Source organism: Capnocytophaga leadbetteri, from assembly GCF_003054025.1.
Taxonomy (GTDB): domain Bacteria; phylum Bacteroidota; class Bacteroidia; order Flavobacteriales; family Flavobacteriaceae; genus Capnocytophaga; species Capnocytophaga leadbetteri.
In genome coordinates this window covers 1-48,559 of the sequence record NZ_QBKG01000015.1, presented here as the reverse complement: position 1 = coordinate 48,559, position 48,559 = coordinate 1, and the positions used below count along the sequence as shown (strand labels likewise).

Annotated in this window: 47 protein-coding genes and 3 pseudogenes; 7 read left to right on the top strand and 43 right to left on the bottom strand. The window is 38.8% G+C overall.

The genetic code is table 11. From position 1 onward, the window contains the following. Window positions 1-192 (top strand): annotated as a pseudogene (locus C8P65_RS10090) (IS1595 family transposase); the annotation flags it as partial. A 78-nt stretch (window positions 193-270) separates the two neighbouring features. Here the strand turns inward: C8P65_RS10090 and C8P65_RS10085 are convergent. The 26 genes from C8P65_RS10085 to C8P65_RS09965 all read right to left on the bottom strand — a co-directional run bounded on the left by C8P65_RS10085 (window position 271) and on the right by C8P65_RS09965 (window position 28,008). After that, on the bottom strand, window positions 271-2,619 hold the full coding sequence (locus C8P65_RS10085; RefSeq protein ID WP_107782689.1) for a beta-N-acetylhexosaminidase: 2,349 nt from the start codon (window positions 2,617-2,619) through the stop codon (window positions 271-273). 105 nt (window positions 2,620-2,724) lie between these two features. Beyond that, window positions 2,725-3,396, bottom strand: a complete 672-nt coding sequence (gene folE, locus C8P65_RS10080) for a GTP cyclohydrolase I FolE (RefSeq protein WP_095912937.1) — start codon at window positions 3,394-3,396, stop codon at window positions 2,725-2,727. A gap of 12 nt (window positions 3,397-3,408) precedes the next feature. Then, window positions 3,409-5,859 carry an endopeptidase La gene (gene lon / locus C8P65_RS10075; protein WP_107782693.1) on the bottom strand — a complete coding sequence of 817 codons (2,451 nt, stop codon included), beginning with the start codon at window positions 5,857-5,859 and terminating at the stop codon, window positions 3,409-3,411. A 174-nt stretch (window positions 5,860-6,033) separates the two neighbouring features. Then, window positions 6,034-6,594: a molybdenum cofactor guanylyltransferase gene (locus tag C8P65_RS10070; protein ID WP_107782688.1), complete on the bottom strand. Its 561-nt coding sequence runs from the start codon at window positions 6,592-6,594 to the stop codon at window positions 6,034-6,036. Beyond that, window positions 6,560-6,907, bottom strand: a complete 348-nt coding sequence (locus C8P65_RS10065) for a winged helix-turn-helix domain-containing protein (RefSeq protein WP_095912935.1) — start codon at window positions 6,905-6,907, stop codon at window positions 6,560-6,562. Before C8P65_RS10065 ends, C8P65_RS10070 begins: the two co-directional genes overlap by 35 nt. Beyond that, a complete protein-coding gene (locus C8P65_RS10060) occupies window positions 6,895-8,079 on the bottom strand; it encodes a molybdopterin molybdotransferase MoeA (RefSeq protein ID WP_107782687.1) in 1,185 nt (394 codons plus the stop codon). The genes C8P65_RS10065 and C8P65_RS10060 overlap by 13 nt, the downstream gene beginning before the upstream one ends. A 1-nt stretch (window position 8,080) precedes the next feature. Then, complete coding sequence (locus C8P65_RS10055; protein WP_211305900.1) at window positions 8,081-8,713, bottom strand: SCO family protein; 633 nt, start codon at window positions 8,711-8,713, stop codon at window positions 8,081-8,083. Then, complete coding sequence (locus C8P65_RS10050) at window positions 8,713-9,162, bottom strand: hypothetical protein (protein ID WP_107782685.1); 450 nt, start codon at window positions 9,160-9,162, stop codon at window positions 8,713-8,715. Before C8P65_RS10050 ends, C8P65_RS10055 begins: the two co-directional genes overlap by 1 nt. Continuing rightward, window positions 9,137-9,283, bottom strand: a complete 147-nt coding sequence (locus C8P65_RS12110; protein ID WP_170069102.1) for a hypothetical protein — start codon at window positions 9,281-9,283, stop codon at window positions 9,137-9,139. Before C8P65_RS12110 ends, C8P65_RS10050 begins: the two co-directional genes overlap by 26 nt. 84 nt (window positions 9,284-9,367) lie before the next feature. Next, window positions 9,368-9,802, bottom strand: a complete 435-nt coding sequence (locus C8P65_RS10045) for a hypothetical protein (RefSeq protein WP_146162930.1) — start codon at window positions 9,800-9,802, stop codon at window positions 9,368-9,370. A gap of 3 nt (window positions 9,803-9,805) precedes the next feature. Further along, window positions 9,806-10,585 (bottom strand): formylglycine-generating enzyme family protein, encoded by a 780-nt coding sequence (locus C8P65_RS10040; protein ID WP_211305899.1) that lies wholly within the window; start codon window positions 10,583-10,585, stop codon window positions 9,806-9,808. A gap of 9 nt (window positions 10,586-10,594) precedes the next feature. Beyond that, window positions 10,595-12,022 carry a copper-containing nitrite reductase gene (nirK, locus tag C8P65_RS10035; RefSeq protein ID WP_107782683.1) on the bottom strand — a complete coding sequence of 476 codons (1,428 nt, stop codon included), beginning with the start codon at window positions 12,020-12,022 and terminating at the stop codon, window positions 10,595-10,597. Window positions 12,023-12,122: 100 nt separating this feature from the next. Further along, on the bottom strand, window positions 12,123-12,743 hold the full coding sequence (locus C8P65_RS10030) for an ATP-binding cassette domain-containing protein (protein ID WP_107782682.1): 621 nt from the start codon (window positions 12,741-12,743) through the stop codon (window positions 12,123-12,125). Continuing rightward, on the bottom strand, window positions 12,740-13,414 hold the full coding sequence (gene modB / locus C8P65_RS10025; protein ID WP_107782681.1) for a molybdate ABC transporter permease subunit: 675 nt from the start codon (window positions 13,412-13,414) through the stop codon (window positions 12,740-12,742). Before modB ends, C8P65_RS10030 begins: the two co-directional genes overlap by 4 nt. Continuing rightward, window positions 13,414-14,175, bottom strand: a complete 762-nt coding sequence (modA, locus tag C8P65_RS10020) for a molybdate ABC transporter substrate-binding protein (protein ID WP_107782680.1) — start codon at window positions 14,173-14,175, stop codon at window positions 13,414-13,416. The genes modB and modA overlap by 1 nt, the downstream gene beginning before the upstream one ends. A 297-nt stretch (window positions 14,176-14,472) precedes the next feature. Further along, window positions 14,473-15,465 (bottom strand): GTP 3',8-cyclase MoaA, encoded by a 993-nt coding sequence (gene moaA / locus C8P65_RS10015; RefSeq protein WP_107782679.1) that lies wholly within the window; start codon window positions 15,463-15,465, stop codon window positions 14,473-14,475. Beyond that, window positions 15,455-15,754: a hypothetical protein gene (locus tag C8P65_RS10010; RefSeq protein ID WP_009389855.1), complete on the bottom strand. Its 300-nt coding sequence runs from the start codon at window positions 15,752-15,754 to the stop codon at window positions 15,455-15,457. Before C8P65_RS10010 ends, moaA begins: the two co-directional genes overlap by 11 nt. 22 nt (window positions 15,755-15,776) lie before the next feature. Continuing rightward, window positions 15,777-16,307, bottom strand: a complete 531-nt coding sequence (locus C8P65_RS10005; RefSeq protein ID WP_107782678.1) for a QcrA and Rieske domain-containing protein — start codon at window positions 16,305-16,307, stop codon at window positions 15,777-15,779. A gap of 20 nt (window positions 16,308-16,327) precedes the next feature. Further along, window positions 16,328-16,903, bottom strand: a complete 576-nt coding sequence (locus C8P65_RS10000; protein WP_009389857.1) for a 4Fe-4S dicluster domain-containing protein — start codon at window positions 16,901-16,903, stop codon at window positions 16,328-16,330. A gap of 41 nt (window positions 16,904-16,944) precedes the next feature. Then, window positions 16,945-19,212 (bottom strand): molybdopterin oxidoreductase family protein, encoded by a 2,268-nt coding sequence (locus tag C8P65_RS09995; RefSeq protein WP_107782677.1) that lies wholly within the window; start codon window positions 19,210-19,212, stop codon window positions 16,945-16,947. A gap of 33 nt (window positions 19,213-19,245) precedes the next feature. Next, complete coding sequence (locus C8P65_RS09990; RefSeq protein ID WP_095912923.1) at window positions 19,246-20,301, bottom strand: MFS transporter; 1,056 nt, start codon at window positions 20,299-20,301, stop codon at window positions 19,246-19,248. A 146-nt stretch (window positions 20,302-20,447) separates the two neighbouring features. Continuing rightward, window positions 20,448-21,773 carry an MFS transporter gene (locus C8P65_RS09985; RefSeq protein ID WP_009389860.1) on the bottom strand — a complete coding sequence of 442 codons (1,326 nt, stop codon included), beginning with the start codon at window positions 21,771-21,773 and terminating at the stop codon, window positions 20,448-20,450. 34 nt (window positions 21,774-21,807) lie between these two features. Further along, complete coding sequence (locus C8P65_RS09980) at window positions 21,808-23,280, bottom strand: MFS transporter (RefSeq protein ID WP_107782676.1); 1,473 nt, start codon at window positions 23,278-23,280, stop codon at window positions 21,808-21,810. Between the two features lie 93 nt (window positions 23,281-23,373). Next, window positions 23,374-24,489, bottom strand: coding sequence for an N-acetyl-alpha-D-glucosaminyl L-malate synthase BshA (gene bshA / locus C8P65_RS09975; protein ID WP_107782675.1), 1,116 nt, complete (start codon window positions 24,487-24,489; stop codon window positions 23,374-23,376). Window positions 24,490-24,554: 65 nt separating this feature from the next. Further along, the gene (gene gpmA / locus C8P65_RS09970) at window positions 24,555-25,301 is read right to left on the bottom strand and encodes a 2,3-diphosphoglycerate-dependent phosphoglycerate mutase (protein ID WP_009389863.1); all 747 of its coding nucleotides are present in this window, start codon (window positions 25,299-25,301) and stop codon (window positions 24,555-24,557) included. A 22-nt stretch (window positions 25,302-25,323) separates the two neighbouring features. Beyond that, complete coding sequence (locus C8P65_RS09965) at window positions 25,324-28,008, bottom strand: AsmA family protein (RefSeq protein ID WP_107782674.1); 2,685 nt, start codon at window positions 28,006-28,008, stop codon at window positions 25,324-25,326. A 133-nt stretch (window positions 28,009-28,141) separates the two neighbouring features. On the opposite strand from C8P65_RS09965, the gene gldA reads away from it, so the two are divergent. Beyond that, window positions 28,142-29,035, top strand: coding sequence for a gliding motility-associated ABC transporter ATP-binding subunit GldA (gene gldA, locus C8P65_RS09960; protein ID WP_107782673.1), 894 nt, complete (start codon window positions 28,142-28,144; stop codon window positions 29,033-29,035). A 79-nt stretch (window positions 29,036-29,114) separates the two neighbouring features. On the opposite strand, the gene C8P65_RS09955 is transcribed toward gldA, so the two are convergent. Then, on the bottom strand, window positions 29,115-30,704 hold the full coding sequence (locus C8P65_RS09955; protein ID WP_107782672.1) for a peptide chain release factor 3: 1,590 nt from the start codon (window positions 30,702-30,704) through the stop codon (window positions 29,115-29,117). Between the two features lie 557 nt (window positions 30,705-31,261). On the opposite strand from C8P65_RS09955, the gene C8P65_RS09950 reads away from it, so the two are divergent. The 5 genes from C8P65_RS09950 to C8P65_RS09930 all read left to right on the top strand — a co-directional run bounded on the left by C8P65_RS09950 (window position 31,262) and on the right by C8P65_RS09930 (window position 36,751). Next, window positions 31,262-32,077, top strand: coding sequence for a M48 family metallopeptidase (locus C8P65_RS09950; protein ID WP_034540567.1), 816 nt, complete (start codon window positions 31,262-31,264; stop codon window positions 32,075-32,077). 46 nt (window positions 32,078-32,123) lie between these two features. Continuing rightward, window positions 32,124-32,951: a purine-nucleoside phosphorylase gene (locus C8P65_RS09945; RefSeq protein ID WP_034540564.1), complete on the top strand. Its 828-nt coding sequence runs from the start codon at window positions 32,124-32,126 to the stop codon at window positions 32,949-32,951. Between the two features lie 70 nt (window positions 32,952-33,021). Beyond that, a complete protein-coding gene (locus C8P65_RS09940; protein WP_107782671.1) occupies window positions 33,022-34,764 on the top strand; it encodes an ABC transporter ATP-binding protein in 1,743 nt (580 codons plus the stop codon). Beyond that, window positions 34,761-35,816: an isochorismate synthase gene (locus C8P65_RS09935; protein WP_107782670.1), complete on the top strand. Its 1,056-nt coding sequence runs from the start codon at window positions 34,761-34,763 to the stop codon at window positions 35,814-35,816. Before C8P65_RS09940 ends, C8P65_RS09935 begins: the two co-directional genes overlap by 4 nt. Before the next feature lie 164 nt (window positions 35,817-35,980). Further along, window positions 35,981-36,751: a DUF4369 domain-containing protein gene (locus tag C8P65_RS09930; protein ID WP_107782669.1), complete on the top strand. Its 771-nt coding sequence runs from the start codon at window positions 35,981-35,983 to the stop codon at window positions 36,749-36,751. Window positions 36,752-36,799: 48 nt separating this feature from the next. On the opposite strand, the gene C8P65_RS09925 is transcribed toward C8P65_RS09930, so the two are convergent. The 16 genes and pseudogenes from C8P65_RS09925 to C8P65_RS12105 all read right to left on the bottom strand — a co-directional run bounded on the left by C8P65_RS09925 (window position 36,800) and on the right by C8P65_RS12105 (window position 48,428). Then, window positions 36,800-37,768 (bottom strand): acyltransferase family protein, encoded by a 969-nt coding sequence (locus C8P65_RS09925; protein ID WP_107782668.1) that lies wholly within the window; start codon window positions 37,766-37,768, stop codon window positions 36,800-36,802. Between the two features lie 207 nt (window positions 37,769-37,975). Further along, on the bottom strand, window positions 37,976-39,067 hold the full coding sequence (ychF, locus tag C8P65_RS09920; RefSeq protein ID WP_107782667.1) for a redox-regulated ATPase YchF: 1,092 nt from the start codon (window positions 39,065-39,067) through the stop codon (window positions 37,976-37,978). Between the two features lie 8 nt (window positions 39,068-39,075). After that, window positions 39,076-40,464, bottom strand: a complete 1,389-nt coding sequence (locus tag C8P65_RS09915) for an MATE family efflux transporter (protein ID WP_107782666.1) — start codon at window positions 40,462-40,464, stop codon at window positions 39,076-39,078. A gap of 73 nt (window positions 40,465-40,537) precedes the next feature. Next, a complete protein-coding gene (locus tag C8P65_RS09910) occupies window positions 40,538-42,670 on the bottom strand; it encodes a S46 family peptidase (RefSeq protein ID WP_107782665.1) in 2,133 nt (710 codons plus the stop codon). Between the two features lie 125 nt (window positions 42,671-42,795). After that, window positions 42,796-42,912: pseudogene (locus C8P65_RS12445) on the bottom strand (DNA alkylation repair protein); the annotation flags it as partial. Continuing rightward, a pseudogene (locus C8P65_RS09905) lies at window positions 42,910-43,026 on the bottom strand (RNase III inhibitor); the annotation flags it as partial. The pseudogenes C8P65_RS12445 and C8P65_RS09905, both read right to left, overlap by 3 nt. Window positions 43,027-43,033: 7 nt before the next feature. After that, window positions 43,034-43,312 carry a DUF6794 domain-containing protein gene (locus tag C8P65_RS09900; RefSeq protein WP_107782691.1) on the bottom strand — a complete coding sequence of 93 codons (279 nt, stop codon included), beginning with the start codon at window positions 43,310-43,312 and terminating at the stop codon, window positions 43,034-43,036. A gap of 132 nt (window positions 43,313-43,444) precedes the next feature. Then, complete coding sequence (locus C8P65_RS09895; RefSeq protein ID WP_107782664.1) at window positions 43,445-44,059, bottom strand: DUF4304 domain-containing protein; 615 nt, start codon at window positions 44,057-44,059, stop codon at window positions 43,445-43,447. Then, window positions 44,056-44,562 carry a hypothetical protein gene (locus tag C8P65_RS09890; RefSeq protein WP_107782663.1) on the bottom strand — a complete coding sequence of 169 codons (507 nt, stop codon included), beginning with the start codon at window positions 44,560-44,562 and terminating at the stop codon, window positions 44,056-44,058. The genes C8P65_RS09895 and C8P65_RS09890 overlap by 4 nt, the downstream gene beginning before the upstream one ends. A gap of 41 nt (window positions 44,563-44,603) precedes the next feature. Further along, entirely contained in the window at window positions 44,604-45,287 is a 684-nt protein-coding gene (locus C8P65_RS09885) for a hypothetical protein (RefSeq protein ID WP_107782662.1), read from the bottom strand. Window positions 45,288-45,298: 11 nt separating this feature from the next. Next, entirely contained in the window at window positions 45,299-45,589 is a 291-nt protein-coding gene (locus tag C8P65_RS12300) for a hypothetical protein (RefSeq protein WP_245887392.1), read from the bottom strand. Continuing rightward, a complete protein-coding gene (locus tag C8P65_RS12180) occupies window positions 45,565-46,365 on the bottom strand; it encodes a hypothetical protein (protein ID WP_245887391.1) in 801 nt (266 codons plus the stop codon). Before C8P65_RS12180 ends, C8P65_RS12300 begins: the two co-directional genes overlap by 25 nt. Window positions 46,366-46,396: 31 nt before the next feature. Next, a complete protein-coding gene (locus C8P65_RS09870; protein WP_170069101.1) occupies window positions 46,397-46,771 on the bottom strand; it encodes a DUF4240 domain-containing protein in 375 nt (124 codons plus the stop codon). Window positions 46,772-46,811: 40 nt separating this feature from the next. Then, window positions 46,812-46,955: a DUF4240 domain-containing protein gene (locus tag C8P65_RS12380; protein WP_107782660.1), complete on the bottom strand. Its 144-nt coding sequence runs from the start codon at window positions 46,953-46,955 to the stop codon at window positions 46,812-46,814. A gap of 9 nt (window positions 46,956-46,964) precedes the next feature. Then, window positions 46,965-47,336 carry a hypothetical protein gene (locus C8P65_RS09860; RefSeq protein ID WP_107782659.1) on the bottom strand — a complete coding sequence of 124 codons (372 nt, stop codon included), beginning with the start codon at window positions 47,334-47,336 and terminating at the stop codon, window positions 46,965-46,967. Window positions 47,337-47,360: 24 nt separating this feature from the next. Then, a complete protein-coding gene (locus tag C8P65_RS12105; protein WP_245887389.1) occupies window positions 47,361-48,428 on the bottom strand; it encodes a hypothetical protein in 1,068 nt (355 codons plus the stop codon). Between the last annotated feature and the right edge of the window lie 131 nt (window positions 48,429-48,559).

Below are 48,559 nucleotides of genomic sequence, written 5' to 3'. Positions count from 1 at the left end.
GTAATACACCAAGTAAAGTCTTGGATACGAGGTATATATTCTTGGGTGTCAGAGTTTAATATAGACCGCTATTTAGCTGAGTATAGTTTTAGAATCAATCGCTCACAAAGCAAAGAGACTATCTTTAACAGTTTAATAAAAAGAATTGTAGAACGTTCGTCCGTTTCCCAAAGTCAATTAGTATGTAGCTAAATAGACACCTCAAAATAAAAAAATAGGCTGTCTGAATATTCAGACAGCCTATTTTCATTAACCATTAAAATTTAACCATTAATTAACTTCTATTTCGTCAATAAATAAAAAACCTGGTTTTCCTGCAGCTCCGTTATGAAAAGCAGGTATTTTATTCACCTCATTGATTTTAACTTTCAGATAAGTTACTTTCTTTTCTTTAAAAGAAAGTTTATAATCTTTTATTTCTCTAAAATGTTTTGTAGGTAGTTGGTAGTCTTCTTTAGCAAGTGTTTCGTAGTTTTTACCATCAGTAGAACCTTGTACTTCAAAATGGGTAGGAGGGTAAATCCAATCACCAGTATCTATAAAAGATTTGAAAGATACTTCCTTGATAGAGGTATTCTCTGGCAAAGTAATAACTACTTCACAAGGAGCCTCACTAAATCCCAACCATTGTCCAGAGCGCGAATTCTTATTTCCTCTCTGGCCATCTACTAAAGTAATAGCTCCGTTAAAAGTGTAGTTGTGAGTGGGCTTACTAAGAAATGTTATAGGGCGAACAGTAGCCTTGTTGAAGATAAACTTTTGTCCCCAACTGCTCTCACCTTCACTACCAAAAGCCTTTGCTTTAAGGTCTGTAGTTTTTGTTATTTTTAGTGGTTGAGTGTATACTTTAGCATTTTTAGTAGGTTCAGTACTATCAGTAGTGTAATAAATAGGAGTGCTTTCAAGGCAAGAGAAAGTGACTTTTATATCACCTACTTCGGGTTTTACTTCAGCACGTACATTGAAAATATGTTTAGCGTAGTTATATCCCTCGAGCTGATAGATATTGATAAGTCGCAAAAGTCGTTGTAAGAAAGCACTATAGTTTTTAGCGTCTTTAGGGTTATGCCATTGTACTTCAGCCAAAGCTGCATAGCGAGGTAGAGCCATATACTCTACGTGTTTAAAGGTTTTCATATATTCTGTCCAGATATTGGACTGTACCCCTAAGATATGTTTTTGTTGGTCAGGAGTAAGAGCATCAGGGTAAGGATTGAAAGAATATACACGTTCTACAGGTACATAACCTCCAATAGCAAGCGGTTCAGTATCAACTTTGTCAGTTTGATAAAAGTCAAAGTAGCAGAAAGACATAGGGGTCATAATAGCATCATGGTTAGACTTAGCAGCCTCTATAGCACCACTGATGCCGCGCCAAGACATTACAGTAGCATTAGGAGCTAATCCTCCTTCTAAGATTTCATCCCAACCAATAATACGACGATTTTTGCTAGCTAATACTTGTTCAGCATATGTAATTATGTGGCTTTGTAGATATTCTTCGGCAGAGTGTTTGTCATCACCTTTTATACCTAATTCTTTAATTTTAGCTTGGCATTTAGGACATTTTTTCCAACTAACTTTTGGGCATTCATCACCTCCAATATGAATGTACTGTGAAGGGAAAATCTCTGTAACTTCTTCTAATATATTCTTTATGAAATTATATGTTTCTTGGTTGCCAGCACAAAGTACATCATCAGCTATTCCCCAAGTTTCACGTACCTTATAAGGTCCTCCTGTACAACCTAACTGCGGATAAGTAGCTAAGACAGCTACCATATGTCCTGGTAAGTCAATTTCAGGGATAATAGTAATATTGCGGTCAGCGGCATATTTTACAATATCCTTCATTTCTTGTTGTGTGTAGAATCCACCGTGAGGTTTGCCATCAAAGGTAGTCCATTGTTTTCCTACCATTGTTTGGCTACGAGTGCTACCTATAACAGTAAGTTCAGGGTATTTCTTAGATTCAAATCGCCAACCTTGGTCATCAGTAAGGTGCCAATGGAAACGGTTCATATTATGAAGGGCAAGCATATCAATAAAGATACGAATAGAGTCAGCTGTAAAGAAGTGGCGTGCGCTGTCTAAATGTCCTCCACGATAGGCGAAGTAAGGCTGATCAGTGATTTGCTGAGCAGGGAAGATAATTTTTTTAGTTTTTAGGACAGGAATAGATTTTCTGAGGAACTGTACACCGTAGAAAGTACCTGCTTTAGAAGCTCCATTGATGGTGATATGATCAGCATCAATACTAACTTGGTAACCTTCTTTGTTTTCATTATTGTAGTTTTGGAGGAGAACAATGTTATTAGAAGGTTTTCCTTCATCTGGAGCAATGTTGAGAGCAATACCTGATTGCTTTTGAATATACTCCTTCAAGAAGCCTGCATATCGCTCTAAATCAACATCTCCTTTAGGATAGGTGATTTTGGTATTTGCAGTAAGCACAAAGGGCTTATTAGCATTTATTGAAGGTTTAGATATCATCTGAGGGGCAGGAATAACCTCATAATTGGCTGTAGCGGTTGTATCTGCCTCCTGATGGGTAGTAGCGGACTTACAAGAAAACATCAACGCTACCAATAAAATTGCTGAAGTAAATTTTATCCTCATCTTTTAAAATTTTAAATTAGTGAGGCAAATATACGATGTTTTTTTGAAATACATAACAATAAAGCGAAAATATTTTTTCTCCCTCCCCTCAGATGTCTGTTTTTTTTAGTGAAATCTGGTCTCTAACTTTATATATTCTAGAAATTCTTTTCTGACTTCAGGGTCTTTAAACTTGCCACCAAACTCTGCTGTTACGGTACTGCTGTCTATATCTTCTATCCCTCGCGAGTTCACACATAAGTGCTTAGCATCTATAATGCACGCTACATCTTCAGTACCTAAGGCACGTTGCATCTCTTGCACTATTTGTAGGGTTAAGCGTTCTTGTACCTGAGGACGTTTAGCGTAGTACTCTACTATTCTATTCATTTTTGAGAGTCCTAATACTTTCCCATTTGAGATATATCCCACATGCGCACGTCCTACTATAGGTAATAGATGGTGTTCGCAAGTAGAATAAACAACAATGTTTTTTTCTACAAGCATCTCTCCATAATGATACGAATTGTCGAAAGTAGACATTGAAGGTTTGCGTTCTGGCAATAAACCTCCGAAAATTTCCTTAACAAACATTTTAGCTACTCGTTTAGGAGTACCTTTCAGACTATCATCTGTCAAGTCCATTCCTAGGGTGTGTAGTATAGCACGCATATGCGTTTCTATATCTGCTATTTTTTCGGCTTCGCTCATTTCAAAGGCATCAGCTCTAAGAGGAGTAACTGCAGAAGTAGCTACGTGGTTGTCGCCTATAATATCTTCTTCTTGTATTTTGTTCATTTTTAGTGTTTTTTATAAGGTTAAAACTTTTTTGTGTTTTACATCTTCATTAGTTATAGCTAGGCGTATTACTTCTTCCATATCTGTGACATAGTGGAAGATAAGTCCTTTGCGGTATTCTTCTTTTATCTCTAAAATATCTTTTTCATTGTCTTTGCAGAGTATGTACTCTTTGATACCTGCACGCTTTCCTGCTAATATTTTCTCTTTCAGTCCACCTACAGCTAACACTTTGCCACGTAGAGTAATTTCGCCTGTCATTGCTAAATTCTTTTTTACTCGTTTTTGGGTGAATAGCGACATTAGTGAGGTGAGCATAGCTACTCCTGCACTAGGACCATCTTTAGGAGTGGCACCTTCGGGTACGTGTATGTGTACATCATAACTCTCAAACAACTTAGAGTCTAAATTATAGCGGTCAGCGTTTGATTTTAGGTATTCTAGGGCTATAGTAGCTGATTCTTTCATTACTTGTCCTAGATTACCAGTGATGTTTAGTACTCCTTTTCCTTTTGAAAGTGCTGATTCTATAAATAATATATCACCTCCTACACTTGTCCATGCAAGTCCAGTTACTACTCCTGCTACTTCATTATCTTCGTATTTATCGCGTTCTAAACGGGCAGGGCCTAATATCTTCTCTATAGTTTCAAAGTTAATTTTAGGGTCATAGGCTTCTTCCATAGCTAAGTTTTTAGCTCCGTAGCGCACTACTTTAGCAAGCTCTTTTTCTAAAGCTCTCACCCCTGATTCGCGTGTATAGCCTTCCACAATACGTTCTATTTCTTTCTTACCTAGCTGTATATCTGTGGCTTTCATACCATGCTCTTTTAGCTGTTTAGGCAATAAGTGGCGTTTGGCTATTTCTGTTTTCTCTTCTATAGTATAACCTGATACATTTATGATTTCCATTCGGTCGAGCAGAGCCGGCTGAATTGTCGAAAGATCATTGGCAGTAGCGATAAACATCACTTTTGATAAGTCATACCCCATCTCTAGAAAGTTGTCATAAAACTCTTTGTTTTGTTCTGGGTCGAGTACTTCTAACATAGCTGCTGAAGGGTCACCTTGATAGCTACTATTGCCTAATTTATCTATCTCGTCTAAAACAAATACAGGATTAGAGGTTTTGGCTTTCTTTAGTTGTTGTAATATACGCCCTGGCATTGCACCTATATAAGTCTTGCGATGTCCACGTATTTCAGCCTCATCGTGCAAACCTCCAAGCGACATTCGCGCATACTCTCTGTTTAGAGCTTTGGCTATAGAGCGTCCTAAAGAGGTTTTTCCTACACCAGGAGGGCCATAGAAACACAATATTGGTGACTTCATATCATTGCGTAGCTTCAGTACAGCCAGATATTCTATGATACGGCGTTTTACTTCATCTAATCCGTAATGTTCTTTGTCTAGTATCTTCTGAGCACGTTTTAGGTCGAAGTTATCCTTAGAATATTCATTCCAAGGCAGTTCTAACAATACTTCTAAATAATTGCGCTGAATGCCATAGTCAGGGCTGTTGGGGTTAGTACGTTGTAGCTTGCTAAGCTCTTTTTCAAAAAGTTCTTTTATTTTATCGTCCCACTTCTTATCTTTAGCTTTCTTTTTGAGTTCTTCTATCTCTTGTTCGTATGATACACCACCTAATTCTTCTTGTATAGTGCGCATCTGCTGATGTAGGAAATACTCGCGCTGCTGTTTGTCAATATCAAATCTCGTTTTTGACTGTACCTCATTGCGTAAGGTAAGTCTTTGTAAGTCAATATTTAGATATTTTAAAATAGCAGTCGCACGTTCTTTTAACTCATCTATTTCTAAAACAGCTTGCTTCTCAAGTACTGTAGCATTCATATTAGAAGCAATGAAGTTTATCAAGAAAGAGGTACTTTCTATATTTCTTATAGCAAAAGCAGCTTCTGAAGGTATATTAGGGTTCTCCTGAATGATTTTGATAGCTAAGTCGCGTATGGCATCTATAGTAGCTTCAAATTCTTTATCATTAGTATCAGGTTTTATATCTGATACTTCTGTGATAGCAGCTTTTATATAAGGTTTTTCCTCTACTATACCCTCTATCTGAAAGCGTTTTTTTCCTTGTATGATGATGGTTACATTGCCGTCTGGCATTTTTAGTACCCTTAATATGCGTGCTACAGTACCTAATCGATATACATCCTTCCCTTCAGGTATTTCGGTGTTTTCATCAGTTTGAGCTACTACTCCTATTGTTTTAGTAGTTTCATTAGCTTCATTGATAAGGCGTATAGAGGCATCGCGTCCTGCTGAAATAGGGACTACTACACCAGGGAAAAGTACTGTATTGCGAAGCGGAAGGATAGGCAATACGTGGGGTACACGTTCGCGCTCTATTTCTTCCTCATCTTCGGTAGTTAGTAGGGGTATAAATTCTGCATTTTCATCTATATGCTCAGTAGCAAAACTGTCAAAATTTCCTATTTTCATTTCCATATTATTGATATGTGACATTTTGTCAGTAAGATCTTTGTCTGACTGACGAATAGTTTAATAGTTTAGTGAGGGCTATAAAAAGCTATCTCCCTGATTGATAATATAATAGTATTTACTTAGTGTATCAATCAGGGTAATATATTGCAATAGCTGTGCCATTGTTATATATCATTTGTTTTTTAATAGCGTCGTCCAATCTTCTGGAGTATTGATATTCGCAAAATATTGTTGGGAATTACTATATATAGGATAAGAGTGTTTTTTTGCTCCTAATTCTTCGAGAATAGTCAGCATTTTTAGTTTGTTTTGTGTTATATAGTTTTGCAGTTGAGCAACATAAGCATAAGGATAAATGCCTAAAGTAGGAAATACCTTTTCATTATAAGTGAGTACATTTATTTTGCTATAATCGGCAGTTGATTGCAAAAAATAAAATATATTTCTATCTAAGAGAGGCATATCACAAGGGCATACTAATATATCTTTTTTTAGATGCACTAATGCACTGTAAATTCCTCCTAAAGGACCTTTGTTAGGGTATATGTCAGCTATCTGAGGGTAGGGGAAAACATCATATTCAGCCTTTTTTCCAGCTATATACACTTCGTGTCCTAAATCTTCTAAACAGTTTCCTATACCTGCAAGCAGAGGTTCTCCTTCAAGAGTAAGAAGGGCTTTGTTTTCTCCCATTCGGCTACTCTTGCCCCCTGCTAAGACGATAGCTTTCATCTTCTGAAAAGTTTTTAAAACACTGATCTACTTTCTTAAATAGTGCTACGATTTTCTTACCTTCCTGAGTTAAGATGCTGCGTCCGCCATCTTTACCTCCTACTTCTTTAATAACAAGAGGCTCTTTGGCGTTATTGTTCATTTCACGCACCATTCCCCAAGCACGGCGATAAGGTATTTTTAGCTGACGGGCTGCTTCAGATATAGACCCCGAAAGGTCTATTTGCTCTAATAGTTTGGCTCTTCCTTCACCTATGCGAAGTCCTGTTTCAGTTTGAAACCAAATATGTCCTTTGATAGTTACAGTCTCCATATCTTTACTTTTTCGTCTTTTTCAAGTATTGTTTTGCCTGCAGGAAACTCTAATAAGCAATTGGTGAGAGGCAAGGTATCGAGCTTATGCGACTCTTGCGAATGTAGCACCATCACTTTAGCTTTGTCAACGTAGGCTTTTAAATATTGTGTAAGTTCTCCTTTCTTGCGGTCGTAAGGATGTGTAAGGGTTGCGTAGTCCATCTCTTTGCGGAAGTTATTTCTTCCATAACATCCTAAAATAAAAGGTTTTACATACATATGATAACAAATGAATACCGAAGCAGGATTACCAGGTAGAGCAAACACTCTCTTATGTCCATACTTACCGAAATAAAGAGGCTTACCAGGTTTTTGAGCTACTTTATAAAGGACTTCTTCTACACCTATGTTTTGAAGAGAAGTACGCACAAAGTCGTAATCGCCTACCGATATACCTCCCGAAAGTAAGAGTATATCTACTTTTTCGAGAGCTTCGCGTATAGCTTGTTCAGTAGCTTGTTGGGTGTCGGCAATGTGTTGTACTAATGAAAGTGATTGTCCTATCTCAGCCAATGCAGCTTGTAGAGTATAAGAATTAGCATTGTAAATTTTGCCTTCTGGTAGAGGGTTGCCTATCTCTACTAACTCATCACCTGTGTAAAGTAAACCGATAGTAGGTTTGGCAAATATCTTTACTTTATCAATACCTAAGCTGGCAAGAAATCCTATTACAGCTGGATTTACAAAGGTATTTTCGTGTAATACAAGGTCGCCCTCCTGTGTCTGCTCTCCTTTCAAGCGGATGTTCTGTCCTTTTTTAAGAATGGTGTTATCAAAGTGAATAGTATTGCCTTCGCGAGTTACCATTTCTTGAATAACCACAGTATCAACACTGCTGGGCACACGCGCCCCTGTGAAGATACGCACTGCCTCTCCTTTGCCCAAAGCTATATCTATAGTCTTCCCCGCTGGTATCTCTCCTACTACTGTAAAGGTATCAGTACTGAGGCTATCCATATAGCGAAAACCATAACCATCCATAGCCGAATTAGAAAATGAAGGCACTGCAATAGGTGCAAATATATGTGTCGCCAAATACCCTCCTAAAGCTTCTATAAGAGGTACTTCTACTACCTCTGTAGTCTGAATATGTGCCTCTATGAGGTCTTTTGCTTGATTTGTATTTACCATATTAATTTACTAACTGTTTAAGGGTTTCCTTCACTGTCTTGTCATAGTCAATGCCTAAACCTTCTTGTTGCGATACCAATTCTCCTTTCTTGTTAAACACACTGATGATGTTAGAATGTGAGAAATCCACTGGCGATATTTGCTTGTAGTTCACAGCAAGTACTGCAGCAAACTCTCGTGTTTGTTCTTCATTAGATCGAAGGAATAGCCACTGCTCATCGTCCATTTGCCTTTCTTTGGCAAAGGCTTTTAAATGCTCTGGTGTATCTGTCTCGGGGTCTATACTCACCAAAAGGTATTTCACTTGCTTGCGTTTGTCTCCTGCTTGTTCATCTACGCGTTTGCGTATTTCGCGCATATCTTTAATAAGGATAGGACAAGCGGTCTTGCAAGAGGTGTAGATCATTACCACTACCAATACATTCCCTTTGAGGTCTTTAAGCTCTATGTTATCCCCATTTTGGGTCGTCCATACCGCTGGCAAGTGATATACTGATAAGTCCGAAAAACTATCAGTCGTCTTTCTAGCAGTGCTATCTGCCACTGCTTTTGTATCTGTTGTGGCTGTGTTGCTATTGTGGTTATTACAATTGAGCAACAACAAACTCAGTAAAATAAAATATAATGTTTTCATCAATAGTAATTCTTTCTAAGGTTTATCTTCATTTTATCATATTTCGCTTCTAATATTTCTAAAAATCCCTCTAGAACATCGGCTACTTCTTCATAATTACGATAAAGGTATTTATCGTCAATTCCTTGTTCCGTAATCCCTCTTATTTCTTCCAATTTAGCTCTTATATATCTATACGAGCTTGTTGTCCCATCATAGTACAGAAAATCTCCTACATATTCTTTCAATATATCATAATCTGCATTAGCTTCTACAATCATAGCTTTGATATAAATATTCACCAATGCTATAATTGTTAATTCTGACGATTTTTTATAAATATCTACTATCACATAACGGCAGATTTTATCTATATCATTACGCGACATATTTTTTAAGTTGTTATCATCACCTAATAGCAACTCACAATCTTCTATAATATTTCTATATTTTGTTAGAATATCTTTCATTGCGATATACCACTTGTGTTTCCTCCCACTCTTGTGCTTTCCACAGCTCTGTTACTTCTCTTGTATGAGCTGTAGTTTTTTCGGTTCTGTTTACCAAAACACCATTTCTTTTTCTGTCCATATTAGGTATTTGTACATTGTCCAAATACTCACTTATTTCCTTCGCAAAGTCTCGAAAACCTATCGTTGAGGCTTTGATCCTTACTTACATAATAGGCTTGCTATTACTCCATTTGAAGGTATATTTATTTATCCAATGAGGGCGTTCTTTAAGAGTTGCTACCAAGGGGCTATTCAAGTAAACAACAAACATACGCTCATCCTCTAGTGAACCATCACTATAGATTATCTTCTTTATACTATCCCAAGCGATAAAGTTGGTTTCATTAAATAACGGAATATCTATTGTAAAACCCTTATCATCATAAGTAATACGGCTTTTATCTGCATCTGTCGTATCTCCTGAGAAATCAAAATAGTGCCCTAATACAAATAACAACGCTACTACCAACGGAATGCTGAATATCACCGGAATATACCACAAAGTATAGTTTATAAAGGTGCTATAAATGACTACACCCAAGCACAACAAGAGTATTACAACGGCAAAAATACAAATAAATATAGTAATTACCTTCATTTTTTAATTATTTTTTGCACATCTGAAGCCCATATTCAGCATTGTATAGTTAGCTTTAAGGCTCCCTCGTAGCGCATACCGCATAAAAGCTCCATAGTTAGTAAGGTCGGAAGCATTGAGCGCACTCCCGCCACAAAAAAGAGCATCATCTCCTTGCTTGTCTTTGCGCGAGTCGCCCGAGAGAAGCACACTGTTGAAGTCCGCCACCCATTCCCATACCAAGCCGTGCATATCATACACTCCCCAATAGTTCTTGGGTGTGCTCCCCACTTTCTGTAAGTAGGTCTTGGGCGTTTGCATACTTCGCACTATATATTCTTGGTAATGTTTCTTCTTGCGAGCATCTATACTTTGGGCATCGGATTGGGCTACATACTCCCACTCATCAGTAGTTGGTAGTCGCTTTCCTTCACACTCACAATATTTCTTGGCAGCAAACCACGAGATGTGGGTAACAGGAGCTTGTGCCTCTAGCGGACTAAAATCTAAGTCGCTCTGCCAATGTGAAAGATAACTTTTCTGTGCAAAGATTCCTTTCACTTGAGAGCGTTGCCACTCGGGGTGTTTCTCCAAAAAAGCTTTGTATTGTGCATTGGTTATTGGGTATATATCTAGCTGAAAGCTCTTTACATTTACGGGCTTTGTCGCTTTATCTTCCCCTTTTACTCCATACAAAGGGATATAGCTTCCTCCTTTAATCGTTACCATTGGGGTAGGAGTTTGCCCTAAGAGTAACCCATAAAAGCATAAAAATATTATATAGGTAAAGTATCTTCTCATCATTTACCTCTATTAATGTTTGTCTCTTACTTTCTTTACTCTTTCAGGGCTTACTACAGTTTTGTTGTTTTCCCAGTTGTGATATACATAGGTGAGTACATCGGCTATTTGCTCTGGGGTAAGCGGTTGTGGAGGCATTACGCTGTTGTACTGTTTTCCATTCACAGTAATTCCTCCTGTATGCCCTTTTAGTACGGTCTCTATAGCTCTATCTACATCGGCATTGAGGTAGTCAGCTTTTGCTAAAGGCGGAAAAGCCCCTTCTAAGCCTTGTCCTTGCACCTGATGACAAGCAATACAAGTGCGTTGGTACACTTTTTTACCTTCTTCTATCTGTTGTGCTAGTGTTTTATTACTTGTTTCCTTAGTAGAGGTAGCTTCGTTAGTGGTCACTTGACTATTTGTTACTTTAGCTTGATAAGGTATGGGGGCTTGCTTGCCATAAATAACTGGATTTTCACGTCCTTGAGCAATGAGCTGTCCTAGTGCACCTTTATTGAAAGCGCGGAAAATAGCGTGGTCTACCAAAGTATAAGAACCTGGTACTTCTACCTTAAACTCTACTATGGCTGCCCCACCTGCCGGAATAACAGTTGTCTGTACGTTTTCATTTATGAGTTTACCTCCTTCTACTTGTACTCGGTCAAAGATTTCGCCTATTACGTGGAAAGAAGAGATAAGGTTAGGTCCTCCATTCCCTACAAAAAGACGTACTGTTTCACCAGCGTTCACTGTAAGGGCTTTATTGCCTGTGAGGGCACCTACTTTACCATTGAAAAGCACATAATCAGGCTTTTCGGCAAGGGCTTTTTCCTGACTAAAGGCTTGTAATCCTTGAGCTCCGTAGTCTCCTTCTGTATAGAAATCGCCTTGCATTACATAGTATTCCATATCCACTGGAGGTAGACCACCTTCAGGTTCTACTAATATAAGTCCGTACATACCATTAGCAATATGTAGGGGCACAGGGGCTTGAGCGCAGTGATAAACGAATAACCCTGGGTTGAGACACTTAAAAGTGAAAGTGCGCTGCTGCCCTGGGGCTACTAACGATGCATCAGCACCGCCTCCTGTACCTGTTACAGCGTGTAGGTCAATATTATGAGCTAATTTGTTATCAGGATGATTTTTGAGAGTGAATGATACTTCATCGCCTACTCGGGTACGGATAAAATTTCCAGGTACTGTACCGCCAAACGTCCAAAAAAGGTATTTAGTGCCATCTGCCAATTCGCCTTCTTTTTCTATGATTTCGAGGGTAACACTTAGTTTAGTAGCCTTGCGATTTCCTACAGGGGCAGGTACGAAAGGAGGTGAAGTGAGTTGTGCTACCATTTCTCCTTCTATAGGGATTTCAGCAGTATTAGTATAAGTACTATTTTCATCGCCACAACTCCATAGTAGCGGTATACATATAAGTGAAGATATAAATTTTTTCATTGAAAAGTTGAACCGTTAATTGGCTGCAAATATAACACTTTTTTTAAGATATGGTCATCTTGTAATGAAATTAATGTCTTAGTTCTTCGTTTTTTGTGTTTTAGATTATTATTTTGTCATCAGCTTCTTTTTCAAAATCTTCAGTCTGATGACTTATAATAAATATAGTACTTTTGCTTGTAGTCAGAAACGAGAGTACTTCTTGCTTCATAATAGCTCTCATAGTAGCGTCAACTGATGAAAAGGGCTCATCAAGTAGTGTAATAGAGGCTTTTTGTGCTAAAGTACGCGCCAAAGCTACTCGTTGCTGTTGTCCCCCTGATAGTTGAGTTACTTTTCGGTTTTTTAGCTGCTCCATTTTGAAGTTTTCGAGCAACTGACTTATATAAGCAGGGTCTTTTTGCTTTTGAGCAAAGGCGATATTCTCCCAGACCGTCATATTCGGAAAAAGAGCATACTCTTGAAACATCAGGGCGATATTGCGTTGTTGAGGTGGCAGGTTAATATTCTTTTCAGTGTTTAACAATATTTTATCACCTACACGAAAGAAGCCTCGATCTGGTTTTATAAGTCCCACCAAAATGCGGAATAGGGTTGTTTTGCCTATGCCCGAAAGTCCTGATAGCTGTACTAAAGCACCATCTTTTACAGTTTTGTTTACCAATAAGTCTTTAGCTCCTTCTGAAGTGTAAATAGTATGTGAAATATCTATAGTAATCATAGGTAATTTGTATTTTGTTTTTTGTTAATACTGAAAATAACCAATAGCAATATAAATGAGATAGCAAATAATATCAGTGCGTATTGGTCAGCAAGTTCATAGTTGAGTGCTTGGACTTGGTCATACAGTTCTATTGAAGCTACTTTTGTCTCGTTAGGAATGCTACCACCAATCATCAGTACGATACCAAATTCGCCTATACAATGAGCGAAAGTAAGTGCTAAACCTGTTATAATAGAAGGTTTTATATTAGGTAAAAGTACATGCCAAAAGGTTGTCCATTTGCTTTTTCCTAAAGTATAAGCTGCTTCTTTCAGTTGTTTAGGTAGTGCTGTAAAACCATTTTGTAGGGGTTGAATCATAAAGGGCAAATTAGCTACTATACTAGCTATCACCACTCCTTCAAAAGTAAAAGCGAGTTGTATGTCAAATGTCTCACTTAAGTATTTTCCTAATCCGCGTGTAGGGCTAATAAGTAATAAGAAATAATAGCCTAATACGGTAGGGGGGAGTACCATAGGCATACATAGTAAGGCTTCGAATAGTACTTTACCTTTAAATTTGCTATATGCTAACCAATATGATACTGGTAGGCTAAAAATGAATAAAATGGCAGTAGTAATAACTGCCATTTTACCCGTTAATAATAAGGTTTTTATAAATTCTTCCATTATTTTAGTTCGTAACCGTGTTTTTTCCAGATAGGTTTAGCTTTGTCACTTAATAAATAGTCTAAAAAGGCTTGTGCAAGAGCGGTATTCTTATCTTTTATTACTACACCAGCTTGTGCTATAGGAGTACATTCTTCATTAGTGAGTAAGTAGTACTTGCCTTGTTTATCCTTCATCTCTGGTGCTAAAATAGTAGAAAGGGCTACAAAACCTACTTGGGCATTGCCAGTAGAGACGAATTGTGCTGTTTGGTTGATGTTTTCACCCCATACTATTTTAGATTCTATACCGTTATATAGTCCTAATTTTTGTAGGGTTTCTACAGCATTTTTACCATAAGGGGCTAATTTAGGATTAGCAATGGCTATACGACTTACTTTAGGGTTTTCTAAAGTAGCTTTAATACCTTTTTTTACATTGATATTCATACTCCAAAGGGCTACTTTACCATAGCAGTACACTACTGATTTTCCGTGCCCGAAGCCTTTGCTAATCACTTCTTCAGGGAATTTAGTGTTAGCGGCTAAAAACAAATCGAAGTTAGCACCATTTACTATTTGTTGAGTTAGTGTTCCTGAAGCACCAAATACAATGTCTATCTGGGTATCTTTGTGCGATTTTACGTATTGTTGTTTGAGTTCTTCTAATACATAGCGAAGGTTAGCTGCTGCTGCTACAGTTATCTTATCAGCTGCGAAACTATAAGCATTGATGAGTAATGCTAAAACGAGGGTTAAAATAATTTTTGATATTCTTTTCATTGTTTAATAATATTAAAAGTTAAACATAGCACACGTTTGCAATATACTTATCCCTACACTAGTAAACCAAACTTGTGTAGAAATGGGATAAACACCTCCTAAAGTACTCATTAGTATAAGAATTTTTAGTTGTAAAGTGATATATTTAAAATTAGTTTTTATCTGAAAACTTAATCGTTATGATTTGCATAACAATACGATATGTAAAAAAATATAAGGTTTTATTTATACCTTAGATAGCTTTGTTATCTTCTTTTTTTCGCTGGCAAATGTACGAAGTTTTTCCATATTTAAAAATTAACCACCTATCTTTATCATACTGCGGTTTACCATTTTTTGGCTATCCACTGTATTGATTTCGGTGAACTGTCCTCCTTTTTCTTTGTGTTTGCGCCATACGCCTTCTTTTATAAGAGCGGTAAGGTCTTTTCCTTCTCTGTAGAGGCTCAGTAGGTCAAATTCTTCTGCTCCGAATAGGCAATTTTTCATTTTCCCATCAGAAGTTAGCCTTATACGATTGCACCCTCCGCAGAAAGCATTACTCATAGTAGATATAAAACCAAAAATGCCTTTGCTATTTTTGCTGAGTTGGTATTTGCGAGAGGTATCGTGCTTTTCGTCTGTCAATTTAATGTAGTTAAACTCTTTAGCGATAGTACTGAGCATCTCATTTACCGAGATTACTTTTCCTCGTTCCCACGTATTGCCGTAGAAAGGCATAAACTCTATAAAGCGCATCTCAATAGGGTAGTGGTGTGAAAGAGTTACTAATGGTAGCAGTTCATCGTCATTAACTCCCTTCATTATTACAGCATTTAGTTTTACTCTAAACCCTAAGTCTATACTGCGCATTATATTGTTCCATACTTGGGGTAGGAGGTCTCTCTTGGTGATTTGCTTAAAACGCTCTTGGTCTAATGAGTCAATACTGATGTTTAGATGTTGTACATTGTGAACTTTCAGTAGGTCAAAATACCTATCGAGTAATACTCCATTAGTAGTAACCCCCAGAGAGATATTTAGGGTAGCCAACTTTTGTATAATTTCATCAAAGTCTTGACGTACAAGAGGCTCTCCTCCGGTGATACGTATTTTGTTAATACCAAATTGCTCTACAAATATTTTTGAGATACCAAAAATTTCATCGCTATTCATCAATTTAGATGATGGACTGCTTGTGAAGGGTTCGTTGGGCATACAGTATAAACAACGAAAATTGCAGCTATCCGTAATGGATAGCCGCAAATATGTGTGTTTTCGTCCAAAAGTATCGGTGAGATTAGTACTCATACTCTTCTTCTTTTTCGTCTCCTTTTAGTATTTTTCCCGTCTTAATCATTGGTATATAACGTAAGAAGAACAATAAGCATAAGAATATTACTACAGAGCCTATAGCTGACCACGTAGCAAATTCTTGTACATTGATCTCTGTATTGTACAGATATAGAGCTTTGTTGATAGTACCAAATAGTAACCACATTTGCATACCTGTAAGTAGTATGTAAATGCCAATGATAAAAGCTAACATATCATTTACACGAGTAGTAGCTTTTTGTATAGGTTTCTTTCTAATTGCCATAACATCAATTGTTAATTGTTAATTAAGAGTGTGCTTTGTGGTTGATTTGTTGTTCGTATGTATAATCTTCCACAAATATTTTGCCGTCTTTTACCACTACGTTTAGGCGTGGTAGAGGGCGTGGCGGAGGCCCTTGCAGTACCTTACCATCTTTGGCGTCAAAAAAGCCGTGATGACAAGGACATTCTATCATTCCGTGCTCGTGATCGTAAATTACCGAACAAGAAAGGTGAGTACATTTTTGTTCGTATACACGCCAATCGTCTTCAGCTAAGCGTATTAGCATATACGGATTGCGATGATCGCCGTCTACATAAAAAGTTTTCTGAGCACCTACTTTTAGCTCTGAAGTATTACACACGAAGTAATCTTTAATTACTTTTCGCTTATGGAAAAAGTTGAATATAGGTATGAATACATTTACAGCTGCCATAATTCCAGAGAAGAGCGTAATGACTTTTAAGAAGTCGCGTCTTGCTACATAGCCTGCCTCTGTCTTCTTAATCGGAAAGTCTGCTTTCCAGTCGGGTATGTTTTTATTTTCGTCTACCATTTTTTTAGTGTTTTTTGTAATTAAAATACCTTAATCTCTTCACTGCCCTTAGGCATCATTAGGTTTACCTTAGTAGTTACTACCTCTTCGCCAAAGATAAACTTCTTAATAGGGGTACTATTAGGGCGTTTTTTAGCCACATTTTCTTTGGTATCGAAAGTAAGTGCTCCACTTGGACATACCGTAGCACACATAGGCTTTAAGCCTACGCTGGTACGGTCGTAACACATATTGCACTTCATCATTAACAGTGCATTTTGGTCAGGTATCTTAGGTACACCGAATGGACAGCTAAGCACACAGTTAGCACAACCGATACATTTTGATACATCAGCTGAGTGTACAATACCATATTCATCTTTCACTATGGCATCTGCTGGACATACATTGGCACAGATAGGGTCATCGCAGTGCATACATACTTGCACAGTAGTTTGTACAGTCTCGCGCCTGTCTACATAGTGAATATGAATCATTGAGGTCTCTCCATTGGTTTCGCATTCTGCACAAGCCATCTCGCAAGAGTGACAGCCTATGCAGCGCTGCATATCCAAGAAGAACTCCATATCATTGAATTTTTTAAATTGTTCTGCCATTGAATTTTGTTTTTACTCTTTTTGTATACTCTTTTTTACTCTTAGTTAGGAATAGGGGTGTCGCCTTCTGCAAATAGCACATCTCTACTTCTGTAAGCATATTCAGCAGAGTCTTTGGCTTTCTTCTCTCCTGTTTTCTCTATCTTGCAGGCACACACTTTAAACTCGGGCATCTTAGAGATAGGGTCAAGACCTTCTAATCCTACAGTGAGCTGGTTTGCAGCGTTCACACCTCCCCAGTGATAAGGTACAAATACTGAATCTTTTCGGATAGTTACCACTACATTAGCAGGGAATACTGCTGAGTTGCGGCGGGTAGTAATACGCACCAAGTCGCCTTCTTCTATACCATATTTGGCAGCCAACTCAGGGTGTATTTCCATTAATGGTTCTGGGTAAATATCTACCAATTTACCAATACGGCGTGTTTGGGTACCACTTAAGTACTGGCTTACCACACGTCCTGTAGTGAGTACTACTGGATAGTCAGCATCAGGTTCTTCTACTGGTGGCTGATAAGGAGTGGGGTTAAAGTGAGCCTTACCGTCATTAGTTTTAAATTTACGGTCTTCCCAAAGACGAGGAGTACCAGGGTGATCGAGACTTGGACAAGGCCAGAATACACCCATATTCTTTTCTACTTTTTCGTAGGTGATACCGTAATAATCTGCGTAAGAATTTTTTGAAATCTCTCTCAATTCATTAAAGATATCTTCACTGCAAGAGTAGGTAAACTTATCTTCTTCGCCAAGACGTTTAGCTAATTCTTTCAGGATTTCTATATCGCGTTTAGCTTTTCCAGGAGGGGTTACAGCTCCCGAAATACGTACTACACGTCCTTCTGAAGTAGTGGTAGTACCTTCTTCTTCTTCTTGTAAAGATCCTGCTAATACGATGTTAGCGTGACGCAATGTTTCTGAAAGGAAGAAATCAATACCCGTGTAAAATTCGAGCTTTTCTAAGGCACTTTTTACGTATTTATTATTAGGTAAAGTGATAATAGGGTTGAAGCAGATAGAGAGTAACCCTTTAATTTCTCCTTTGTTGATAGCATCAATAATTTCGTAAGCACTGAGTCCCTTACGCGGTAGTTCCGATTCAGGAATACCCCAAAAATCAGCTACTATTTTGCGGTGTTCAGGGTTTTCTATATCGCGGTTACCAGGTAGCTGGTCGCACTTGTGTCCGTGTTCACGTCCTCCTTGTCCGTTTCCTTGCCCAGTGATAGTACCATAACCGCAATAAGGTTTACCAATACGTCCAGTTGCTAATACTAAGTTGATACAGCTCAACACGTTGAGTACCCCTTTACGGTGTTGCTCAATACCGCGTGCGTGTACTAAGAATGAGGTTTTTGCTTTACCCCACATCTCAGCAGCTTTGTAGATCAATTCTTTAGGTACACCAGTTATTTTTTCGCCCCATTCAAGTGTGCAGTGTTCTACTGTTTTAGCAGTTTCCTCCCAACCTGAAGTATAGTTGTCTATAAAGTCGTGGTCTAACCAATCGTTGTCAATAAGTACTTTTAGCATAGTACTCATAAGGGCAGTGTCGGTACCTGAGCGCAAAGGTAGGTGAACATCGGCAGTACGTGCTAAAGGAATTACACGAGGGTCAATTACTATAATTTTTGCTCCATTATCGCGGGCTTCCCATATACGATAAGTAAGTACAGGAAAACATTCAGAGATATTAGCTCCTGTTATGATAATCACTTCAGCGTGAGCAAGATCAGCCCACGAGTTAGATGATCTATCCATACCAAAAGCTTTCTTATTACCAGCTCCGGCACTCACCATACAAAGCCTTCCGTTATAGTCTAAGTTAGCTGTTTTGAGGGCTACACGAGCAAATTTTCCTACTAAATAACTTTTTTCGGTAGAAAGTGATACGCCTGAAAGCATTGCAAAAGCATTTCTGCCATATTGCTCTTGTATGCGTTTTATTTCACTTACTACAGTGCTGTAAGCTTCTTCCCATTCTATAGGTACGAAGCCTACACCTTCTACGCGTTTGATAGGTTGTAGTAGGCGGTCAGGGTGGTTATCTTGCATATAACGTTGCACTCCTTTAGGGCAAAGACGTCCTTCGTTAAAAGGGAACTCTCTCCAAGGTTCAAAACCTACTACTTTTTTGTTTTTTATTTTGAGTTTGATACCACACTGCAACCCGCAAAAACAACAGTGTGTTTTTACAAGTTCGTCAGGGGTTTGTGAGGCGCGCGCCTTAGCACTCTCTTTTGTCATATAGTGCTTATGGGGCCCCCACTTTGCTATAATTTCGTCTACGGGTACGGGTAACGTTGCCATAATTTTCTCTTTTTAAAATAATGAATTAGGAAATTAACCAAAGAAACTACCCGCTTCTTCACGGGCTTTGAGGTGTGCTTTAGCTAGCATACAGCGTTTGCCTTCAGGACTATACTCTAAGTAGCTCATTCCTTCTTTGTTTTCTAATTTGAATCCGAGCTCTTTTGTCACCTCTTTTAGGTCGTTTATCTGCATTTTGCAAGCGTACTCTTCTTTAGTGTGTGGACATACTTGCATCCCTTCTTTAGCTCCTTTTAGGCGGTATACATTTGCCCCTATCTGGGCAGGACGCTGAAATATATGGAAGAATTTACCAAAAGGTATCCACATTAGGAACATCGCTACTGCAATGGCGTGGGTAATAGCCATAAACTGACTCATTTTGCCTTCTAAGAATGAGTAATCAAACCAAATACCCAATCCAGTTACTGATACAACTATCAGCAATATAAGAGGCAACCAGTCGCGCTCAAACCATTGGCTTGCCATCTGCCCTTCGTCTACAAAGCGACGGTGCATCATTATAGCAGAACCAATAATGACCATTATGGCAGTCCATACTAAAATGTGGAAGAGGAATAAGGCTACAATAGTACCCAATTTAAAAGTCATTACCGAGAAGCCCATAAAATGGGTTTCATACATATCGGTAGTGCCGGGAACTAAGGTGAAGTGCATCCATCCGAAGGTAAGCCCAAAAGTTACACCGAATGAAATTAAGCAACCTACGGATAGCAAGAAGTGCCCTAACCAGCGCATTTTGCTACGAGGCATTAAGAATTTTTGCAATAGTAGGTTTTTAAAAGTTAGCCTACCATAGTCTTTCAGTTGTGCCCAATAATCTTTGCTGCGCAACAGCTGCCAAGTGCGTTTCCAATACTTTTGGGTAGGGGGGCGTTGTAGCCAAACACTATGCTTATAAGCTATCCCAAAAGTCATACTGATAGTACCAAAAAAGTATATCATCAGGGCAGCATCGTAGTTCTGTAGGTTTACAGAACCTATTACCGTAATAGCTATTACTATCAATGTAGCAATAACAGCATTGCGGAATGCTTTCTTGTTTATTTTGGTGAAAATACTGAACATATAATTTTGTTTTACTCTTTGGGGGCAAAGATACAAATAAGAAAGTGAATTACAAACAGTTTTTGTAATTTAGAACCGTTCGTAATTCACTTGTTTTGTTTTAATTCCTTGTGATATAAGGTAATTATCTCTTTTTTAAAATCAGTCTAACTTGGTCTCTCACATCCTTTGCGGGTATAGAAGTGCCAGTTTATCCACGTAGCTACTACACATAGGGCAAAAACACACCAGAAGAAAGGTTTAGAAGTACCAAACCAAGCACGTGATTGTGGTATCATTATATTGAAAATGAAAGGCCCAAAAGCAGCTACAGCAGCTGTCCAACCTATTACCCCTGCAGACTTACGTGGAGAAGCTGCAAAGATGGTAGGGTATTGCTTAAAGGTAGCAGCATTACCTACACCTGTAAAGAAGAAGATAGCCATAATGATAATAAAGAACATTGGGAATTGATCTGCTGAAGTAGGGGTTAGATAACCTCCTAAAATGAGGATAGCAAAGAGAATACCCATAGCAATACCAGTGATATGTGTAAGGATAGCACCACCAAACTTGTCGGCTACTTTACCAAAAAGCACTCGCATAGCAGAGCTGATAAGAGGGCCATAGAAGGCGTAGTGCAGTGGCTCAAGCGTATTGTCTAATGGTACGTACATATTCTTAATCATTAATGGGAATGCAGCAGAAAGACCTGCAAAAATACCAAAAGTCATAATATATGTAACAGTGCAGTACCAAGTGTGCTTGTCGCCAAAGATGTCTAACTGTTCTTTAAATGATGCTTTTACAGGAATACTCTTCAGTGAGAACCAAGCCCAAATACCTACTAAGAAAAGCGGCAATACATAGATGAACGCCACGTTTTCTAAGAAAATAGTTTTACCGGTAGTCAATACTGTTTCTCCTCCTCCTAAGAAAGAGAAGATACTTAGGCTGATAACGATAGGCGAAAGCAGCTGTACAAGGCTCACCCCAAAGTTTCCTACCCCAGCCTGTATCCCTAAAGCGGTACCTGATAGGCGTTTAGGGAAGAACAAAGAAGTAGAAGGCATATAAGACGAGAAATCACCTCCACCAATACCTAGTAAGAAGCCTATCAGCATAAAGTAGCCGTAAGATGAACTAGGATCCATTACTGCAAAGCCTAGCATTAGCAAGGGGATAATCTTTAGCAATGCACTGATAGACACTACTTTTTGTGTTCCGAAAATAGGAATTAAAAAAGTGTTCAATATACGCAAAAGACCTCCTGCCAATCCTGGCATAGCAGCTAACCAAAATAGTTGGTCATCACTGAACTGAAAACCTATTTTTGGTAACTGTACTACTACAGCACTATACAGAAACCAACACGCAAACGACATTGTAAGCGCAATAGTAGTAATTGTAAGCGTTCTATTCGCTATTTTTTTACCTGTAGATTGCCAGAAAGCTTCATTTTCTGGCTCCCATTTTTCTAACCATTTACTCATATGTAATTAATTCTAAATTGTGAATTTTCAAAAATTATTCAATTTTATTTTGTAGCTCTGGAGCTGCTTTTTTGTTTAGTTTGTTGATAGTGCGATGCATCCAGTACAAGCACACAGCTGAAGTGAAGAACACGAATATCCACGAGCTTGTCCATAAGCCGGTAAAGTCGAGTAGGTAACCAAAGAGGATAGGGCCTATAAAGCCTCCAAGCCCTCCGATAAGTCCTACCATACCCCCTACAATACCAACCTCATTAGGGAAGTATTCTGGTATGTATTTGTATACAGCAGCTTTTCCGATACCCCACATAATACCAATGAGAATTACTAAGATAGTGTATACCCATAAATGTGCCTCAAATTTGATAAGCGTTTGTCCTTGGGCTATTACCTCTTTTTTCTTCACTTGTTGATTTTCTTTTACGAGGGCTTCTTGCCAAGAATAGCTTTTTGGGAAAATGTAATTACCGTCTTTTATTTCAGGTTTTTCTGTTAGTTGTATTACTTCACCAGTGGCGAGGGTAATAGCATTTCCTTCTACTTTTTCTACAGTAGTATTCTTTTTAGCTGCAACTCCTTTTCCTGGAGTAAGGATTTCCATCTTAGGAAGCATTAGCAATCCACCTATGATAAGTGAAGAAAGGAGAACCCAATGCATTACGGCGCGAGCGCCAAACTTATCTGACAGATAGCCTCCTAAGGCTCTGATTACTCCACTAGGCAAGCTAAAAGCAGAAGCAAGCATACCTCCTAATATTAAAGTAGTGCTATATACGTTGATGTAGTAAGGTAATAACCATTGTGAGAAAGCTACAAACAGACCAAACACTAAGAAGTAGTACAAGCCAAAACGCCATACCCTTGTTGATTTAAGAGGAGTGAGCATTTCGTGCATTGACTTAGGGGCTTGAGCTGCTTTTTTGTTTTTAGTAAATAGCAAAAATGCTAATCCCATTATTAAAATTACAACCCCATAGATTACAGGTAGCCAACGCCATCCTTCGGGGTCGTTAGCTGTAAGCATTTTGAGCAATGTAGGGGCTAAAAAGGTAGTAATAGCAGCACCTGCATTTCCCATACCAAAAATACCAAGAGCACGCCCTTGCCAGTTCTTAGGATACCATACCGAAGTAAAGGCTACTCCTACGGCAAAACCTGTACCTACCATACCGAAAAGAATACTCAAGATGAAGTACATCCAATACGAATTGACAAAGTGCATCAAAAAGAAAGGAATCGCACAGAAAATGAGTAGTGAACTAAATACAGGTTTACCTCCGTATTTATCGGTTAACATCCCCATTAAGGGTCTGAAAATAGAGCCAGAGAGTATCGGTAAGCCCAATAGCCAACCGGTCTCTACCACACTCCAATTGAAAACACTGTTGTCTACTAAATAGGTTACTAATACCCCATTGAGTGTCCAACACGCAAAACAAATAGTGAATGCTAAGGTGTTTAACGTCAGCACAAAGTGAGACGTACGTAAAGATGTTGTAGAATTCATTATATTAAAAAAACTATTTAAGTATTAATCTGGGTGCAAAAATAGAACTTTTCTTGTAAAAGAAAAATAAAAGATAAAAAAAGATAATGATTTTTATGTTAATTCTTTGTACAAAGCCTCATACATAGGTATTATTTTATTCTCGTCAAAACGTTCAGCTACCTTGCGTGCGTCTTTTTTGAATTGTGCTAAGCGCGTGGTATCTTCTAATATATAGATAGCTCTTGCTGCCATTGTAGCTACATCTCCTATAGGACATAAATAGCCTGATACTCCCTCTTCATTTACTTCAGACAAGCCTCCGGCATTGCTTGATACTACGGGGACGCCCGCTGCCATTGCCTCTAAGGCTGAAAGTCCAAAACTTTCTGATGCAGAGGGCAATAAAAACAAATCTGACATACAAAGTATGCGGTCTATATCTGAGGTATTTCCTAAGAAAAGAACTTTGCTTTTGATACCCAAATCTTTACACAGTTGGTCGGCAGTCTCTCTTTCGGGGCCATCGCCTACCATTATTAACTTAGCAGGTAGTTGCTGCTGTATGCCGTAAAAAACTCTTACTACATCATCTACACGTTTTACTTTTCTAAAGTTGCTTATATGAGTTACTATCAACTCATTAGGTTTTGCCATTACCGATCGTTTGCACGGAATTATTTCGTTAGGTTTCTTTAAATCTATAAAGTTAGGGATTACCTTTATGTCTTTATGTACGTTAAAAAGTCTGAGTGTGTCTTGCTTTAGGCTTTCTGATACTGAGGTTACTACATCTGACTCATTTATGCTAAAAGTTACTGCTTCTTTATAGGTAGGGTGATTGCCTACTAAAGTAATATCAGTACCGTGTAAGGTAGTTACCATAGGTACTTCTATCCCTTCGCGTTTGAGCATCTGCTTAGCCATATAGCCTGCGTATGCGTGTGGAATAGCGTAGTGTACGTGCAGTATATCGATGTTATAGGTTTTTACTACGTATGCCATTTTGCTTGAGAGGGCTAACTCGTATGGCTGGTAGTGAAATAGGGGGTATTCTTCTACGTGCACTTCGTGAAAATGGATATTCATCTCTAAGAAATCCAATCGTACAGGGTAACTATAGGTTATAAAATGCACTTGGTGCCCTTTGCGGGCTAAGGCTACTCCCAACTCAGTGGCAACTACGCCACTCCCCCCAAAAGTAGGGTAGCATACTATTGCTATGTTCATATCTTTTAAATTAAAAAATTAGGTCAAGCATATTGCCTGACCTAAAAATAAATCATTCTATACTATTATTTTGATTTTCCTTGGTTAGCTACACTGTTGATAGCAGCAGCTATAGCTTCTTGGTCGCCTAAATAATAGTGTTTGATAGGCTTTAAGTTAGCATCGAGCTCGTATACCAAAGGCACTCCGGTAGGAATGTTCAATTTTAGTATTTCTTCTTCTGAAAGACCATCTAAGTATTGTACTAACGAACGCAAGCTGTTACCGTGTGCAGCTATGATTACGCTTTTGCCAGCTTTGATATCTGGAGCAATAGATTCAAACCAGATAGGTAGCATACGGTCATAGCAGTCTTTTAAGCTTTCACCTGGAGTTTTTTGTTCTTTGCTTAGGGCAGCATAACGGCGGTCGTGTGATGGGTGACGCTCGTCGCTTTCTTCGATGAAAGGTGGACGTACATCATAAGAGCGTCTCCACAATAGCACTTGGTCTTCGCCATATTTAGCAGCAGTTTCAGCTTTGTTTAAGCCTTGTAGTGCTCCGTAACTCTTTTCGTTGAGACGCCAGCTTTTATAGGTAGGTACCCATAGGTCGCCCATAGCTTCTAAAGCGTTGTTAAGAGTTTTGATAGCGCGTTTTAGTACAGAGGTGTAAGCTACATCAAATTTGAAGCCTTCTTCTTTCATTACACGACCTGCTTCGCGTGCTTCTTGTACTCCTTGCTCTGTTAAATCTACATCTTGCCACCCTGTGAATAGGTTGAGCTTGTTCCATTCACTTTGTCCGTGGCGTAAAAGTACTACTTTATACATATATTTCTAAAAATTTATTTTATTATTCTTCTTTATTACCTCCTAATCCTTTTAAGAAATTACCTAATTGCTTTTTAGCTTCTTTCTTGGCCTCTTCTTTGGCACGCTCTTTCACATCATTTTTCACCTTGGTAAGGGTACTGTCTTTGTTCTTCATTAGTCCGCCTATAGCATTGGTTACTTCGGCAGCAGTGCCAGTACCTGTTTTAGTAGCTATTGCATCGCGGAGGGCGTCAGTACCCTTGTTAGCAAGATTATTGATTTGGTTTTTAGCTATTTGGGTAGCTAAATCTTTTACTACAGTCTTGATGTCAGTGCTTACCTCTGGCTTTTTAAAGGTACCCCCTACAGTAGCTACTACAGGTAAGTTGGTTATCTTCTTTTGGTTTTCAGGGGTTAACTTAGTGAGTAGGTTTTCAGCTTCTTTGCCCAACATTTGAGGAGGTACATTGAAGAGGAGCTTATAGTTCATTTGTTGGTCGAAACCATGACTACCTGCTACTTCTATAGCTACATCTTTGTATTTTAGGGTGAAAGGTTTAATTTTCACTTTTCCATCTTCAAAATCAACGGCTGCTTTTAGATCTTTTAGGTTTAGATTTGATAGGTTAAGCCCAGTAAACTGAGAATCTAAAGCAGAAAGTAGGGGAGAGGCTTCGCTTACTACCTTTGAGTCGATAAGAGAGGCGAATAGGTCGCCCGAAATAGTGTTGATTTCAGGGGTTAAGTCAGATTTTAGCTTTCCTTTTACCTTTATTACAGTATTTACTTTTCCTTGTACTACCTTAGCTATAGGAGCTATCTTTTCGAGCATAGTTATTTGAGTGAAAGCCTCGGCTATATTTAATTTGCTAAGATTTAGATTTACGTCAAAAGTAGGTGTTGCTTCTTTGGTTGAAACATCTCCAGCAAGAGCTATATTACCACCAAAGATATCTGTTTTTAGGTTTTCTAAAGCTACTTTTTCATCTTTGATGATGAGCTTGCCTGATACGTTGCTCAGTGTTAGATTGTCGTATAACACAGTACCAGCTTTGGCACTAAGGGTACAGTCTAAGAAAGCAGGTACTTTGATAGCTGATGCGGTAGTGCTACTTTGTGTAGCTTTGGTAGTTGTAGCAGTAGCCGTTGTAGCTGGACTACTAGCCGTAGCAGGCTGCATAAAATCATTGACTACTAATTTGTTAGATGATAGATTGAAGTTTCCTTTTAGTATTTCTTTCTTGAAAACAAATCCGTATAGATTGTCTATAGTACCATTTAAATGCAGGTCGGTGTTGCCAGTGCGAGCATCAAAAGCAGAAAGCCCTATGTGTGAAGGATTGAAAGCCATACTAAGTTGGTCTATATGAAAAGGTTTAACAAACTCTTCGCCCTCATATACAAATTGCGATAATGATAGGTTGCCTTGAGCCTTGATATTTTGGTAGTTTTTTGTTTCTACAGACTTCATATCGAGCTGTGTTGCTATATCAGCTTTTAGGATACCCGCTAACTTCTTGTCTAATGAAATAGGGTAAGCCTGTGATAGGTTGGCTAAGTTGATAGTTCCTTTGGCAGCTAGATCAACAAAAGGATTCACTAACATATTGCTGACATTTGCTTTTGCCCAGAATACATCTTGGTCTATGCGCATCGCAAATTTATTGAGATTCACTTTGGTGTCATTAGTAATACCCGTAGCATTGTTTACTTTTAAATCTATACTAATGTCTTTAATAGTTTTTGGTAAATCGGGGTATTTGACAGTAGCGTTATCAGCAAACATTTCGAGTCCAAAAGTAGGGATTTTGTCGCCTACCATATCGCCTTTGGCAAATCCTTTTAGGGTGAGATTGCCCGTAGTTTTTACGTTTTCAATACTTTTACTATATTCCTCTGGTATAAGGGCTAAAAAGTTCTGAAAAGTATTAGTAGGAGTGCTAAAAGTAAGGTCGTAGCGTTGCCCTTCTTCTAAAAGCTGAATAAAGCCATTAAAAACTAAGTCTAAACGGTTTACTGTAGCTTTATTCTCTTTAAAAGTGTATTTTTGATTCTTTAGGTCGATGCCTAATAAGGCTTGTAGCGTGATAGGCACACGATTCATAAAAGTACTTTTGTCCATTGCAAAAGTAAGGTTTGCCTTAGTTTGGGTGTCTAAGTCGAGTACCTCTTCTGCGAAATTCCCTTTCCCACTGTGGTAGATGTCAGCTATTTCCATAAATATATTGCCATCGTCCATCTTAAAGGTGAATTTCAGATTTTCAACATTATAGCTTTGTATGTCTAACTTGATAGGAGCTGATTCCTCTTCAGGAGTATCTGATGGGATAGCAATATCGAAGTTGCCAGCCCCCTCTTTATTGAAATGAATATAGGCTGAAGCGTCTTTTACATTAGCGCCTAATAGGTTATAGTTGCCTGCCATTAAGTCTTTTACACTTAGGGTAACATCAATATGCTTGGCAGCAAAAAGCGTATCGCCCACGAAAGGTTCTTTGTTTACTAAGGCAAAATCGCTAAGGGTTATCTGTGCTTTTGGGAAACTCTTAAAGAGACTGATATCTACATCAGCCAATGATAGATTGGCTTTTAAGTTTTTGTTCACCATTTCGATGACTTTTTCTTTGATAGTATCTTTGAAGAAATAAGGAATAGCCACCATTGCCCCTAGAAGCACTACTAGCGTAATTCCGCCCCATTTAAATATTTTTTTTACTATCTTCATATTTTTTCTTTTTTTACAGGGCAAAAGTAATAAATAATTATCAATTAACAAGTAGTAATTGACAATTTTTTTCATAATCCAAAATTCAAAATTCTGAATTATTTATTATCTTTGCCGCAAATTATAGAAAATAATGTCAGTACAAGTAACTAATTTAACGAAAATATACGCACAACAGATAGCTGTTAATAAGATAAACTTTCAGCTGCAGAAGGGTGAAATTACAGGCTTTTTAGGTCCGAATGGCGCTGGTAAATCTACCACAATGAAGATGATTACAGGGGCGCTAACTCCTACAGAGGGGAGCATCAGTATCAATGGTATAGATATGCTAAAGCAACCTATTGAGGCACAAAAGATGATAGGCTACCTGCCTGAGCACAACCCTCTGTATACTGAGATGTACGTGCGCGAATATTTGAGTTTTACAGCAGATTTGTACCCTAAAGTGCCTAAGAGTAGGGTAGAAGAGGTCATCGCTCTTACAGGGCTTACGCCAGAGAGCAATAAGAAGATAGAAGCCCTTTCTAAGGGTTATCGCCAGCGGGTAGGTTTAGCTTCAGCTCTTATTCACGACCCCGAAATATTGATTTTAGACGAACCTACTACAGGACTAGACCCAAATCAGTTAGTAGAAATACGCCATATTATCAAAGAGCTAGGTAAAACTAAAACCATCTTGCTATCTTCGCATATTATGCAAGAGATACAAGCGGTAGCCGATAGGGTGATAGTACTTCATAAGGGTAATATAGTGCTAGATAAGCCAATGAAAGCCCTACAAGGCAAAGAACAGATAATAGAGGTAGCTTTTGATTTTAGAGTAGAAGAACGATTATTGCGCAATCTCCCTGATATAGTTGCCGCTACTAATGTTTATGATTTTCTGTATCAATTGCAGTTTAGTACTTCAGAAGATATGCGCCCCGCTGTATTTGACTTTGCTAAAGAAAACGGGCTTAAAATACTTCAAATTAACCATAAGCACAACGATTTAGAAGAGCTTTTTATCAGTCTTACGAAATAGAGACGAGAGACCAAAATTTAAAGACGAAAGACGAGGGTGTGATGCTCTCGTCTTTCGTTTTTTGTATTTCTCTTTTACATTAGAATTCTGATGTAAAATGCAGCTTTAAGCTAGGGTATTTTTGCTTTACCATTTCTATAGAGAAAGCCGAATCGGCTAAAAACACCAACTGCTGCTGTTTATCTCTTGCTAAATACTTCTGCTTTACCCTTAAGAAATCTACATATTCAGGGTCTTTAGGGTTATCTGGTGCTTCTACCCAACAAGCCTTATAAATAGGGAAATTCTCGTAACTACACTTTGCCCCATATTCGTGTTCTAAACGATACTGAATTACCTCATACTGCAAGGCTCCTACTGTACCAATTACCTTTCTGCCATTGAAGTCTAAGCGGAAGAGCTGTGCTACCCCCTCATCCATTAGCTGATCGATACCTTTTTCTAATTGTTTTGACTTTAGTGGGTCAGCGTTGTTAATATACCTGAAATGCTCAGGTGAGAAGCTTGGTATTCCTTTGAAATGCAATACTTCTCCCTCAGTTAATGTATCACCTATTTTGAAATTACCAGTATCGTGTAGCCCTACTATATCGCCTGCATATGAGATGTCTACCACCTCTTTCTTCTCAGCAAAAAAAGCATTTGGACTTGAGAACTTCAGCTTCTTGCCTAAACGGGTGTGTAGATATGGCTTGTTGCGCTCGAAAGTACCTGATACTATTTTTACAAACGCCAAACGGTCGCGGTGGTTAGGATCCATATTAGCGTGGATTTTGAATACAAAGCCCGTAAAAGTAGCCTCTTCGGGGCGTACTTCTCTCTCCTCGCTGGCTTTAGGACGAGGTGAGGGAGCAATCTCTACAAAGCAATCTAACAACTCGCGTACCCCAAAATTGTTTAGTGCCGACCCAAAGAATACCGGCTGTTGCTCTCCTCTTAGGTAAGCCTCTCTGTCGAAAGTAGGATATACCTCATATACCAACTCTAAATCGCTGCGCAGGTTGGCAGCTGACTGTTCAGAGATGATTTTCTCTAACTCAGGACTGTTTATATCGTCAAACGAGATAGTTTCTTCTATATTCTTGCGGCTATCACCCGAAAAAAGATTGATATTCTTTTCCCAGATATTGTAAATACCTTTGAAATCGTAGCCAATACCTATAGGGAAGCTTAAAGGCGTTACCTTTAGTCCGAGTTTTTGCTCTACTTCGTCTAACAGGTCGAAAGCATCTTTACCTTCTCGGTCTAACTTGTTGATAAACACAATCATAGGTATATTGCGCATACGGCATACCTCTACCAATTTCTCTGTTTGCTCCTCAACCCCTTTAGCTACGTCTACCACTACTATTACGCTGTCTACTGCTGTAAGAGTACGAAAGGTGTCTTCGGCAAAATCTTTGTGGCCAGGGGTGTCCAAGATATTGATTTTGTGCTGTTTGTAATTGAAAGCCAATACTGAAGTAGCGACAGAGATACCTCTCTGGCGTTCTATCTCCATAAAGTCAGAAGTAGCTCCTTTTTTTATCTTGTTGCTTTTTACCGCACCAGCCTCTTGGATAGCTCCCCCAAAGAGTAGCAATTTTTCAGTAAGCGTAGTTTTACCCGCATCGGGGTGAGAGATAATGCCAAAAGTACGGCGCTTTTGTATTTCTTGTTCTAAAGACATATTAATCAGGAAATTAGCAAATTTGTGAATTATCAAATTTGAGATTGAGGGTGCAAAAGTAATGAAATAAATGCAAATAGAAAAATTTTGCAGGCAAGCTGAGAGGATTGGGAAGGCTGAGAAGGCTGGGAGGAATGAGAAAATTGAAATAGATTATGAATAGAACTGGAGTAGGATATTTTTCTGGTTTTTAGGCGGCAATTAGACGTTTATACTTTGCTCATCTTTCGGTAATCCTTCGGTGATCCTGTATCCTTCCTATATCTAAAGTAAAGGGAAGGTATAGAAGAAAATTTTTCTGAAAGAGCTGAAAAGGCTGGGAGGGCTGGGAGGATTGGGAAGGCTAGTAGGATTGAGAGGGCTGGGACGAGTGTGACAGGTGAGACAGGTGGGACGAGTGGGACAGGTGGGACGAGTGGGACAGGTGGGACGAGTGGGACAGGTGAGAGGGCTGAATTGGTAAATTGACAATTTTTTTGTGTTTGCCTAAAATGCTAATTGACAAATTTGCTAATTTGCTAATTATGTTATACCTTTGCAAAATAAAACAGAATTATATGAAGAAAATAAGTATTATTGCTTTGTTGCTAATTGTTTTTTCCTGCAAAACTAATCCTTTTACAGGGAAGAGTACTCTGAACTTTATGCCTAATAGCAAGGTTTTTCCGATGGCTTTTAGTCAATATTCTACTTTTTTGCAGTCGAATAAGGTGATAACCAATACTAATGACGCCCAAATGGTGAAAAGAGTGGGTGAGCGTATTGCTAAAGCGGCTAAGTTATGGCTCGACACTAACGGCTATAAGGGGTATTTAGACGATTACAGATGGGAATACAACTTGGTAGATAGTCCTGAAGTGAACGCTTGGTGTATGCCAGGGGGCAAAATAGTGGTGTATACAGGTATTTTGCCGATCACTAAGAACGAAGCAGGGTTGGCAGTAGTGATGGGACACGAGGTAGCCCACGCATTAGCTGACCACGGTGCACAACGTATGAGTGCTAGCACCCTACAACAAATAGGAGCCATAGCAGGTTCGCTTGCCCTACAAAGTAGCAAATATGCCGAATACACTGACCAATTTATGATGGCTTACGGCTTAGGTTCAAACTTAGGAGTGATGTTGCCTTTCAGTCGCTCTAACGAAACAGAAGCTGATGCTATTGGTATTCAGATTATGGCTATCGCAGGTTATGACCCCTCAGAAGCTCCTGAACTATGGAAACGAATGAGCGCTAAGAAAAATGGAGCTAGTACCTCTAGCCTCCTCAGTACGCACCCTTCAGATGAGTCGCGTATTAAAAACCTAACCCAATTAGTACCAAAAGCAAGAGCTGAAGCTGCTAAATTTGGTGTGACAAGTTTTAAATAATTAGCCAATTTGCCAATTCATAAAAATCGACGAATTAATAAAAATTATGCAACAGTATTACGACAAAATCAATGAGACGGCTCGTATTATACAGTCGTACATTACAGAACATACCCCAGAATTTGCTATTATCTTGGGGTCAGGACTTAGTAAATTAGAAGATGAAGTAGAAGTAATTTCGGAAATTAAGTACCAAAATATACCTAACTTTCCGAAATCAACTGTTTCAGGGCATAAAGGCAAGCTGATTTATGGTAAAATTCAGAACCGTTATGTGCTGATGATGGCAGGACGCGTACACTATTACGAAGGTTACTCTATGCAAGAGGTTACTTTCCCTATTCGCGTATTTGCTCAGTTAGGCATTAAACGACTTATACTCTCGAACGCTTCAGGAGGGGTAAATCCTAACTTTTCTATAGGTGATGTGATGATTATTCGCGACCATATCAACCTTTTCCCTGAACACCCTTTGCGCGGTAAAAATTTAGATTTATACGGAGTTCGCTTTCCGGATATGAGCAAGCCTTATAGCCACGCAATGATAGCAGAGTTAGAAAAAATAGCTCAGGAAAACAATATCAAAGTGCAAAAAGGGGTATATGTAGGATTGCAAGGGCCTTCTTTTGAAACACCTGCTGAATATGGTATGGTGCGCATTTTAGGAGGTGATGCCGTAGGTATGAGTACCGTGCCTGAGGTGATAGTAGCACGCCACCAACTGATGGAGGTTTGCGCTCTCTCGGTAATTACTGATTTAGGAGGGCCTGAAATATCGCCTGATGTATCGCACGAAGAGGTACTTAATGCTGCTAATATAGCAATGCCTAATGTGATATTATTGGTGAAAAACTTGATTAAGAATTATAAATAGGTATTAGTTTATTAGGTGTTAGTGGTACTACCTACTAACACCTAATACCTAAAATCTGACGACTGGCTAAATGGCGCATTTAAAACATATCCGCAAATATTTTTTCAAATACAAATACCATCTACTGCTCGGTATCTTAATTACCGTAGTGTCGCGCATATTTTCACTATTTATGCCCCGCTACGTGAAAAATTCTATAGCAGCTATTGAGCAATTTGCTCGTTCTACCAATAAAGATGCTGCGCAAATGACTTCTTTGCTCATAGAGTACGCACTTATTATCATCGGTACCACCATTATTTCGGCTGTTCTGATGTTTTTTATGCGTCAACTCATTATCAATGTATCTCGTTATATAGAATACGATATGAAAAACGAGATTTTTTTGAAGTATGAGCAGCTTTCACTTAGTTTTTACAAACGTAATAGGGTAGGTGACCTGATGAACCGCATTAGTGAAGATGTGTCGAAAGTGCGTATGTATGCAGGGCCTGCCATTATGTATAGTGTGCAGACTATTACCCTCTTTGCTTGTGTTATTCCGCTGATGTTTATCATTTCGCCTAAGCTTACCCTTTATACTCTCATTCCGCTGCCTATTCTCTCTTTGCTAATTTATAAAATGAGCAAGAAGATAAATATAGAAACGATGAAAGTACAAGCCTATCTTTCAGATCTTTCTACTTTTGCTCAAGAAACGTTTTCAGGTATAGGGGTTATCAAAGCCTATACTAATGAAGCTGCTACTAATGCCCAGTTGGCGGTGCTGGCTGAAGATGGGAGACAGAAGAGTATTAAACTCGCTAAGATACAAGCCTTTTTTATTCCTACTATGATACTGATGATAGGGCTTAGCCTTATCTTTGTGATTTTTATAGGAGGGCGTTTGTATTATTTGGGAGAAATACAGTCGATTGGGGTGATTGTAGAGTTTAGTATTTACGTGATGATGCTCACTTGGCCTGTAGCGACAGTGGGTTGGGTGAGTTCTATTGTGCAACAAGCGGAAGCCTCTCAGAAGCGCATCAATGAATTTCTTTCGGAAGTCCCCCAAATACGCAATTTCACTGCTACACCTACCCCTATAAGAGGCGATATAGCCTTTAAAAATGTTTCTTTCCGCTATGAAGATACAGGGATAGAGGCTCTTAAGGAGGTGTCGTTTCAGATAGAAAAAGGACAAACTGTAGCGATTATTGGCAAGACAGGTAGCGGCAAGACGACCTTATTAGACCTTATCGCGCGTATGTATGAGGCTACTGAAGGCGAAGTGTGTATTGATGGACAGCCTGTGCAACAGCTTAACTTACATAGTTTGCGCGAAGCTATCTCGGTAGTGCCACAAGAGAATTTCCTTTTTTCTGATACTATCCGAAATAATTTGCGCTATGGCAATAATGCTACAGATGAAGAGATAGTGGCTGCCTGTGAAAAGGCGGTAGTACATCATAATATTGTGGAATTTACTCATCAGTACGATTCGATATTGGGTGAACGGGGCGTGTCGCTCAGTGGAGGACAACGCCAGCGGGTAGCTATAGCCAGAGCCCTACTTAAACCGGCTGAAATCTATTTGCTTGACGATTGTTTGTCGGCAGTAGATACTGATACCGAAGAGAAAATACTTACCAACCTACGCGATACCCTAAAAGGCAAAACCGTGATTATCGTAAGTCATCGTGTATCAATTACTAAGTATGCAGATAAAATACTGATGCTTGATAAAGGGAGATTAGTAGAACAAGGCAATAAAGAAGAACTATTAGCACGAAATGGGGCATTCAAAGCCTTTTATGACACCCAAACGATATGATAGAAGAAAACAAAACTACCTATCAGCAACTGTTGCAGTGTGCTGAGCAAAAGTATCATCAGAAGTTGCCTTTTGTGTGCTACCGCTTACCGCAACACCCCTCAGTAGTGGTGAGGTGGCAAGAGCAGCCGACGCTTAATGTTTTTGATTTAAAAGAAGCGATTGAGGGCTTTGTGTTCGCACCTTTTCGCTCTAATCACCCTTCGGTATTTATCCCTTTTGATGAGCGTACAACCTTAATAAGTGATACCCCTCAAGGAGATGCAGAAAACATAACAACCCATACACCTATAGAGACTGAAGCTGATAGACAAGCACATCTTAACTTAGTAGCCCAAGCCATAACTGCTATACAAGCAGGGGCTTTTGAGAAAGTAGTGCTTTCGCGCAAAATAACCCTTGCTAAGCCTGCTTGTCCGTTTAAGAGTTTTACTAATATGCTGCTGCGTTATCCTTCGGCTTTTTCCTATCTGTTTTATCACCCACAGGTAGGTATGTGGTTGGCGGCTACCCCTGAAACGCTGCTATATCATCGCCAAGGTGATTTTCGCACAATGGCGTTGGCAGGTACTAAGATAGGGGATAAGCAGTGGCAGCCTAAAGAACGCGAAGAACAACAGATAGTTACTGATACTATTGTATCGCAATTGCAACCGTATGCTACGACCCTAAAAGTAACTGACCCTCATACTGTGTGTGCAGGCAGTGTGCAGCACCTCTGTACTGAGATAAGCGGTACATTACCCACAGATAAGGTAAACGAAGCGATACAGCGTTTGCATCCTACCCCTGCTGTCTGTGGTTATCCTACCGATAAGGCACGCACTTTTATCATAGAACACGAGCTTTATGATAGGGAGTATTATACAGGCTACTGCGGCCTTATAGAGGGTACGAAAATGGCTGCCTTATACGTTAATTTACGCTGTATGCAGATAGACAGCCAGCATACTTATCTGTATGTAGGAGGAGGTATCACTAAGGACTCTATCCCTCAGAAGGAATATGAAGAGACCCAGAATAAAGCCCAGACAATGAAGATGATTTGCTAAGTTAGTCGTTAGTGTTTAGTCGTTAGTCGTTAGAAAGCGACTAAATGACAAGTAACTAAAGACTAAGGACTAACGACAAGCAACTAACGACAAGCGACTAAGGGCTAACCACGAAAGACTAATGGCAAGTGACTAACGAACTAACGACTAAAAAATTATTATAAATGAAAAAAGTACTAATAGCAATGTCTGCACTGCTGATGATAGCTTGTGATAAGACAGAAGAAAAAGACACGATGATTGTAGAAGGGAACATTGACGGTTTGAAAATCGGAACTATTTACCTGCAAAAGTATGTGAATGATAAACTTACCAATATCGATTCGGTAAAAGCTGAGGGGAGTGGTAAATTCACTTTTAAATACCCTTTGAAGAGTCCTGAGGTGTTCTACATTTATTTAGATTTGAAGAAGCAAGCGGGTACTGACCTCGGTGACCGCCTGATGTTCTTTGGAGAACCTACTACTATTCAGATTAACAGCTCTTATGATATGTTTGAAATAAAGGCTAAGATTAATGGTTCTACTTCGCAGAAAGAGTATAATGAATATGCCCACGTGATGCGTCAGTTTAGTATGCGCAATGCTGAACTTTTAGAAAAGCAAGTTAATGCTTTCAAAGAAGGTAATACTGCTCTTACGGACTCGCTTAATGCAGTTTCAGAGAAGAATAACTTCCGTCGCCACCTTTTTGTACTTAACTATGCGCTTACTCACCCAGAATCATATATTACTCCTTATGTAGTGTTAGTTGATGCGCCTAATACCCGAGTGAAATACTTAGATTCTATTTATGGTAAGCTTTCTAAAGATGTAGCTGCTTCTACCTATGGAAAAGAGTTTAAAACTTATATAGAAGTAGCCCGAAAAGCAGAAAGAGAAAGAGCTGCAAAAGAAGCCGAAGACACAAAAACACCAGAACCTAAGAATGAATAAATTAAAAAGAGCTGTCTCATCGTTTTTGAGACAGCTCTTTTTTTATTATTAAAATCTTCCATATAATATACGCCGTAACCACCCTACATACCTAACCAAGCGTTGCACACCGTCGCAACAGAGTATTGCTATTATAACAAAAATAGCTATATTCAGATAGAACATATCACCTATATACGTTTTGATATAAGGAACTAGAAAATGGAAATAGTAATGGGTGACATATATTTCTAACGAAATACCGCCTAAGTATTGCAGACATTGGGTTGTGCGAGCCGATAGTGGGTTGCGTAGGCTTATAATCTGTTGCCATACCACATAGGTAGCTGCAATGCCTGTCAGTGCTAAGGCGTAGAGCCTAACAGAGTAGAGCAAGAATGACGATGCAGAAATAGGGAAGAGTAGGAGCAGAGGGAAAAGCCCTACACTTGCCCAACCTATAGGTTTTATAACTCTCATAGATTGGGGTTCGTATTTATGGGTGAGATAACCTAACCCAAAATACAAAAAGTACCAACACAATTCAGGAAGTCCGTAATAAGGAGCTTGCGCCCCTGTGATACGGTGTATGAAGATAATTATACTCCACAAACCTATCATTGCCCATACTTCTCTTCCTTTGCTTACTTTTAATGCGATATAGAGCAATACGCATTCCCAAAACAAAAGCCATAAAAACCACATTCCTTGGGTGGGGTCGTGTATGAGTATTTTGAGGTAATGCCCTACTTTTTCAATATCAAAAAGATACTTATGATAGGCAGCTGAAATGAGAAACCATACAAAAAACGGAATTACTAATACTTGAAACCGCTTGAGCAAGTTCATTTCACCACGTTTATTAAAACTTACATAGCCAGATAGAAACATAAATAGCGGCATATGAAAAGCGTAGATAGTGGTATAGAGCGGCTGACTGCGGTCATCGCCAGAAAACCACTGACAGGCGTGCCCTATCACTACCAAAATGATGGTAAAACCTTTGAGTACATCGATGAGAGGATTGCGTTCTTTCATAATAAATTACGTTAATTACTACTCAATCTAAATACGTATTTGATAGTATTTCTTAATTTAAATTGTTTCTAATCGTTATACGTACTACCTTTGCCCCGTGATTTAATAGCAATAGCTTTTGAATGACAGAGTTGAACCATAAAGATTATTTAATTTAGAATTATTTTTTGTCGGTAAGCGATGTGAATCGTTTACCGATTTTTTTTGCTATACATTGAAGCGGAAGTGCATAATATCACCATCTTTCACTATATATTCTTTGCCCTCAACACGCATTTTGCCAGCTTCTTTTACTTTGGCTTCGCTACCATAGGTAATGAAGTCGTCATAAGCGATTACCTCAGCGCGTATAAAGCCTTTTTCGAAGTCGGTGTGGATGACACCTGCCGCTTGAGGAGCTGTGTCGCCCTTATGTATCGTCCAAGCACGAACCTCTTTTACTCCAGCAGTGAAGTATGTTTGTAGGTTTAGTAAGTGATAAGCCGCACGTATCAGTTTAGAAGCTCCGGGTTCTTCTAAACCTATATCTTCTAAAAACATTTGACGCTCTTCATAACTTTCTAATTCGGTAATGTCAGCCTCTGTAGCTACGGCTAATACTATTACTTCAGCGTCCTCATTTTTTACTACTTCTTTTACTTTTTCGACGTAAGCATTACCATTTTTAGCTGACTTTTCATCTACATTGCACACATATAGTACAGGTTTAGCCGTTAGCAACTGAAAGCTGTCTAATAGTTCTTTCTCTTCCTCATTTACTTGTAAGGAACGAGCCGATAGACCTGTTTGTAAAGTTTCTTTGATACGATTGAGTAACTCCATTTCTTTAGCCGCTTTCTTATCGCCTGCTTTAGCCGCACGAGTTACTTTTTCTAAGCGTTTTTCTACAGTTTCAAGGTCTTTTAGTTGTAGTTCGATATCTATAGTTTCTTTGTCGCGTATGGGGTCTACACTGCCATCTACGTGGACTATATTATCGTTGTCGAAACAACGCAGTACGTGTATGATGGCGTGGCACTCGCGTATATTGCCTAAAAATTGGTTACCTAAGCCTTCTCCTTCGCTAGCCCCTCTTACTAAGCCGGCTATATCTACTATTTCAACAGTGGCGGGTAGTACGCGTTCGGGTTTCACAAGGGCTTCGAGTTTCTCTAAGCGCGGATCGGGTACGTTTACTACTCCTAAGTTAGGTTCTATAGTACAAAAAGGGAAGTTAGCACTTTGTGCTTTTGCATTAGATAAACAATTAAATAAAGTGGATTTGCCTACATTAGGCAGTCCTACAATTCCTGCTTTCATATTATGAATTAATTTTGAATTTTATGTCTGTTTTTTATAAGTCGTAAGCTGATGCGGTTGAAGCGATAGAGCAAGCATACGGCAGCAGTGGTAAGTCCTACTAATAAGCCTATCCAGATGCCTATATTGCCTAATGAGGTATGTACCCCTAATACATAAAGAATAGGGAAGGCAATAAGCCAATAAGCTATAAAGGTGATGTACATTGGTACTTTAGCATCTTGTAACCCACGTAAAGCCCCTAAAGCTGTTACCTGCAAACCGTCAGAGATTTGGAAGATAGCGGCTATTAGTAGTAAGTTAGCTGCTTCGGCTATTACCAAACTGTTATTAGCGGCTTTTTCAGCATTGTCCATCTCTAAGTATAGCGAAGGTAACCAATCGCGTAGGACAGCTAAGAGAGTAGCAAAAAATACTTGGGTACAAAGTACTAATAAGAATACAGAGATGGCTACTCTGCGCAGGTTGGCGTAGTTTTTAGCTCCTAACTGATTGCCTACACGTATCATAGCAGTGATACCTAAGCCGTTTGCCACCATAAAGGTCATAGTGGATAAATTGAGGGCTATCTGGTTAGCTGATAGTTGGTTTTCGCCCAGCATACCGCTTATCCATATGGCAGCTGAGAAAACCCCTGTTTCGAAAATCATCTGTAAGCCTGTAGGTAGACCGATGTTGCTTATTTTTCTCAACATAGCTTTGCCTATATGCTTAAAGCTGATATGGGTAACGTATTCTTTGGTTTTCGGTAAGTATTTTAACATATAATACAGCATTATAGGCATTGCGATACGGGAGATGAGAGTACCTACACCTGCCCCTAATACGCCTAATTTTGGGCAACCCCAATTGCCATAGATAAAGAGATAATTGCCGAATATATTGATAAGATTTGCCAATAGGGTAACATACATAGCATATTTGGTCATTGAGAGACCATCAGCAAATTGTTTTAAGCTACTGAATACACCTAAAGGGATAAGTGAAAAGGCTACTAAGTGAGTATAGGGGACTGCCAAAGCAATTACTTTCTCACTTTGCCCTGTGATGCGCATTATAGGTTCTACAAAAAACATCAATAAGAAGAGCACTGCACTCAGTATGATATTTAGCAGCATACTGTGATTTAAAATAGACTGTACAGCTTGCTTATCGCCTGCCTCATCATTCATAGCTACTAATGAGGTAGTAGCTACAGAAAAGCCTATAGCAAACGACATTGCTATAAAGATAGCTGTATTGCCCAAGGCAGCTGCCCCCAGCTCGGTAATTCCTACCTTGCCCACCATTACATTGTCGACAAAGCCGACAAGGGTATGCCCGAGCATTCCTAATATTACGGGGTAAGCTATTTTGAAGTTGTATTTAAATTCTTTTGTGTAACTTGATAAAGACATTTTTTTAGATATTAGGGTTGTAGGTATTTAGGTGTTAGATTTCTGATATCTAACACCTAATACCTGACTTTTACTAATTAATCTCTATTTCATCAATAATATTTTTAGCACCAGCGTAAATGTCAATTACCCAAAGTACATAGCGTATATCTACGTTGATAGTGCGTTGTAATTGTTTGTCGAATATTACATCGCCTGCCATAGCTTCAATATTACCATCGAAAGCAAGCCCGATAAGTTCGCCTTTGCCATTCATCACAGGTGAACCAGAGTTACCCCCTGTAATGTCGTTATTGCTTAAGAAGTTTACGTGCATAGAGCCGTCTTTGTCTATATATCTACCGAACTCTTTTTTCTTATAGAGGTCGAGCATACGTTGAGGCATATCAAACTCAGGATCGCCTGCTTTGTATTTTGCCATTAAGGTATTGAAGGTAGTATAGAAATTCTTCTTAGCATCGGGGTTGCGCTTGTCGGCTTTTAGCGGTTTAACAGTACCATAGGTTAAGCGTAAAGTAGAGTTAGCATCAGGATAGAGTATGTTGCTTGCTTTTGAATTGCGCATACCTTGTACAAATTTTCTGTAAGCCTTGCTATAAGCGTCTTCTAAGTTAAACAATTCAGGTGATGGATTGCGGTAGCTTTCAAACAAAACTCCAGAAAGCTGTAAGATAGGGTCAGAGGCTAAGCCAGCAGCTTCTTGTTTTGCCCCTTCTTTAGCAGTTTCTTTGCTTCGGTAGATACTTTTAGCTAAAAGGTCTTCTACATACTTATTGAAATTGCCATTGTATTGAGCTTTGATAGCTTTGAGCTCTGTAGGCACATCGGTACCTTTGTTAGCGTACAGCTTTAGCATATCGGCAAGGATAGCTTTTTCTACATCTAAGTTTATTTTATCGTACTCAGATAGTAGGTTGTCTACCTTTTTATCTAATTCATCAGCAGGCATACCTCCTTTTTGAGCTCCGCTTACTAAACTAATGTAGCGTGTAGGCATTTTTATAAAGAAAGAAGCACGCCATAGCATACCTAAATAGTTCTGATCGGCTGATAGCGTGTTAGTTTTCTGGAAATAAGTGGCTAAAGTATTAAGTACATCGCCATATTCAGCTTTATTTTCAGCTTTCTTTGCCCATTTAGCAAACTTAGCTTCAGCTTTACGCTTCTTATCAGCTGTTTTATGAGCGCTAAGAGCGTCAATCATTCCTTGGCGATTTTTCCAATAGTTAGCAATGCTTGAGTATTGAGAAGCATACAATAGGCGTACCGCATCGTCTTTATCCATATAGCGTTTCATTGCATCCATAGCAGTTTTAGAGGCTTCAACCCACGCTGGATAAGCATACTTCACGTTTTGGTCTACCCAATATGAACTTTCCCAACGGTTAGTGCGCCCAGGGTAGCCCATAATCATAGCAAAATCTTTATCTTGTACCCCTTTAAGGCTTACTTTTAGGTAGCGTTTTGCTTTTAGCGGAATGTTATTAGGAGAATAAGGAGCAGCGTTGCCGTCTTTGTCGGTATATACGCGGAAGAGCGAGAAGTCGCCTGTTTGACGAGGCCATTCCCAGTTGTCGGTATCACCGCCAAACTTACCAATGCTTTCAGGAGGCGTACCTACTAAGCGCACATCTTTAAAGTCTTGATATACAAAATAGTAGTATTCATTTCCTTGGAAGAAAGGACGTACAGATACTACGTATTTACCACCTTCGCTGTTCTCTTTTTCTATCTTAGCAATTTCTTTATTTAGTGCTGCTTCGCGTTCTTTTTCGTTCATTGAAGGATTTACTACTGATAACATACGTTCAGTAACATTATCCATACGTACAAAAAAGCGCACAAAAGACTGTTTAGGCGATAGCTCTTCGTCTTTAGAACGCGCCCAAAAACCATCGCGTAGGTGGTTGTGCTCAGGAGTAGAGAGCTGAGCAATATTGCCATAACCACAGTGGTGGTTGGTTAGTACCAATCCATCTTTGGAGATGATACTCGCCGTACAACCCCCATTGAACTGCACGATAGCATCTTTTAAGCTATTGTTATTGATGCTGTAGATTTCTTGGGCAGTAAGTTGTAAACCCAATTTCTGCATATCCCTTTGGTTCAGACGTTCGATAAACATCAAGAACCACATACCTTCATCGGCTCTTGCTATAGGGACAAGTAGCAAGAAAGCCATAAGAGTCATACTTAATCTCTTCATAAAAATTGATATAATGGTTTATTAAGGGGGTAAAATTACTACCTTTTTATTAACTGACCAAATATTAATGTCTTATTAATTTTTTTTAAGCAGAGAGAAGATTAATTTTAAAGGCTTTTTGAAGAATAAGGCGCGAGTGTTTTTGCTTCTAAGTAAGGCAACGTTGCCTCGTATTGCTTTGCCAGAGCAGTTGCTAAGTACCACGCTATCATCATATTTATATAATATTCATCAGATTGAATAGCTCCATCCACACCGCCTCCACCAAGTAGAGAAGTGTTGGCAGCATTCACTATCACATCTACAGAAATTTTGGTGATATCTCCTAATACAATTTCAATGTTATTATGTATCATCACTCAATTAATCATTAGAATTTGTTAGATATCGATAATAGCTTGTAAGTATCATAGCCGACATATCATCGGGATGTTTAACGCCTTGGTCTAAAAAGAACTTCACGAGTTCGGGGTTTCCATTGCGAATCCACTCATTGCGGATACCCATTCCTAAAGTAAAATGGCTTTCCATAAAGAATTCATCTTCGGTAAGCGTTTTTAGATACTCTTTATCCTGCTTCTTGAGGTTCTTATCCAGCATTTGGATACATTCTGTTAGGTTTTTAGGTTTTTCTTTTTTCATATAGCTGCTTTTTATTTGTCCAAAAGCTATAAAAGAAGTTATAAGAACAAATATAATAATAATTTTTCTCATTCTATTTCTAATTATGCATTCCATCGCATAGGCGAAAGACTAATTGCTGTAAGACGCATATTATTCATTAATTTTTTTTAAGCCATATTTTTTAGCATATCCTTCTAAAGTAGGCTTAGCCAAGGGATTTACTTTTTGTAAAAGCTGGTTATATACAGCTTGGGCTTTCTCCCTCAGCTCATATTCACCATACAAAATAAGCAGATCAAAGGAAATACCTAAGAGAGTAGAATCCTTTTCTAATGCCGAAAGGATTTTTTGTGCTGAATCAAGTTGTTCAAAGAAAGGCAAGATATAATTTTGTATATCTTCCTGCACTTCTTTGATGAGTTTTTGTTCATCAGTATAGTTGTGAATCTCGTACCAAAGGTCTTTTCTTCCTCGTAAATCGTTAATAGTTTTACGGATAAGGCAAACAGGTTCCGTAGGGTAATCAGGCGCTTGCCCTGTATGGCTAACTGACCAAAATTTAGGCTCAAAAATCCCTGTGTTGATGCGAAATTTAATATGATTTCTATAGCTATAGATGCTTTTCTGTATGTTGATGATATGTCCTACCTCACCAAGCTGGCGATAATAGTTCAAGGCTTTCTTTTTAAAGGAAAGTGGCTTTAACAGAGGCGTAAAACCTTCTTTGATTATCGTATCGAATTTAATTTGTGTATCTGTTTTCATCCTTGCGAATGTTTTTCTTTTATTTGGTCTTCATTGATTGTCTTTCCTGTGTTCAAATCAGTATAAAAATAAGAATCATGAGGTGAAAAGTAAGCCTCTGACTTTATATTATTTTCTTTTAAGACATTTTTCCATCTTTGCTGAAACCATTTAAAGATAATATCCTCTTTCTTTTGAGCATATTCATCTAAGTAATCATCTATCTCGTCTTCTTCTACCCCTTGGTCATACAATTCATCTTCCAAGTGAATATCTTTATCCATAAAAATATCTGAAGGGAAGTATTTTTCTTTCTTTTGCGAAGGAATGTTAATACGCTGACTTATGTAGTCCCCTTCTTTATTCATTGCCCAGACAGAAATTTCAAGCCATTCATAATCATATTCAAAGAGAAAGTAGGCTCCTTTGTTCTGTAGGAGCTTTAAGATATCTTCCTCCACAAGAGAATTGTATTGATTCAAGTCAGAGCGCAATAATTCTAATAATTCTGTTATATTTTTCATCTTTTTATATATTGTTGTTTACTATTAGTCGTCCCCTTTTGTCAGTCAGTTGTCGAGGCTACAATCCCTATATATCTATCCCAATAGGGATTGTATACCGTCCAAAAGAAAGCGTCCCACCATTCTTTGCCTGCATCAAAGTAATTAGAACTATCCGTACTCCACATATAGACTTCTATTTGAGAAATATCAGTAAAAAGCAACCTACAAAAATCTAAAAAGAAGTTTCCTTTTTCAAAAATAGTTTTCCCACACATAAATGAATAAGGAGGCTCTAAAAAAGCGTACACAAAACCTATTTTTTCTCTATCTTCCCCAGCCAAAGCCACTGCTTTTTCAGGCACTTCTTTGTCATCATAGTAAAAATACTGATTGCGCAGTTTCCCACCACTGAGAATTATCCTTCCGCTTACTTCTTCATATTGCCAGCCCATAAAGTCTTGTACAGAAATCTCCTTACCCGAGTCTTTAAGAATGTTAAAATCATAGTCCATCGTAAAAAGCTCCCTGCGATTCATTTTCAGTTTAGCTGCCATACGGTCTAGACGCGTATTTGCTTCTTCCGCTACCGAAATAAGAGTCTGCTGGGCTACAGCCAAATGCTTCTGATAAGGCGTGTTATCCTGCTCCGTATCCAACTGAAAGAAACGAAAGTCTATCACACCGCCTTCCCGCTCATAGGCTTTGCATTTTTCTATAATTTTGGGAGTTTCTATGATTGTCATTCCTTTTCAAATTATTTTCCCCAATTAACGGGTGCCCATTGGGTAAGATGCCAAGGGAAATCATTAAGGTCTATTCCATTGTATTTTTCATAGATATCCCCACCTTTTTCCCAAGGGTTAGGTTTCCCTTGTACCATCTCGTTTATAGGGTGTTCTGCGGTGAAGGTATGGCAAAAAAGATTCTTATCGGCTGCATAGCCTCCATATTTCTGTATCGCTTTGGCTACTAAAAGGGTAAAAGGGCGAAGATTTAGCTTGTTAATATCTATGTTAGGGTCTATACGGAACCATTGTCCTTCCAACGGAGCATTAGGGTTTGTTGAGGGCCATCTCCTTGTTTTGCTGGGTAAGAAAAGCCTTTTCCTGCATTGGCAATGGTAAAAGACAAGGCGTGCTTTATCTCTCCTTTACGCGCTTCTTCTATTCCTATTTGAGAGAGTGGATTGAGCATACACACTACTGCCGACCCTCCTGTGGTGTGTTGCATCGCAAAATTATCCTTACCCAAATCTTTAAAATTTGGTTTTGCCTTAAAGTATCCAGAAGCAGAGAAATGCCAAGTTCCTTTCTCATCTTTAACGACGTGGAAATATTCCCTCATCATCCCTGTTGCTCTGTCATAAACGGCAAAAGATTTATCGCCACCGCCTGCCGGTTGTGCATATTTAGGCAAAGGAATACGCCCTGTAGTATATTGTACAAGGTCTTTTTTGTAGATAACTCTATTGTCCTTGGACTCAAAATTAGCATATTCCTGAGAAGGATTATTAGAATCTACCACATAAATAGGAATGTTATAAGATGTGGTGCTCAGTGTAGTTAGTACCGTTTTTTTAAATCTCTCAGGCAGATATTCCGCGGGCATTTTAGGCATATAAGCCGCTATGGCAGCAGAGTTCGTTGCCAAAGGCATATTTTTAACTTCTCTTGTGAAAATTGACCCCTGAGCGATATAGGGCTCAAAGAGACTTTGTTGGAAATTCTGATATACCATTTGTTGTGGTTCATCCTCTCTTGAATGTTTGCTACAAGCAGATAGCGCAAGTAAAGCGAAAATAAGTGTTTTGTTAGGTGTCATTTTAAATATTTTATTGATTTCATTTTTTATATTATTTAGATAATTTTTCGGTTAATTTAGGAAATATTTCTTTGAGTTCGTCTAATGTCCAGTCTCGGTTTCTTTTTTCAGGATTGATGGTCAGCGATTGGGTTATCTCATCCTGCACATCTTCGCTCCACGTGGCTAAATAAATCTTCTCAAAGGCACGAATTTTCGTTTTGGTGCGTTCCATATAGACTTTCTGTGCCAGTCGCCTCACTTCCTTATAGTTACACTTATCTTTTTTAGCCCCCAATGTAGCCAAAAAATCTGGATTTGCAAGCGTTTTTTCGTAAGCCTCACGCCCGTGGGTAATCAGATAACCTGCAAAGCCGTAAGTATCAATGCAATAGCCCCCGTTAATCAGTACCAATGCCGACCACATCAGGTGAGAGGGTTGTTTGATAATCGTAATTTCATACCATTCAATAAATAAACTGAAACAAGAGCAAATCCTCTTCCGATAAGGCTTCCAGTTCTGTCTGTAAGGCCGAAGCAAAGGCATTATCATTTGTCCCTGCTGTGTTTCTTGCTTTTTCGATAAGCTGCCAAAAGATTTCTACAGTCATTTTTAATATTTAAGACTCAAAATAATGAAAAACAAATTTAGGGAATTGCTCACCAAGGTTGTAACATCCTTTGATAATGGCAAAATATTCCTGATTGTCCCACAAATGGGCTTCTACTCCCACAGCAGTATCTTCATTATTATAGTTATAAACTTCCAAATTTACTCCTCCGCCTTCTTCTTTGTCCATTTCTTCCACAGGAAAAAGACGCAAAGTACTTTTGTCCTCTACAAAATCCAGCATTTCATAGATTTCCTCCAAAAACTCTCCCGAAATACCAAACTTCTCCGCTAAAACTTGGGTGTTTTCGGTTTTGTAAGCTTCTAAAAAGTCCGCAAGAGCGTGGTAGATTTCTATTTTAAGAGTTGGTGTAATCTCCATAGAGTGTTATTTAATCTTTACTAATCATTTCCCCCAATCCACAGGTGCCCATTGGGTGAGATGCCAAGGAAAGTCATTAAGGTCTATTCCTTTGTATTTTTCATAGATATCTCCACCTTTTTCCCAAGGGTTAGGTTTCCCTTGTGCCATTTCGTTTATAGGGTGCTCGGCGTTGAAAGCGTGGCAAAAGAGGTTCTTATCAGAGGCATATCCTCCATATCGTTGTATCGCTTTGGCTACTACAAGGGTAAACGGACGTAATTTTAGTTTGTTGAGATCTACTTTAGGGTCTATGCGAAACCACTGTCCTTCCAAAGGAGCATTAGGGTTGGTTGAAGTCCCATCACCTTGCTTTGCAGGGTACGAGAATCCTTTACCAGCATTGGCAATAGTAAAGGATAGAGCGTGACGTATCTCACCCTTTCTCGCCTCTTCTATTCCTATCTGAGAAAGAGGGTTCAACATTCCTACCACTGCTGAAGAACCTGTAGTAAGCTGCATCGCAAAGTTATCCTTTCCTAAATCTTTAAAATTTGGTTTTGCAGAAAAATATCCAGAAGCAGAAAAATGCCAAGTACCTTTCTCATCTTTAACAGCGTGAAAATATTCTCGCATCATTCCTGTTGCTCTGTCATACACCGCAAAAGACTTGTCACCACCGCCTGCTGGTACTGCATAGCTTGGCAAGGGAATACGCCCTATTGTGTATTTCACAAGGTCTTCCTTGTGAGTTACACGCTTGTCGGTAGAGGTGAAATTAGCATATTTCTGTTGAGGGTCGTGAGAGTTCACTACATACACAGGGATATTATAGTTCGTGGTATTCAAAGAAGTTACCAACCAGCTTTTAAATCTCTCAGGAAGATATTCTGCGGGCATCTTAGGCATATAGGCTGCTATGGCTGCTGAGTTCTTCGCTAAAGGCATATTTTTAACTTCTCTTGTGAAAATAGACCCCTGAGCGATATAGGGCTCAAAGAGACTTTGTTGGAAATTCTGATATACCATTTGTTGTGGTTCATCCTCTCTTGAATGTTTGCTACAAGCAGATAGCGCAAGTAAAGCGAAAATAAGTGTTTTGTTACGTATCATTTTAAATATTTTTATTGATTTCATTTTTTATATTATTGAAGCTGTTTAAACTTTTTCCTATAATAAAATAAAAGTTCCCGAAAATTAGTAATTTTGTGTTTGAGAAAAAAAGAACACCAAAATTCAAGAAC

What these genes read in the sequence shown, in the direction of transcription:
- C8P65_RS09915 (WP_107782666.1), bottom strand. Translation starts at nt 40,464, where the DNA reads ATGTCTTTATCAAGTTACACAAAAGAATTTAAATACAACTTCAAAATA.
- C8P65_RS09925 (WP_107782668.1), bottom strand. Translation starts at nt 37,768, where the DNA reads ATGAAAGAACGCAATCCTCTCATCGATGTACTCAAAGGTTTTACCATC.
- C8P65_RS09980 (WP_107782676.1), bottom strand. Translation starts at nt 23,280, where the DNA reads ATGAATTCTACAACATCTTTACGTACGTCTCACTTTGTGCTGACGTTA.
- C8P65_RS09990 (WP_095912923.1), bottom strand. Translation starts at nt 20,301, where the DNA reads ATGTTCAGTATTTTCACCAAAATAAACAAGAAAGCATTCCGCAATGCT.
- bshA (WP_107782675.1), bottom strand. Translation starts at nt 24,489, where the DNA reads ATGAACATAGCAATAGTATGCTACCCTACTTTTGGGGGGAGTGGCGTA.
- C8P65_RS09955 (WP_107782672.1), bottom strand. Translation starts at nt 30,704, where the DNA reads ATGTCTTTAGAACAAGAAATACAAAAGCGCCGTACTTTTGGCATTATC.
- C8P65_RS09860 (WP_107782659.1), bottom strand. Translation starts at nt 47,336, where the DNA reads ATGGAGATTACACCAACTCTTAAAATAGAAATCTACCACGCTCTTGCG.
- C8P65_RS09950 (WP_034540567.1), top strand. Translation starts at nt 31,262, where the DNA reads ATGAAGAAAATAAGTATTATTGCTTTGTTGCTAATTGTTTTTTCCTGC.
- folE (WP_095912937.1), bottom strand. Translation starts at nt 3,396, where the DNA reads ATGAACAAAATACAAGAAGAAGATATTATAGGCGACAACCACGTAGCT.
- gpmA (WP_009389863.1), bottom strand. Translation starts at nt 25,301, where the DNA reads ATGTATAAAGTAGTACTTTTACGCCACGGACAAAGTGAATGGAACAAG.
- ychF (WP_107782667.1), bottom strand. Translation starts at nt 39,067, where the DNA reads ATGAAAGCAGGAATTGTAGGACTGCCTAATGTAGGCAAATCCACTTTA.
- C8P65_RS10005 (WP_107782678.1), bottom strand. Translation starts at nt 16,307, where the DNA reads ATGGTAGACGAAAATAAAAACATACCCGACTGGAAAGCAGACTTTCCG.
- C8P65_RS12105 (WP_245887389.1), bottom strand. Translation starts at nt 48,428, where the DNA reads ATGATACGTAACAAAACACTTATTTTCGCTTTACTTGCGCTATCTGCT.
- C8P65_RS09995 (WP_107782677.1), bottom strand. Translation starts at nt 19,212, where the DNA reads ATGGCAACGTTACCCGTACCCGTAGACGAAATTATAGCAAAGTGGGGG.
- C8P65_RS09910 (WP_107782665.1), bottom strand. Translation starts at nt 42,670, where the DNA reads ATGAAGAGATTAAGTATGACTCTTATGGCTTTCTTGCTACTTGTCCCT.
- C8P65_RS09965 (WP_107782674.1), bottom strand. Translation starts at nt 28,008, where the DNA reads ATGAAGATAGTAAAAAAAATATTTAAATGGGGCGGAATTACGCTAGTA.
- C8P65_RS10085 (WP_107782689.1), bottom strand. Translation starts at nt 2,619, where the DNA reads ATGAGGATAAAATTTACTTCAGCAATTTTATTGGTAGCGTTGATGTTT.
- C8P65_RS09935 (WP_107782670.1), top strand. Translation starts at nt 34,761, where the DNA reads ATGATAGAAGAAAACAAAACTACCTATCAGCAACTGTTGCAGTGTGCT.
- C8P65_RS10010 (WP_009389855.1), bottom strand. Translation starts at nt 15,754, where the DNA reads ATGGCAATTAGAAAGAAACCTATACAAAAAGCTACTACTCGTGTAAAT.
- C8P65_RS12110 (WP_170069102.1), bottom strand. Translation starts at nt 9,283, where the DNA reads ATGGACAGAAAAAGAAATGGTGTTTTGGTAAACAGAACCGAAAAAACT.
- C8P65_RS10050 (WP_107782685.1), bottom strand. Translation starts at nt 9,162, where the DNA reads ATGAAAGATATTCTAACAAAATATAGAAATATTATAGAAGATTGTGAG.
- C8P65_RS10060 (WP_107782687.1), bottom strand. Translation starts at nt 8,079, where the DNA reads ATGGTAAATACAAATCAAGCAAAAGACCTCATAGAGGCACATATTCAG.
- C8P65_RS10065 (WP_095912935.1), bottom strand. Translation starts at nt 6,907, where the DNA reads ATGGAGACTGTAACTATCAAAGGACATATTTGGTTTCAAACTGAAACA.
- C8P65_RS09945 (WP_034540564.1), top strand. Translation starts at nt 32,124, where the DNA reads ATGCAACAGTATTACGACAAAATCAATGAGACGGCTCGTATTATACAG.
- C8P65_RS10045 (WP_146162930.1), bottom strand. Translation starts at nt 9,802, where the DNA reads ATGAAGGTAATTACTATATTTATTTGTATTTTTGCCGTTGTAATACTC.
- modA (WP_107782680.1), bottom strand. Translation starts at nt 14,175, where the DNA reads ATGAAAAGAATATCAAAAATTATTTTAACCCTCGTTTTAGCATTACTC.
- gldA (WP_107782673.1), top strand. Translation starts at nt 28,142, where the DNA reads ATGTCAGTACAAGTAACTAATTTAACGAAAATATACGCACAACAGATA.
- C8P65_RS10000 (WP_009389857.1), bottom strand. Translation starts at nt 16,903, where the DNA reads ATGGCAGAACAATTTAAAAAATTCAATGATATGGAGTTCTTCTTGGAT.
- C8P65_RS09895 (WP_107782664.1), bottom strand. Translation starts at nt 44,059, where the DNA reads ATGAAAACAGATACACAAATTAAATTCGATACGATAATCAAAGAAGGT.
- C8P65_RS09985 (WP_009389860.1), bottom strand. Translation starts at nt 21,773, where the DNA reads ATGAGTAAATGGTTAGAAAAATGGGAGCCAGAAAATGAAGCTTTCTGG.
- nirK (WP_107782683.1), bottom strand. Translation starts at nt 12,022, where the DNA reads ATGAAAAAATTTATATCTTCACTTATATGTATACCGCTACTATGGAGT.
- C8P65_RS09940 (WP_107782671.1), top strand. Translation starts at nt 33,022, where the DNA reads ATGGCGCATTTAAAACATATCCGCAAATATTTTTTCAAATACAAATAC.
- C8P65_RS12380 (WP_107782660.1), bottom strand. Translation starts at nt 46,955, where the DNA reads ATGACTGTAGAAATCTTTTGGCAGCTTATCGAAAAAGCAAGAAACACA.
- C8P65_RS12180 (WP_245887391.1), bottom strand. Translation starts at nt 46,365, where the DNA reads ATGACACCTAACAAAACACTTATTTTCGCTTTACTTGCGCTATCTGCT.
- C8P65_RS10055 (WP_211305900.1), bottom strand. Translation starts at nt 8,713, where the DNA reads ATGAAAACATTATATTTTATTTTACTGAGTTTGTTGTTGCTCAATTGT.
- C8P65_RS10070 (WP_107782688.1), bottom strand. Translation starts at nt 6,594, where the DNA reads ATGAAAGCTATCGTCTTAGCAGGGGGCAAGAGTAGCCGAATGGGAGAA.
- C8P65_RS10030 (WP_107782682.1), bottom strand. Translation starts at nt 12,743, where the DNA reads ATGATTACTATAGATATTTCACATACTATTTACACTTCAGAAGGAGCT.
- lon (WP_107782693.1), bottom strand. Translation starts at nt 5,859, where the DNA reads ATGAAAATAGGAAATTTTGACAGTTTTGCTACTGAGCATATAGATGAA.
- C8P65_RS10040 (WP_211305899.1), bottom strand. Translation starts at nt 10,585, where the DNA reads ATGATGAGAAGATACTTTACCTATATAATATTTTTATGCTTTTATGGG.
- C8P65_RS09890 (WP_107782663.1), bottom strand. Translation starts at nt 44,562, where the DNA reads ATGAAAAATATAACAGAATTATTAGAATTATTGCGCTCTGACTTGAAT.
- C8P65_RS09900 (WP_107782691.1), bottom strand. Translation starts at nt 43,312, where the DNA reads ATGAAAAAAGAAAAACCTAAAAACCTAACAGAATGTATCCAAATGCTG.
- C8P65_RS09885 (WP_107782662.1), bottom strand. Translation starts at nt 45,287, where the DNA reads ATGACAATCATAGAAACTCCCAAAATTATAGAAAAATGCAAAGCCTAT.
- C8P65_RS09930 (WP_107782669.1), top strand. Translation starts at nt 35,981, where the DNA reads ATGAAAAAAGTACTAATAGCAATGTCTGCACTGCTGATGATAGCTTGT.
- modB (WP_107782681.1), bottom strand. Translation starts at nt 13,414, where the DNA reads ATGGAAGAATTTATAAAAACCTTATTATTAACGGGTAAAATGGCAGTT.
- C8P65_RS09870 (WP_170069101.1), bottom strand. Translation starts at nt 46,771, where the DNA reads ATGTGGTCGGCATTGGTACTGATTAACGGGGGCTATTGCATTGATACT.
- moaA (WP_107782679.1), bottom strand. Translation starts at nt 15,465, where the DNA reads ATGAGTACTAATCTCACCGATACTTTTGGACGAAAACACACATATTTG.